The sequence below is a fragment of the Actinomadura livida genome, from assembly GCF_014648675.1.
GTDB classification, from domain to species: domain Bacteria; phylum Actinomycetota; class Actinomycetes; order Streptosporangiales; family Streptosporangiaceae; genus Spirillospora; species Spirillospora livida.
The window spans coordinates 65,968-123,286 of the sequence record NZ_BMRO01000007.1 but is presented as its reverse complement, the minus strand read 5'-3'; the positions used below and the strand labels follow the sequence as shown (position 1 = coordinate 123,286).

Genomic DNA, 57,319 nt, shown 5'->3' with positions numbered 1-57,319 from the left:
GCCGATGGTGCGGGACGTGTTGACCACCCCCGCCACCGCGCCCGCCTCGGCGTCCGGCGCGCCCCGCGTGGACGCCTCCACCAGCGGCGTCATCAGCAGTCCGAACCCGAGGGCCATGGTCGCGCCCGGCCCGAGCACGGACCCGAGGAAGGTGCCCCCGGCGTCCAGCACGACGCTCTGCCACGCGAACCCGGCCGCCGCCATCAGGCCGCCGGCGCCCGCGAGGAGGCGCGCGTCCATGCGCTCCATGAGCATCGGGGCGAGCCGCGACCCGAGGATGATGCCCAGCGTGTGCGGCAGGAACGACAGCCCCGCGCGGACGGCGCTGTAACCCAGGACGTTCTGCATGTACAGCGACAGGAAGTACCAGAGCGCGAAGCCGCCCATCATGATGACCAGGGTGGCGAGGTTGCCGACCGCGACGCTGCGCAGCCGGAACAGCCCGAGCCGCACGAGCGGCTGAGCGGTCCGCGCCTCCACGGCGACGAACGCGGCCAGCAGCACGAGCCCGGCCGTGAGCGGGACGAGCGCCGTCCAGCCGTGGCTCTCGATCCGCCCGATGCCGAACGCCAGCAGCGCCACCCCGGCGGTGACGAGCACGGCTCCCGGCACGTCGAGCCGGACGCGTCCCGCGGTGTTCCGCTCCTCCCGCAGCCACCGGACCGCCACCAGTGCGACGAGCGCCCCGACCGGCACGTTGATCAGGAACACCCAGCGCCAGCTCAGGTAGTCGGTCAGCAGCCCGCCGACGAGCCCGCCCGTGGCGCCCCCGGCGGTGCCGACGGCCGTCCACAGCGCGATCGCCTTCGTCCGCGCGGGCCCCTCGGGGAAGTTGGCGGTCACCAGCGACAACGTGACGGGCGCGAGGACGGCGGCACCGACCCCCTGCACGGCCCGCGCGGCGATCAGCACGCCCCCGCTCTGCGCGAACCCAGCGGCGAGGCTGGCCAGGGTGAACAACCCGACGCCCCAGAGAAAGACCCGCTTGCGCCCGAAAAGGTCGGCGGCCCGCCCGCCCAGCAGCAGAAACCCCGCGAACGTCACCACATAGGCGTTGACGACCCACTGCAACCCGGTCACACCGAGCCCCAGCCCGGCACTCACCTCAGGCAAAGCGACATTGACGACGGAGACGTCCAGAACGACAAGGAACTGCCCGATGGACGCCGCGAGCAACGCCGCCCACCCGGGCGTCCCCACCCGCCCCGACGCCTTACCCGTAGCTTCAAAGGTCGTGGTCATGCCCTAATCGTCCTGAACCCCACGCCCCAGCACATCGGCCACGAGCCCCAACCCCCCACGTCCCAAAGACCTAGGACCTCCGGTCAACCCCCCACCGAGACGGGCCAATACGTCGCGAACCGCCGCCAGCATCCGAGCCCGTGTGAGAGTGAAAGGCGGCGTCCAGGCATGGAGTGGCAGGCGAGTCGGGAACCGGGTGCTACTCGAGGAGGTCTTCGGCCTTGTCGATGACGGCGGCGCGCTGGACCCAGCGTTCGAGCTGGTCGATGTCGGTGCAGTTCGTCACGCGCTCGCGGATCTCGTTGGGGACGGTGATCCCGCGGGCGCCGAGCACGAGCAGGACCGCCTTGGCCTCGCCCTCCGCACGCCCCTCCGCGCGGCCCTCGCCCCGGTGGGTCTTGGCGAACTCGGACTGCCACTCGTAGCCGACGACGTTCACGATCTCCTCCAGGAGCTTGCAGGCAGCTACGGAGAACTGCGCTTTGACGTCCTCTCCCGCCTTAAGGCGGGAGATTCCTCCCTGCTCGCCCGGTGTGGGGTGTGGCTTGAGGTGGGTTCCTGGTTCACCGGGTCCTGCCTTCCGCTAGGCGGGAGGGCTTACGGTCCCTCCGCAGGCGTTTAGCCTGTCCGCCCGTCCGGCGGCCAGGATGTTGTTGGCGGCGTTGACGTCTCGGTCATGGACCGCGCCGCACAGGCACGCCCATTCGCGGACGTCCAGCGCCATGGACTCGGCGACCGTCCCGCACGCTCCGCAGAGCTTGGAGGAGGGGAACCAGCGGTCCACCCTCGAGAAGGTCCGGTCGTACCGGGCGGCCTTGTATTCGAGCATCGATACGAACTGGGACCAGCCCGCGTCATGCACGGACTTGGCCAGCTTCGTGCGGGCGAGACCGTTCACCGCGAGGTCCTCCACGTAGACCGCTTGGTTGTCGCGGACCAGTTGTGTGGAGAGCTTGTGATGGTGGTCCCGCCGCGCATCGGCGACGCGGGCATGCATCCGTGCGACGCGGGCGACGGCTTTGTGGCGGTTCGCTGAGCCCTTCTGCTTGCGGGACAGCGCCTGCTGCGCCTTCCGCAACCTGCGTTCGGCCCGGCGCAGGAACTTCGGGCTGGTGATCTTCCGGCCGTCCGAGGTCACCGCGAAGTGCGTTAGGCCCAGGTCGATCCCGACCTCGGCCGCCGCCTCCGGCAGCGGCCCGTCGGTGGTCTCGACCACGAACGAGGCGAAGTACCGGCCCGCAGCGTCCTTGATCACCGTGACCGAGGAAGGCTCGGACGGCAGGTCCCGGGACCACCGAACCCGCACGTCCCCGACCTTGGCAAGGTTCAGTCTGCCGTTGGGTCGTAGCCGGAACCCGTTGCGGGTGAACCGGATCGCCTGCCGCCGGTCCTTGCGCGACCGGAACCGGGGCGGCGCGACCTTGCGGCCCTTCCGCTTCCCCGACACCGACGCGAAGAAGTTCCGGTACGCGGTGTGCAGGTCCGACAGAGCTTGGACCAGCACCACCGACGACACTTCCGCCAGCCATGAGCGTTCGGCTGTGCGTTTCGCGGCGGTGATCACCTGCTTCTGCAGGTCGGTGTCCTTGATGTAGGGCAGCCCGGCCCCGTGCGCTTCCTGCCGCGCGCGGAGGGCGTCGTTGAACACCGTCCGCGCGCACCCGAACGCTCTGGCGAGCGACTGCTGTTGGCCGAGGGTCGGGTAGAGCCGGAACTGGTACCTGAGCTGCACGGTACCGATAGTACCATCGGTACTTGACGTGACTGTCGGTACGCTCGGGCCCGTGAGTACCGAACGCCTCGCCACCAACGAGCTGCGCGCGCAGCTCGGCCGCCGCATCGACAACGCCCACTTCAAGGGCGAACACGTGATCGTGGACAAGAACGGCGAACCCCGCGCCGTCCTCGTCCCCTACGACTGGTGGCAAGACAAGCAAGACCAGGCCAGCGCCGGGCTTACCCCGCCCTGAAGGACGGGGCCTGCGCCCTTCCATCGTGGTCACCTGTCCGTCCTGCGGGACGCCCAGGCCGAAGACGGTCCGCAGGATCGTGGGGGCGAGCTGCGGCCGGTTGCGGACCATCTCCAGCGGCAGCTCGTGATTACTCGAAGGCATAGCGCAGACACTAAGCGCGACCACTGACACGCCGGCTGTATTCATCGGCCTTGTCAACAGCGGCAGTGCCGCTCCCTTCGGTGACCTGCACGTTCATCGGCCGTGGGAACGGTGTTTCGTCTGGCCGGTGCGATCGGGGCTCGGGGGGAGGCGGCGGCCGGGGGTGATGGTCTACCGTAATCGCCTGGCTTCGGGGAGTTCCGGCCTCGGCAGAGCACGGACCGCAGGAGGAAAGGTTGTGAAACCCATCCTGCTGTGGGCCGTGCCTCTCGGGATTCTGCTGCTAGCGCTCGCGGAGTGGGTTCTGCTGGTGAACCCTGGGGGGCGGCTCGCCGGGTTGGTCCTGCTTTCCATCCTTCTGGGGTTCGCCGGGGTGTTCGTGCTGGCGCCGGTCACCGTCGCGGCCGGCGCCGTGGCCGACCGGTGGGGCCTCGCGGCGGCGACGGTCCTCGTCGGGGCGTGCCTGTCGGTAGGGGTCCTGGCGATCATCGGCTCGATCGAGCGCGGCAAGCCCGGATACGTATGGAAGTACGGCGAACCGGCCCGCGTCGCCATCCCGGACGAGACAACCTGCACGTTGTCCGCCTACACGTGCGGCGGGCAATGGACGCTGGACGGTAAGACGGTGCACGGCGGGGTCACTATGTCCCGGGCCGAGTACCACTCCCTCCGCCAGTCGCCGGGGACGCCCCCGGACAACGCGCACCACTTCAACGCGCGTGTCCTGGGGAACCGCGCCAGCACCGCCGGGCTGCGTGTGCGGCCCGCGAGTTCCGTGGCCCTGGGCAGGGTCCCCGAATGGACGGGCTGGACGGCGTGCACGGTCGGGCTCGGCGCCGTCCTGATCGCGATCGTCTTGCCCCGACGCACGTCCCGAACACCTTCCGAAGCGCAGTAGGCGACCGGTCGCGGCCCCTGCAGAATGGTCGGCATGCGCAGGTCGGATCGATGGGCGTTCGCCGTCCTGCGAGTCGGCGTCGCGGCGACGTTGGGCGGCGTTCAGCTGGCGGCCATGCTGGACGCCCCGCCCACGCCCCTGGCGGCCGAGTCCGAGTTCTGCCCCGAGCGTCCCGGCGGCGCAGCGCGGCCCGACACCGGTTACGCGGAGAGCGGCGAGCCTTATCGGGGCGGCCGCCCCCACCCGGTGGCGTTTAACCTGCGGTACGCCGAGGTGGGGAACGTGGACGTCCCTGACCGATGGAAACCGGGCCAGGACGGTTCGCCCCCCGGCCCCCAACTGGTCGCCTGCGTCTACCAGGACACCGCCGATTCACGGCGGTCCACGAGGCGGACGACTCCAGCGGCGTCACTTTCCAAGAACCCGACACCAAGAAGCTTCGGGCGGCCCTGCGCCCGCACATCGAGCGCTCCGTCGCGGCATGACACCCCGGTCGATGGTCAGGCCGGACGGGACGATCAGCGGGCCGGGTGCCGCTTGACCTGCTCGATCATGCTCCCGAACTGAGCAACGGTCAGGGTGAGGTGTCCCCCGTCCGGGTCCTTGCTGTCCCGCACCCCGACCCCGGCCCCCGGCGCAAGTCGTCCCAGCTCAACGCACACGTCATCGTTCGCGGAGCCACTGTACGAACTCTTCCGCCACTGGACGCTCATGAGTAGCTCTCCAAGTACTGCTCGATCAGTTTGCGCGAGGCGCCCTGAGAGTCTGCCTTTGCGCCGATACGTTCGAAACTATCAACAACGTCCTTGATCTCGTTCGGCATTTCGATCAAGCGTCCACCGCCGCAAGCCCCCGCATAGGCGATGCTGCGGTCATGCAGGCCGATGAGCTGGAAGAACCCGTCCGACCCTTCATGCTCCCCGGCCGAGAAGGGAACGATCCGGAGGATGACGTTCCAGCGTTCGCCCATGTCGAGGAGGTGTTCGAGCTGCGGCTTCATGACCTCGGCTCCGCCGACGCGACGCGCCAGAACAGCCTCGTCTAGGAGTGCCCAGATGTAGGGCGGGTCCTCTCGCTCCAGGATGGCCCGCTTTCGCGCAATTCTTCCAGCGAGGACCGCTTCGCGGTCTTTCGCTGTACTCAGCCGACCGTACCGCCGCGTGTATTCATCGGTCTGGAGGAGCAAAGGGATCAGCTGCCCGTGGAAGACCTTGATCTCGGCCGCCTGACGCTCGTGCTGGCTGTACTGCTTGAACCAGTTCGGGTCGTGCGCCATACGGGCATACCACAGGAGCAATTCGAAGAGTCCACCGGTCTCGAATCTCACGTCGAGACGACGCGCATAGTCGACCTGCAGCTTCGCACGCCCGGCTTCGATGTTCGAAACACTCGATCGAGCCATCCCGATGATCTTTCCCCACTGGGCGAGTGACAGCCCCTCCTTCTCCCGCATGAACCGCAGGTAGTAGGCCAGGAAGTGCCACATCGAGATCTTGGGGTCGAGGGGTTCACGGACGATCTTCATCGGTCCTCCGTGTTTTAAATTTCAGTTGATACAGGCAAACCATAGGTCGCCGCGTGATGCTTGTCACAGGAAATCGGAATCTCGGGCAAGGACAGGACGATGGCGATGACGGCGGCCGTAGAGCCAACAATGTCCCTTATGGGCACACCCGCCGCAGTGGGGCTGGCGCGCACTTTCGTGGACACACGAATCCGCAAATGGGACTACTCTCACATTCTCGACAGCGCGCTTCTCGTCGTCTCGGAGCTCGTGACCAATGCGGCCCGGCAGACGCCGGACGAGGAGATCCGACTCCAGCTCAGCCGGGACGCCTATGGCGTCATCATCGCCGTCTGGGACGCGGACCACGAGCTGCCCAAAGCCAGGCCGATGACCGAACTCACCTTGGACGACCTCGACCTATCCGAGGAGGCGTTCGACGACAACGGTGGCTGGGGCCTGCACATCGTCCAGGCCATGTCCGCCAAGTGCGGCGTCACCGCCGACCCGGCCGGCGGCAAGTGGGTCTGGTCGCGAATGCACCCGTAGCGGATCTCAGCACACCCCCTGGAGCCTCCACAGGCACGTCCGCATCCGCAGCCCAGGCATGACCTCGACGGGAGGTAGCACGAAGATGGCCACTGATCATCTGACGGCCATGAGCGGACGGCGTCCGTTCCTGTCCGCCCTCGATGAGGCCGTGCGCGAGCGCGGTGGGATGTCGTGCGGCATCGTTTTGCGCGGCGGCACGCCCGCCCTCTACGTGATCAACACCGATTCGCCCAGCAGGTTCACCGAGATCGGCACCGACTTCATCGGCGGGACCTGGATGTTCACCTGGGCTCCAACCGGCGACACGATCGGCGCGGCCAACTCCCCGGCCGAGACCGCCGAGGCAATCGCGCGTGCGCTCGGTGTGGGCCTTGGGGCCCGGCCGTGATTGGCGACGAGTTCCCGGAGATGGTGCGACTGCCCCCGATCTTCGGGGCGGACCGGCTGCCGGGAGGGGTCAGCGCATTTGTTCGTAGGCTGCGTAGGCGGCGGCGCCGTAGATCATGTGGGGGACGATGTCGGACACCCAGCCGGCGACGGACCACTCTCGCGGGTCGGTGATGCCCAGTGCGGTCATCGGGACGTTCGAGCCGAGGAGGGCGAGCGTTCCGAGGGTGAGGATGCCGACCGGCCATGAGGCGCCGCGGCGGCGGGTGATCGCCCCGTACGCCAGGGCCGCGCCGATGCCCGTGCCGTAGCCCATCAGGGCACCGATGCCTTGCTTGCGGTTCTCCGCCTTCTCTTCTTCCTCGCCGAGGTTGAGGTGTGCTCCGTCCGCCAGCTTCTGGACGGTGTCCTCCGGCGTGCTGCTGCCTCCGCGCGCGCGGATGGCCATGTCGAGATAGGTGGTCGCGTTGAGCGCGGTGGTGCCCGCGGCTCCGGCGATCAATCCGTTGATGAGAGTACGCATATCGGCTCCGCTACCCCGATTCGCGAACATCACCCGGTTCGAGCTTCGCGGCGATCGCGTAGTCGATGCGGACGTCGCGGTAGGTGACGTTCTCCCGGACCTCGGCCGGGAGGTTGGTCCGGTCGCTGCCGGACGCGGACGCTTCGTCGGCGTCGCCGGTGAACACTACGGAGGTTTCCGGGACGACCTCGAAGCGCAGTTCGTCGGCCTTGACGTGGGCTGTGAAGAGGATGTCCGCCGATCGCAGGACGTCCTCGTTCGGGCGTTGCTCGTGGGGGCTCATGATCCCTCGTTTCCGCCGCCGCTCGGCGGGCGGGGCTGCGGGGCGACCATCCGGACCAGCGCCCGGCCCAGCTCGCGCACGGACTGCTCCGTCTCCTGCAGCGCGGCCTGCAGCGCGGTGATCTCCTGCTCGCCGTCGGGATCCCCGCCGCCGTTGCCTTCGCCCGCCTCGGATTGGCGTGCTTGGTCGTCGGATTGGCCGCCCCGGTCCGATTCCGAGCCGGTCCGGTCTTCGCCGGAGTCGCCCTGGTCTTCGTCAGAGTCACCAGGGTTCCGGTCTTCAGGGCCGCCGGTGACGCCTTCCACCGTGTCGGCCGCGCCCTTGCCGACGTGACGGGCGCCCTCGCCAACGTCCTTGGCCGCGTCCCCGGCGCCCTCGCCAACGTCCTTGGCCGCGTCGCCAGCGCCCTCGCCAACGTCCCTGACGGCGCCACCGGCGCCTTCGCCCACGTTTTCGGCGGCGCTGCCCGTGCCCTCGCCTACGTCCTTGACCGCGCCTCCGGCACCCTCGCCTACGTCCTTCACCGCGCCACCGGCACCCTCGCCTACGTCCTTCACCGCGCCACCGGCGCCTTCGCCCACGTTCTCCACTGCGCCGCCGGCGCCCTTGCCGACGTCCTTCACCGCGCCACCGGCGCCTGCGCCGACCTCCTTGACCGCGCCGCCCGCGCCTTCGCCCACGTCCTTCACGGCTCCGCCGGCGCCTTCGCCGACGTCCTTCACGGCGCTGCCCGCGCCCTCGCCGACATCGCCCACGGCCTTGCCCGCACCGGATCCGACCTCGCTCACGGCCGTCTCCAGCCCCCGGCCGAGGTGCCGGAGGATCTCCGGGTTGCGGTCGAGGGTGGTCAGGACGCGGTCGACGATGATGGCGACGTTGTCGAGCCGGACGTCGAGCAGCGCCTGCGCCTCGACCCCCCTGATCTCCAGCTTCACCCGGCCGAGGGTGACGTCGGCGCCGACGTTCAGGCGGAGCATGTCGAGGACCTGGGCGACGAGCGAGACGTGCGCCTCCAGGTTCTCGACCTCCAGGGAAATCTCGTCCACCTTGAGGAGCGGGACGTCGAGATGGACGTCCGGTCCCTCGCTCGGCTGCGGCCGCGTGTCCGGTGAGACGATCCTGCCCTCGGCGCCTTCCGACTCACCGGCTTCCCCGTTAGTGCCCATGGTCCCCCCTCACAGGCCGCCGCTACCCGGGGGCGGCCTGGAGAAACTTCGGAGCGTGATCAGGCGGTGCTCTCCGCCTTCTCCTTCGCAGGCTCCTCGGACTCCTGCTCGGCGCCCTCGGACTCGGCCTGGTCCTCCTCGGTCTCGGCGCGTTCCTCCCCGGCCTCCGGCTGCTCCTCCCGGTCGGGCTTCTCCTGGTCCTCGTCCGGCTTCGCCTGGTCTTCCTCGGAACCGGCGCCCTCGGACTCGGCCTGGTCCTCCTCGGAACCGGCGGCCTCCTGCTCCTCCTTGAGGGCGTCCTCGTGGGTCTTGACCACCTCGCCGTCGCGGATCTCGCCGCGCCAGCCCTGGACCTCCTCCTGCTCCAGGATCGTGCGCGTCATCATGTGGCGCTTGATGTGCTTGAAGTCCAGGCGTAGGCGGCGGCCCTGCGCCCGCCAGAGGTTCGCGGTCTTCTCGAAGAAGCCGTCCGGGTGGTACTCGGCGACGAGAATGATCCGGGTCATCGTCGGTCCCAGCTCGTGGAACGTCACGGCGCCGTCCACGTACCCCTTGGGGCCCTTGGACTTCCAGACGATCCGCTCGTCCGGCACCTGCTCGATGATCGTGGAGTCCCAGCTCCTGTGGGACAGGAAGACCTGGGCTCGCCAGTGGAGCTTCTCGTCCGACTCCTGCTCGACGCTCTCGACCTTCTTGGTGAAGCTCGGGTAGTCGGCGAACTGCGTCCACTGGTCATAGGCGACGCGGCGGGGCAGGCCCACGTCGAACTGCTCGATGATGTTGGTGACCTTCTTCTTGTCACCCTTGTCGCCGCCACCGCCGCCGTCCTTGCCGCCGCCCCCGATGGAGCTCACGGCCTCCTTGACCTTCTCCTTCGCACCGGTCGCGCCCGCGCTGAGGCCCGCCTTGAGCGGGGACTCGCCCTCGGCGAGCTTCTTCACCCCGGTCGCGGCCATCTTCGTTTTCGCGCCGCCGTCCGCGGCGTCGGTCAGCCGCTGGGTCATGTCCTGGAGCTTTCCGCTGGCCCCGGTGAGCGTCCGCGCCATGAGCGCCTGGACGAGCTCCCGCCCCGCGTCCTTGAGCTGGTCGACGGGCAGATCGTCGGTGAGGGCCCGGCCGTTGCCTTCCGTGCCTTTTTCCGCCATGGTCACCACTTCACTTCTAGACGATGTCGAGACGGGCCATAGCCCCACGAATCGACTCAAAACCCCTCAGAATGCCGCTGACCAGCGATAACGAAAGATCTACCGGCCGCCGACCCGCCGCGGGCGCGCACTTTGCCGCAGACGCAGAAATTACACGTAGATAACAATTCGGACGGGTGAGGCAGATCGCCCGAGTGTCTCATGAGCATGTAGTAGCGTCCTGGGCTACCCGAGTGACCTGGATCACAGCAGCACGGAGGTCCTCATGAGCGTTGGCCATCGCCGGGGACCCGGGGCATGAGGCGCCGTCCCGGGAGAAGGCGGCACGGGGTGCTCCGGGGCAGAGCCAGGTCCGTCAGATCGCGGATCGTGCTGCTGCTGGTCCCGCCCGTCACGGCACTGGTCGTCCTGTGGGGCGTGGCCGCGACCACCTCGCTGCAGGACAGCCTGCGGCAGGCCAGGGCGCAGACGTTCACCACGAAGGTCCTCGAACCCACCGACCAGGTCATCGCCGCGCTGCAGGACGAGCGGCGCATGTCGCTGTCGGCCCTGGGCGACGACGCGACCATCGGCCGCGCCGGGTTCGAGGCGCAGCGGGAGGCGACCGACCGGGCCGACGCGGCGTTCCGCGCCTCCGCGGAGGACGAGGAGATCAGGGGCGCGACCCGGCCGGTCACGCGGCAGCGGATGACCCGGTTCGCGGACGCGCTCGGCGGGCTGGAGCCGCTGCGCGCCGAGATCGACGACCGCAGCCTCGGGCGGGCCGAGGCGATGGCGCGCTACACCGAGTACATCGAGATGGCCACCGAGATCTACGACGAGGTCCACTCACTGGACCCGGACCTCGTGCGGCAGAACCGGGTCCTCCGCACGCTCGAGAACGCCCGGGAGAACCTCTCCCGCGAGGACGCGCTCGTCACCGGCGCGCTGGCGGCCGGGCGGCTGAGCGAGGAAGAGCGCCTGCAGCTGGTGGAGTTCGCCGGGGCGCACCGGTTCCTCTACGGGGACGCGGCACGCGAGCTCCAGGGCTCCTACCGGGTGCGGTACGAGCAGATCGTGTCCGGGCCGGAGTTCCGCCGGTTCGACGAGTTGCAGAACCGGCTCATGCAGCGCGACTCCGCCGGCGGGCGACCCGGCGTGGACATCGGCGCCTGGCACACCGCGACCGAGGCGGTGGACGCCCAGCTGGCGGCGCTGTCGTCCGAGATCCGCAAGGAGAACACCCGGCGGGCCGGCAACGAGGCGAACGCGGTCCTGCTGCGGCTGGCGCTGACCGGCGGGCTGGGGCTGCTGGCGGTGATCGCCGCGATCCTGTTCGCGGTCCGGGCCGGCCGCCGGCTGATCGTGGAGAGCCGCGCCATGGCCGCGGCCGTCGACGAGTTCGCGCAGCAGCGGCTGCCGCTGATCAACGAGCGGGCGCGGCGGGGCGAGGAGCCGCTGGAGGAGCTCGCCGCGGGCGACGCCCCGGACGGCGGGCGCGCCGGCGGGCGCGCCGGCGAGCGCGGCGGCGGACGCGACAGCGGGCGGTTCCGGGTCACCGAGGTCGACCAGATCGACCGGGCTTTCGCGCAGACCAAGCGGGCGGTCGTGCGCGCCGCCGAGAACGAGGCCCGCGCGAACCGGCGGCTGAACGAGATCTTCGTGACGCTGGCCCGCCGCAACCAGTCCCTCCTCCAGCGGCTGCTGCGGATGCTGGAGACCATGCAGCGCGACACCGAGGACCCCGACGAGCTGGAGCGGCTCTTCGAGCTGGACGCGCTCGCCACCCGGATGCGGCGGCACGCCGAGGGCCTGGTGATCCTGTCGGGCCGCCCGTCCGGGCGGACCTGGGCCGACCCTGTCCGGATGGTGGACGTGGCGCGCGCCGCGGCCTCCGAGGTCGAGGACTACACCCGCGTCGAGGTCGTGCCGATGGGCCGCGCGGCGCTGCTCGGGCCCGCGGTCGCCGACACCATCCACCTCATCGCCGAGCTGATCGAGAACGCGGCGGTGTTCTCGCCGCCCAACACCACGATCCGGGTGACCGGGCAGGAGGTCGCGCACGGGTTCGTGATGGAGGTGGAGGACCGCGGGCTCGGCATCGCGCCCGACATGCTGGCGGAGCTCAACCGGCTGCTGGCCACCGCCCCCGAGCTCGACCTGGACGACAGCGCCCGGCTCGGCCTGTTCGTCGTGGCGAGGCTGTCGGCCCGGCACGGCATCAAGGTGACGCTGCGCGCCTCCCCGTACGGGGGGATCACCGCCATCGCGCTGATCCCGCGGGAGCTGGTGGCGCGGCCGCCCGAGCGCCCCGGCGGCCACGAGGTCACCGACACCGGCGAGTGGGCCGTGGCCGGTGCCGCCCCGCCCGCGCCGCCCGTCCCGTCCGCACCGCAGCCGCCGTCGGGCGACCACCTCGCGCTGGTCACTCCCCCGCCCGCCGACCTGCCCGTGCGGCGGCGCCAGACCCACATGGCGCCGCAGCTGCGGCGCACCGCCGAGACCCGGGAGGAGCCGTCCGGGACGGGCGGGGAGGAGCGGTCGCCGGAGGCCGCCCGCGACTTCATGTCCACGGTGCAGCGCGGCTGGCGGCGGGGCCGCGCCGCCGATGCGGGCGACGGCGGCCCGTGATGTCCGGCGAGCTGCCGGGCGGATCCGCGGATCCGGGCCGGGACCGCAGGGCGCGGCCGGACGACCTCTGGGCGGACGAGGAGGCCGGGCCCGTCGTCCGTCCCTTCGCGGTGACCCGGGGCCGCACCAGGTCCCGCCGCCGCGGCCGCCAGCTCGACCTGATCGCGGTCGTCGTGACCGCCGAGGTGCCGATGCCCGATCCGCTCACGCTCGGCCCCGAGGACGAGCGGATCCTGGAGTTCTCCATCAACCCGGTGTCTGTGGCCGAGCTGTCGGCCGCCCTGCGGCTGCCGGTGGGCGTGGTCCGCGTGCTGGTGAGCGACCTGCTCGACCGCGGGCTCATGCACGTGCAGAGCGCCGCCGCGCCGCCCGGACGCCCGGACGCCCGCATTCTCAAGGAAGTGATCGATGGTCTCCGCGCGCTCTGACAGGCCAAGGATCAGGTCCCTGCTCGCCGCGGCGGCGCTGCTGGCGGGGCTGGCGGGCTGCGCCTCCGGAACCGACGAGGGCGGCCCCGCGGCGGACGTCCCGGGGATCACCGCGGAGCCCTGCCCGAAGGCCGTGAACCGCGACCACGGCTGCATCTACCTGGGCATCATCTCCGACCTGACCACGGGGCCGTTCACGGGTCTCGGCGTGCCGATGGTGACGGCGCAGAAGGCGTTCTGGGACCGCGTGAACCGGCAGGGCGGCATCGGCGGCTACGACGTCGACGTGCACACCTACATCCGGGACAACAAGTACGACCCCGCCACGCACCGCAGCGCGTACATCGAGATCAAGGACAAGGTGCTGGCGCTGGCGCAGAGCCTGGGCTCGCCGACCACCGAGGCGATCCTGAGCGACCTGCGCGCCGCCCGGATGATCGCGGTGCCCGGGTCGTACCCGTCCCGGTGGGAGTTCGAGGACGTGATCCTGGAGTCGGGCGCCTCGTACTGCTTCGAGTCCATGAACGCGATCGACTACGCCGTCGACACCTTCGGGGCCGAGAGCGTGCTGGCCGTCTACTACTCCGGCGACTACGGCGGCGAGGGCGCGGCGGGCGCGAGGCTCGCCGCGACAGCGCGCGGCCTGCGCTACTCGGAGGTGGAGACGCAGCAGGGCGCGGCGAAGCAGGCCGAGGCCGTCCGCGCGATCCTCGAGCGGCGGCCGGACGTCGTGATGCTCACGGTGGGTCCCGCCGAGACCGCCGCGATCGCCGGCAAGGCCGTGGAGGCGGGCTTCCAGGGCCGGTTCATGGGCAACAACCCGACCTGGGTCGGGTCGCTGCTGAAGACCCCGGCGGCCGAGGTGCTCAAGGCCCGCTACCTGGTGGTGGCGCCGTGGAAGACGTTCCCCGCCGACTCCCCCGGGCACACCGCGATGCGGCTGGCGCTGGGCCAGGTGGAGCCGGACAACGCGCTCACCTCGGGCTGGATCTTCCAGTACCCGCTGAAGACGGTGCTGGAGAAGGCCGCGGCGAACGGCGACCTGACCCGCGAGGGCGTGTACGACGCGCTCCGGCAGGTCACGACCGTGGACTACGAGGGGATGCTGCCCAGGAAGGCGGGCAACTTCTCCGGCAGCCCGAACGCGGCGGCCTTCCGCGAGTCGGTGGTCGGGCGTCCCGACGAGCGGGAGTTCACCGGGGTGAAGGTGATCACGGACTTCGTCTCCGGCCCGACCGCCACCGGCCACAACCTCGCCTCCCCCTGCTACGCCGCCGGCTGAGGACGGCGCTTTCCCACGTCAACAATTTCCGTGCGGATAATGACCCCAGAAGTCTTGAACATGGTTTGACTTTCCGCCGCTTGTAGATTGATCCTGGATTCGGTCCACTTAGGGCAATGCTCGGCAGTCCCATTAGCGCGGCACACTCCGGTATCGACCTTGAGCGAGGCGACCATGGAGTTCACCACCTCGGGCGGCGCGACCGTCCGCCGCACGGACCAGGACGCGACTCTGCTGTTCCCGGTGGAGGCGGATGTCCGAAACTGTGCCGACCTGCACGCATTGTCGCGGCAACTCCTCGACGAGGGCATCAGTTCATTGGTCCTCGATCTCACCGACTGTCAATTCTGTGATTCCAGTGGGCTGAACGTCATTCTCCGCACCTATGTCCTGGCCAAGACGGCGGGGATCCGGCTGTCGATCCGGCTGCCGGAGCACGGCATGGTGCGGCGCACGTGCTCGATCGCCGGGGTGACGCGGATGATCCCGGTGGAACTCGCGGGCACCCCGCCGGAGGGGGACCCGGCCGTCCGCCGGCTCAGCCGGTGACCTTCAGGATCCCGTGGGCTCCGGCTTCGCCGTGCCGCATGTCGTGGTCGACGAACGGGTAGTGGCCGGCCTCCGGGACCACCGCCTCCACGAAGCCGCCCTGGCCCGGCGCGAGGTCGAGGATCTGCGCGCCGCCGTCGTCGCCCTCGCGGAGGAGGTAGGCCCCCTCCTTGTAGACGGTGTCGAACTGGGCGCCGACGATGTGGAACGCGGTACCGGACGCCGGGCCCGCGCCGACCACCCAGACCCGGACGCGGTCGCCCGCGCGGGCGGTCAGCGGAGCGTGGTCGTAGCCGGCGGCCGTGCCGTTGAACGCCCACGCGTCGGGGCGGCCGTCGCGCATCTTCGCCACCTGCTCCGCGGAGCCCGGCCGTCCCAGGTACAGCTCGCCGTGGACGAGGACGTACTCGCGGTCGACCCGGGGCAGGTCCGGCGGGTCGATGATGACGGCGCCGTACATGCCGTTGCCCATGTGCTGGAGCATCGGCATCGTCGAGCAGTGGTACAGCCACGCCCCGGCGTGCTCGGCCTTGAAGCGGTAGGTGAGGCGCTCGCCGGGCTGGATGGTGCGCATGGGGCCGTCCGGCGCGAGGGACCCGGCGTGGAAGTCGATGCCGTGCCCCATGGCCGCGTCGTTGACGAAGGTGACGGTGAAGACGTCGCCGACCTTGCCGCGCAGGACCGGGCCGGGAACGGTGCCGTTGAACGTCCACATCTGCTGGCGGACGCCCGGGGCGACCTCCAGCTCCCGGTCGGTCGCGCGGATCTCGACGCGGTGGTCCTTGCCGCCTGGGGCGGGTTCGAGCGCGGCGTCGTAGGGACGCCACTCCGGCGACATCGGGGCCGCCAAGTCGAGCGGGCCGGTGCCCTGGTGGGTTCCGTGCTGGGCGTGCTCCGGCGCCGGTCCCTCCGTCATGTCGATCCGCATGGTCATGCCCGCGGCGCGGTGGCCGGGCACGGTGCACCAGCCGTCGATCGACTCCTCCAGCGGCGGGACGGTCAGCGTGGCGGTCTCGCCCTGGTCGAGCATCGGGGTGGCCTGGCCGGTGGCGAGGCGCAGGTCGTGCGGCATGGCGTCCTCGTTGGTGACGCGCAGGACGAGCCGCGTCCCGGGGGCGGCCTCGATCGTCCCGGGGCGGATGCGCATGTCGACGAGGGCGACGTCCACGGTGCGGGTGCCGGAGGCCGCGACAGCCGAGCCGGACCGGTCCGCGCTCCCGGCCGCGACGCCGGCGGCGAGCGCGGTGAGCAGGACACCGGCGGTGATGCCCGCGACGACCGGCGACGGGCGGCGGGTGCGGACGACGGTCGCCGCGGCGAGCACGACGAACGAGCCCAGCGCGGCGATGGCGGCGATCCAGGCGGCGCGGGTCAGCCACCCGGGGACGGGCAGGACGAGCAGCGGCACCGCGGCGTTGACGGCGGCCACGCGCGGCAGCCACAGGCGTTCGAGCACGGCCGCGTTGGCCTTGAGCGCCGCGGGCCCGCCGCCGAGGACGACGGGCAGCAGGAACGTCAGCGCGCCCAGGAGCGTCTGCCCGACGAAGCCCACGAGCACGAGCGGGAGCAGCCCGTCGAGGCTCTGCCGGACGGCGTCGGCGGCAAGGGTCATCGCGAACCAGGCGGTCCCGGCGGCGAGCATCCACGACGCCGGGGTGTGCGGGCGGCGCCGGAGGAGCGTCCGCACGAACGGGACGAGGGCGAGCGCGGCGGCCGCGGCGTAGAGGAGCAGGCCGGCGGCGGCGAGCCAGCGGACGTCGGCGAGGAGGCCGCCGACCGCGACGGCCAGGCCGGGCACGGCGGCGCGCAGCGACCAGCGGGCGATCCGCCCGGTGCCGTCGACCATCCGGGTGCGCAGGACCGTCGGCCACAGCGTGAACAGGGTGCCGAGCACGGCCAGCCCGACCCAGCCGAGGATGTTGACGTGCTCGTGCGCGGCCCGCACCGGCGCGTGCCAGCCGGACGGCACGCGGCCGGACGCCAGCAGGCCGCCGAGCGTCCCGCCCGCGACGAGCGCGACGCCGGACCACACGTACCAGCCGACGACGTGCGCGAACCGTCCGCCCAGGGCGCCCCGCCCGCGCACGGCGAGGACGGTGACGTGCGCGGCGACGACCGCGACGACCGTCGCGGCGCCGCCGGAGGCGAGCAGGGCGTACCCTCCGGCGACACCGCCCAGCACGGCGGCGATCCCGGCGTTCAGGACCGCCAGCCGCGCCAGCGGCCACCGGCGCGGCGGCGACGGGATCCGCAGCAGCGCGGTGGCGAAGTGCTCGGTCCAGGTGACGATCGCGTTGGTCACGGCGCCGAGCAGGAACAGGTGGATCAGCAGCCAGCGCGGCGCGGGCAGGCCGTGCTGGACGAGCGCGGCCGCGGCGGTCAGCGCCAGCCACGCGAGCACGACCCCGTTGGCGACCGCGTGCCAGGTGGAGCGGGCCGGGCGGCGCGCGGGCGGTTCGGTGGCCGCGGGCCTGGGCCGGATGCCGATGGACGTCATGACGGTTCCCTTCGCAGGAGGCGCGACGCGGCCACGGCGCATCCGCCGAAGAGCAGGAGCGACACCTCGCCGAGGACGCCGCCGGTCGTCCGCAGGGCGCCGGACCCGCCGAGGTCCCCGGCGACGCGGACGACGAGGGAGGCGTGCAGCAGGACGAGCGGCGCGTACAGGACGGGGTGGTACGGCAGCCGGACGCGCAGGACCGCGGGCAGGATCACCGGCGCGTGCCCGAAGACCATCGACATGACGAAGCCGAGGAACACCGCGTGCAGGGCGGCGTCGTTGAGGCCGCCGGAGGCGGGGCGCCCGGCGGCGAGCCAGATCGTCCCGGCGACGGCCAGCCAGGCGTAGCCGGCGAGGAGGCAGGCGGCGGCGTAGCGGGGCAGGCCCGTCCCGCGGACGGTGCGGCGGGCGACGTCGTGGACGGCGAGCCACCCGGCGAGGGCGGCCATCCCGAGCCCGGTGAGCCGCCATCCGGCGTCCGGCCAACCGGTGGAGGCGGCGGCGCCCGCGCCGACCAGGGCCGCCGCGACCAGGAGGCCGTCGGACGCGCGGCGGCCGAGGAACGCGACGCGGGCGAGTTCGAGGCGCTCCCCGGCGATCGTGAGGACCAGGAACGCGGCGAGCCACGGGACGATCTCGCCGACCGGCCGCCCGGACAGCCACAGCAGCGCGCCGGCGTACCAGGCGACCGCACCGGACAACTGGATCGCGAGGTCGCGTCCGGTGCGGCGGCCGAGGACGGCGATGTAGATCGCGATGAGCCAGCCGCCGGCGGCGGTGAGCAGGAGCTTCCCGGGGAGCGTCAGGCCGAGGGCGGTGGTGACGGCGCCGAGGCCGGCGAGGGCGGGGGCGGCGTAGCCCCAGGGGCGGCCGAGGGCGACGGCGCGTTCGAGGGAGATCAGCGTGCCGAGGAAGCCCAGCGCCATCAGCGCGCCGTGCTCCCGCGCGAACGAGGTGCGCGGCATCGGGACGTCGAGGCCGAGAAGCCCGAGGGCGCCCCAGAGGCCCGCGACGAGCCCGAGCAGCGCGCCGGCGAGCAACGGGAACCGGCGCGCCGCCACCCGGGGCCGGGGGCCGCCCCTCGTCTCCAGTTTCTCCATACCGCTACTATAAATACAAGTACGGTTGTAAAAAACAGCTCGGCACGAGGAGTGCTCATGACCACATCGACCGCGAGCCCGCAGCAGGAGACCGTGCGGGCGATCCTCGACCACCACGAGCGGCTCGGCCGCACCATGGCGGACCACGTCCTCACGATCGCGCGGGCCGCCGACCAGCTCGCCGCACCGCACGAGCGGCGCGACCGGCTCGTCGCGTTCTGCGCCGACGAGGTCGTCCCGCACGCCGAGGCCGAGGAGAAGACCCTCTACCGGGCGGCCGAGGACCTGCCCGAGGCCCGCCTGCTGCTGCGCGCCATGCTGCGTGAGCACACCGTGCTGAAGGAGCGGCTCGCCGAGCTGGAGGCGGCGCGCACGCCCGGGGAGACGATCGCCGCGGCGTCGGCCCTCAGCGCGCTGTTCGCGTCCCACCTGCACAAGGAGAACGATCTGCTGCTGCCGGCGCTCGTCGACGCGGGCGTCGACCTCGGCGCGCTGCTCGCGGGGATGCACGAGATCCTCGGCGCGGAGGCCGAGAGCCCGCGGGACGGGGCGGACGGGCACCACTGCACGTGCGGCGGCCACGACGACCCCGGCACGCCCGGTGCGAAGGCCGAGCTCGACGGCGGGGAACTGGACGTGCGCGTCCTCGTCCCCGCGCAGCGGCACGAGCAGATCTTCGCGGCGTACCGCGCGCTGGACAACGGCGGGGCGTTCATCCTGGTCAACGACCACGACCCGAAGCCGCTGTACTACCAGTTCGCCGCCGAGCACCCCGGCGACTTCACCTGGGACTACCTGGAGACCGGCCCGGAGGTCTGGCGCGTCCGCATCGGACGTCCCTGGGCCTGACGGCCATGCGAGCACGCCCGGCGGCCGCGGCGCGGCGGCCGCCGGGCGTTCCGGCCGTTACGACGGATCGTACGCCAGGTTCGGGGCCAGCCAGCGCTCGACCTCCGCGACCGGGAGGTCGCTGCGGCGGGCGTAGTCCTCGATCTGGTCCTTGCCGACGCGCCCGACCGTGAAGTAGCGCGACTCCGGGTGCGCGAAGATCAGGCCGCTGACACTGGCGGCCGGGGTCATCGCGAACGACTCGGTCAGCTTCATGCCGAGGCGGCCCGCGTCCAGCAGGTCGAACAGCCGCTGCTTCAGGCTGTGGTCGGGGCTCGCCGGGTAGCCGAGCGCGGGCCGGATGCCGCGGAAGCGCTCGGCGTGCAGGTCCTCCAGGAGGGGGTCGGCGTCCGGCTCGAACCAGGCGCGGCGGGCCTCCAGGTGGACGTACTCGGCGAACGCCTCGGCCAGCCGGTCCGCGAGCGCCTTCACCATGATCGACTTGTAGTCGTCCTGCTGCTCCTCGTACTTGGCGGCGAGGTCCTCGGCGCCGAGGATCGTCACCGCGAAGCCGCCCAGGTGGTCGCCGGACGGGGCGACGTAGTCGGCGAGGCACCGGTTCGGGCGGCCCTCCGGCTTGGACGTCTGCTGCCGCAGCATCGGGAACCGCGTGTCGGGCAGGACGATGTCGTCGCCGTCGGAGTGCGCGGGCCAGAACCCGTAGGCGCCCTGGGCCTCGAACGAGCCGTCCGCGATGATCTGGTCGAGCAGCTCGTTGCCCTCGTCGAACAGCTCCCGCGCGACGGGCTGGTCGAGGATCGCCGGGTACTTGCCCTTCAGCTCCCACGCCAGGAAGAAGAACTGCCAGTCGATCATCTCGCGGATCGCGGTGATCTCGGGCTGGACCACCCGCACCCCGGTGAAGGCCGGGGTCGGCAGGTCGCCGAAGTCGACCACCTCGCGGTTCTCCCGCGCCCGCTCGTAGGCGAGCATGGGGCGGCGCTGCTTCTTCTCGTGCTGCTCGCGCAGCCTGGCCTGCTCCTCGCGGTTGGCGGCGGCGAGGGTCTCGGCGCGGCCCTCGTCCAGCAGGTCCGACACGACGCCGACGACGCGGGACGCGTCCAGCACGTGCACGGTCGTCGCCTCGTACGCGGGGGCGATCTTCACGGCGGTGTGCTGCCGGGACGTGGTGGCACCGCCGATCAGCAGCGGCAGCCGCATGCCGCGCCGCTCCATTTCCGCGGCGACGGAGACCATCTCGTCCAGCGACGGGGTGATCAGCCCGGACAGCCCGACGGCGTCGGCGCCCTCCGCGATCGCGGTGTCCAGGATCTTGGCGGCCGGGACCATCACGCCGAGGTCGATGACGTCGTAGTTGTTGCAGCCGAGCACGACGCCGACGATGTTCTTGCCGATGTCGTGCACGTCGCCCTTCACGGTCGCAAGGACGATCTTGCCCTGGCCGCGCTCGGTGTGGACGCGCCCGGCGCGCAGCGCCTCCTCCTTCTCCCGCTCCATGAACGGTTCGAGGTAGGCGACCGACCGCTTCATCGCGCGGGCGCTCTTGACGACCTGCGGCAGGAACATCTTCCCGGACCCGAACAGGTCGCCGACGACCTTCATGCCGTCCATCAGCGGGCCCTCGATGACGTCGAGGGGGCGGGCGGCCTTCTGGCGGGCCTCCTCGGTGTCCTCCTCGATGAAGTCGACGATGCCGTGCACGAGGGCGTGCGCCAGGCGCTTCTCGACGGGCGCCTCCCGCCACGAGAGGTCGACCTCGCGCTTGGTCGCCTCGCCCTTGACGTTCTCGGCGAACGACACGAGCCGGTCGGTGGCGTCCGGGCGGCGGTCGAACAGCACGTCCTCGACGAGTTCCAGCAGATCTGCCGGGATGTTCTCGTAGACGGCGAGCTGCCCCGCGTTGACGATGCCCATGTCGAGGCCGGCGCGGACCGCGTGGTACAGGAACGCCGAGTGCATCGCCTCGCGGACGACCTCGTTGCCCCGGAACGAGAACGACAGGTTCGAGATGCCGCCGCTGGTGCGCGCGCCCGGGCAGCGCTCCTTGATGAGCGGCAGGGCGTCGATGAACGCCTTGGCGTACCCGTTGTGCTCGCTGATGCCTGTCGCGACGGCGAGGACGTTCGGGTCGAACACGATGTCCTCGGCGGGGAACCCGGCCTTCTGCGTGAGCAGGTCGTAGGCGCGCCCGCAGATCTCCACCTTGCGCTCGGTGGTGTCGGCCTGGCCGGTCTCGTCGAACGCCATGACGACGACGCCGGCGCCGAAGTCGCGGATGCGGCGGGCCTGCTCCAGGAACTGCTCCTCGCCCTCCTTGAGGCTGATCGAGTTGACGACGCCCTTGCCCTGGACGGTCTTCAGCCCCGCCTCCAGCACGCTCCACCGCGAGCTGTCCACCATGATCGGGATGCGGGCCACCTCGGGCTCGGTCGCGATCAGGTTCAGGAACGTCGTCATCTCCCGCTCGCTTTCGAGCAGGTCGGCGTCCATGTTGACGTCGAGGAGGTTCGCGCCGCCGCGCACCTGGTCCAGCGCGACGTCCACTGCCCCCTGGTGGTCGCCCGCCTCGATGAGCCTGCGGAACCGCTTGGAGCCGGTGACGTTCGTCCGCTCGCCGATCATGATGAAGCCGGTGTCCCGGCCGATCTCGAACGGCTCCAGCCCGCTGAACCGCGACGCCTTCGGCGTGCGTGCGATCTGGCGGGGCGCGGCGTCCCGGACGGCCTCGACGATGCGGGCGATGTGGCCGGGGCCCGTCCCGCAGCAGCCGCCGACCGCGTTGACCATGCCGGACGCGGCGAACTCGGCGAGCTTGGCCGCCGTCTCCTCCGGCGTCTCGTCGTAGCCGCCGAACGCGTTCGGCAGCCCGGCGTTCGGATAGCTGGCGGTGTAGGTGCCGGCGATGCGCGCCAGCTCCGCCACGTGCGGGCGCATCTCGTCGGCGCCCAGCGAGCAGTTCACGCCGACGACGAGGGGCTCGGCGTGCTCGACCGAGCGCCAGAACGCCTCGACGGTCTGCCCGGAGAGCGTCCGGCCGGACAGGTCCACGATCGTCACCGAGATCCACAGCGGCAGTTCGGGGGCCGCCTCGCGGGCGGCGGCGATCGCGGCCTTGGCGTTCAGCGTGTCGAAGATCGTCTCGATGAGGAGCAGGTCGACGCCGCCCTCGGCGAGGCCGCGGATCTGCTCTGCGTAGGAGTCCTTGACCTTGTCGAACGTGACGGCGCGGTACGCGGGGTCCTCGACGCGCGGCGACAGCGACAGCGTGACGTTCAGCGGGCCGACGGACCCGGCGACGAACCGCCCGCCGAACTCGTCGGCGGCCTGGCGGGCGAGGCGGGCGCCCGCGACGTTCATCTCGTGGACGAGGCCCTCGAGCCCGTAGTCGGCCTGGCCGATGGAGGTCGCGGTGAACGTGTTGGTCGTCGTGATGTCGGCACCGGCGCGCAGGTACTGCCGGTGGACGTCGAGGATCACGTCCGGGCGGGTCAGGTTGAGCAGGTCGGGGTCGCCGGTGACGTCCTTCGGATGGTCATCGGCCACGCGGTCGCCGCGGTAGTCCTCGGGGGCCAGGCCGGCGCCCTGGAGCATCGTGCCCCAGGCCCCGTCCAGGACCGCGATCCGCCGTTCCAGTAGCTCGCGAAGTTTGTTGCCGTTGATTTCGAGCACCTCCCGTCTTGAGTGGGAGGCGCCCTTGTTCCACCGACTTCCGAGGCCGAGCGTGGCGGGCTCTCGCCCGTTGCAGCGCCTCTCGGCCTCACATCGAGGTTACATAACGGGCCCCGCCCCTGTCTGTCAGGGGCGCCAATCATCTCGGTATGCGGGATGCGACGCGTACGGCAGCGCGAGGCGGCGCAGCACGTTCTCGCGGACGACCTGGGCCGCTTCGGTTTCCGGCGTCCGGTGGCCCTGTTCGAGGATCCACGCCTGTTTCTCGTAGTCGTCGAGGATCTGGCGGACGGCGGCCACCTGGGCGAGGGTCCGGGACGGGTCGTGCCGGGCGATGTGCTCGGCGTACGCGCCGTTCTCCGCCTTCGCCACATAGGCGGCGTCACCGGGGTCGCCGGGAGGCTGCGGGTCGGTGTGGATCGTGCCGGAGGGCCCGGTCTTCCAGGCGAGGCCGGAGCAGTCGCGGGCGATCTGCTCGTCCCTCGCCAGCCGTGCTCGGAGGAACTCCACCAAATCCATGAGGCCATCCTGCCCCGCGGAGGGGACGGGATGGCCTCGGCCCGCGGTACCGATCAGATCAGCGGGGGCAGTTGCCCTGGACGGGCTTGTCCGCGAAGCGGTCGGTGATGAACTTCATGGCGTCGGGGTGGCTCCAGAGCATGCCGGTGGCGTGCTCGGCGAGCGTGTAGGTCTTCCAGGTCACGTTGGCGCCCTTGGCGCACCACGCCCGGTGCAGGGTGTCGGCCTGCTGGAACGGGATGATCTGGTCGTAGACGGCCTGGGTCTGCAGGACCGGGACGCCCGGGGCCGTCCCGCCGAGCTTGTTGGCGTCGAGCGCCGCGCGCCACGCGGGGTCGTCCAGCGGGTTGGCCGTCGAGTAGTCGCTGATGCGCTTGAAGGCCGTCGTGAGGAGCGTCGAGGCGCCGTCCACGCTGGTCAGGCACATCTCGCGGGCGTTCTCCAGGAGTTCGCGGCCCGCGTCGTTGAGGTACCCGTCCAGGTCCAGCCCGGGGTAGGCGGAGTCGTAGCCGACCGCGGCCATGAACATCAGCGCGATGAAGAGCGACCCGTCGAGCCCCTCGGCGACGGCGTGCAGGTCGGCGGGCACTCCCCCGGCGAAGACGCCCTTGATCGGCAGGTCCGGCGCGTAGGAGCCGGCGAGCTCCGCCGCCCAGCCCGCCGACGTCCCGCCCTGGGAGTAGCCCCAGACCGCGACGGGCGAGCCGCCGAGCCCGGCTTCCGGAAGGCGCCGCGCGGCCCGCGCCATGTTCAGCACGGCCTTGCCCTGGGAGCGGCCGACCTCGTAGGTGTGCCCGCCCGGCGTGCCGAGGCCCTCCATGTCGGTGACGGCGACGGCCCAGCCCTTGTTGAGCGCGTCGATGATCATCAGTGCCTCGTAGTCCAGACCCGTGGTGAGGGTGTGGGACGGGGCGCACGAGTCGCCGAGGCCGCGCGTCCCCACCGCGTAGGAGACGAGGGGCCGCCGGCCCTCGCCGGTCCACGGCTTGGTGGGCACGAGGACGATCCCCGACACCGCGATCGGCGTGCCGTGCACGTTCTCCGACCGGTACAGGACCTGCCACGACGTGACGTCCTGGACGGGCGACCCGCCGAACGGGTCGACGGTGAACACGGCCGGGCGCGACCTGATGATGTCGCCGGACGCCCCTTCCGGCAGGGGCTCGGGCGGGCGGTAGAACGGATCTTCGGCGGGAGGCTTGGCGTCCTGGGGAGCCGCGGCGGCCGGCCCCTGCAGCGCGGTCACCACGAGGGCGACCCCGAGCCAGGACGCCAGGACGGCGCGCAGGACATGGCGGACTGTGATGGACATCGGCCCGTAACCCTTCGTCATCCCCCATACCGTCCGGGCGACGGCCACCCGACCGTAACGTCACTGGACACTTACTCCAATAGCGCCGAACGATGGATGCGGATGTCGGATTTGTTCGATCCTGCTAAGCACGCCCGTTCGTATCGCTCAGCCCGCCGTAGGCCGAGCACACCTGCGCGATGCTGAGGCGGCTCTGAAGGCCGGCGACCACGACCTCGGCCTCTGAGGGGCGCATGACCCCGCCAAAAGGGTTCAGCTGCCCGTCGTCCGGCTCTCCTGGGGAGCGGCCGTGCGGCCCTTCCAGGCACCGCCACGCCCGGCGCGGTGCCGGCGGGCCGAATCGGCGGTCATGGCCGCGTACATCAGGGCGACGAGCGGGAGGGCCGGGGCGCGCAGCGCGGACAGGCGGTAGAAGCGGAGCACGGGCGCGTAGGTGGCGGCCATGATCGTCCACGCGAGGAGGCCCACCGCGGCGGGGACGGCGGCGTGCCGGGCGCCCAGGGCGAGGCCGGCCCATCCGGTGACGGCCGCGACGGGCGGCACCGCGTAGATCAGGAGCAGCGCGGCGATCGTGCCGGCGAGGAGGGCCGGCGAGTAGCGGAGCTGGTGGTAGGCGCTGCGGGCGACCATCGTCCACAGGTCGGCGAGGCGCGGGTAGGGGCGGCGGCTGACCACGTCGCGGCTCAGGTCCAGGCGGCAGCGGCCGCCGGCGCGCTTGAGCAGGCGCCCGAGCGCGACATCGTCGATCAGCGCGCCGCGGATCGCGGCGAGGCCGCCGGCGCGGGCCAGGGTCTCGCGGCGGACGAGCATGCAGCCGCCGGCCGCGGCGGCCGTGCGGGCGCCGTCGCGGGTGACGCGGCGGAACGGGTAGAGCTGGGCGAAGAAGTACACGAAGGCGGGCACGATCAGGCGCTCCCACCGGGTGTGCGTGCTGAGCGTCGCCATCTGGGACACGAGGTCGCGCCGCTCGGCCGTCGCGACGCGCACGAGCCGCGTCACCGTGCCGGGGGCGTAGGCGATGTCCGCGTCGGTGAAGAGGAGGTACTCCGGCTCGCCCGCCGCCTGGACGCCCCGCGACATCGCCCAGACCTTGCCCGCCCAGCCCGGCGGCCGCTCCCCCGCCTCGACCACGCGAAGCCCGCCGAGCCCGTCGGAGAGGCCGCCGCCGAGGCGGGCCGCGACGTCCGCGGTGCCGTCGGTGCTTCCGTCGTCCACGACGATCACGCCGAAGTGGCCCGGATACTCCTGGGCCAGCAGGGTCGGCAGGGTCTCCGGGAGCACGGCGGCCTCGTCGCGGGCGGGGACCACCGCCACCACCCGCGGCCAGCCGGGCGGGTCGGCGCCCTCCGGCAGTCCCGGGCCCGTCCGCCAGAAGGCGCCGTGGCCCAGCGCGAGGTAGAGCCACCCCGCCAGGGCGGCCAGCGCCAGAACGCCCAACACCGACACGTCGGCAGCCTCGCAGTGCCCGTGGGCGCGCGTCCAACTCATCCCCTGACCGGCACCCCGCGGGCGGCGCTCAGGCGACGCGGGCCTTCGCGGCCATGCAGATGCGGGCCAGGTCGTTGAGGGCGTCGGCGCGGCGCTCGTCCAGGGACCGGTCGTCGCCCGGTCCGGCCTCGGCGAGGGTGTCGATGACCAGGGAGAACACCGGCCATTCGGCGGGGCCGATGGCGCCCTGGAAGTCGACGCCGTCCGCCAGGTCGTCCAGGTCGAGGTTGCGGGCGAAGGTGGCGAGGGCCGCCTCGGCCGCGACGACGCCGATGCGCATCGCCAGCGCGGCCGGCTCGCGATCGAGGGACCGCCCGGCGACAGAACCCACGGTGCTAGAACCCATGTTCGACAACATAGAACACATGAGCGACCCGCGTCGAACACTTGGTCGAAAACGTTACCCGACGATCGCCTGCTGGAAGAGGTAGGTGTGCGTGAAGTGCAGGACGCCGTCGACCTCGCTCGGGCGCATGCCGGTGGGCGGGCCGCCCGCCAGCTCGTCCGCGAGCTCCCGGCGGATCTGCGCCGCGGCGTCGTCGGGGGTCTCGGAGAACTCCAGCCACGGGTCGAGGGGACGGACCCAGTCGAACCGGTCGGACCGCTTCACGTCCGCGCCGCAGGCGGTGACGATCTCGGCGATGCGCGATTCGGTGAGGGCGGTGCCGTGCGAGGGGTCGCGGAGGCGCTCGATGCGGTCCGGGTCGCCCGGCACGCCGTCGGGGCGGACCAGGTCGGCGATGATCAGCGCGGCGCCGGGGCGGCCGACCCGGCACATCTCCCGGACGACGGCCTCCGGATCGGCGACCTGGTGGAGCGAGAAGCGCGTGACGACCAGCGTGAACGACCGTTCCAGGAACGGCAGGGCCGTCGCGTCGCCGTGCGCGAAGGTGATGTTCATGAGGGCGGCGTGGTCGGCGTCGCGCTTGCCCTCGGCGAGCATCGCCGGGGTGAGGTCGAGGGCCGTCACGTGCCGGACGCGCCGGGCGATCGCGCGGGACACGAGCGCGGTGCCGGCAGCGACCTCCAGCACGATGTCCTCGAGGTCGAGCTCCGGTTCCATGAAATGGACGAGCCGGTCCAGATGACGGGTGAAGGCGGAGTTGCGCGCCGGGTCGGCGAAGCCCGCCGCCTGCTTGGAGAACTCGCGTACGACCTTCTCGTCATGGGTCACCGTCACGTCCCGCCTCCTCGGATTGTTGCCCGGATCATCCCTGAAACGACGTTCGGTGAACAGGGGTGCGTGCGGCACATCACCCGACATTCCGGGAAAATCAGGCAGCGGGGACGCCGTCCAGCAGCGCGGCGAGGCCGGCGGCGTCGAGCAGGTCCGCGGGACGGACGGTGACGTTCGCGCCGACGTAGTGGAACGCCGCGCTGACCCGCCCGACGTCCACCCCGGCCAGTTCCGCCCACGCCAGCCGGTACGCGGCGAGCTGCACCGACGCGAACCGCGCCTCGTCCCCGGACGGCGGCGAGCCGGTCTTCCAGTCGACGACCTCGTAGCCGCCGTCCCGGGAGCGGAACACGGCGTCCATCCGGCCGCGGACCAGCCGGTCGCCGATGACGGTCTCGAACGGGACCTCGATGTCGAGCGGCTCCCGCGCCGCCCACTCCGACTCCTCGAACCGGGACCGCAGCCGCTCCAGGTGCGCGTCGTCGGCGGCGCCCTCGTCGGCGGCGCCGGGCAGCTCGTCGGGGTCGAGGAGGCGCTGCTGCCCCCAGCGGCTCTCCAGCCAGGCGTGGAACGCGGTGCCGCGCCGCGCGTAGGGGGCGGGCGGGCGCGGCATCGGGCGGCGGATCTGCCGGGCCAGCGCCGCCGGGTCGCGGGCCAGCGACACCAGCGACGACACCGACAGGTGCGCGGGCAGCTCGACCAGCAGCCCGTCGCCGCCGCGGCCGCGGTCGCGTTCGGCGAGGAGCAGCTCGACGTCGCGCGCCCACGCGGTCATGCGGGCGCGGTCGGCGTCGGACAGGCCGGCGTCCCCGGACCAGTGCCGCGTCCGCCCGGCCATCTCGTCCCCGACCATGCGGGCCGCCTCGACGACGGCCTCGTAGCGCCCGCGCGCCGAGACGTCGGACCGGCCGCGGTCGCCGGGCGCCACCGGCCACTGCTCCTCGTCGGGGTCGGCGAGCAGCGGGTTCGCGGCGCCCTCCTCGGGCGGGTCGGCCCACACGGCGACGGACCCGCCGCCGGCGAGGCAGGCGGCACGTGCCTCTTCCAGGAAGGGCGACGGGCCGAGCGGGCGGCCCGACGACCCCCACCAGTAGCCGGTGGCGATGAGCAGGCTGGACGCGCGGGTGACCGCGACGTAGGCGAGCCGCCGCTCCTCCCGCAGGTCGCGGTCGGAGCACGCCTGGTCGAAGGCGGCGAGGTCGTCCTTGTCGAGCCCGCTCAGCGGCGGCAGGTCGGCGCGGTCGCCGCGCAGCATGAACGGCAGGACGCGGGGGTTCGCGGTCCAGCGGGTGGCGTTCTGCGGCGGCGACGGGAAGATCGAGCCCTTGGCGGGCGCGCCGTTCTTCTGCGGGACGTACGACAGGCCGGGGACGACGACCACCGGCCATTCGAGGCCCTTGGACGCGTGGACGGTGAGCAGCTTGACGCTGTCGGTCTCCCCGACCCGCCCGGCCTCCAGCCCGAACTCCTCGGTCTCGGCGGCCTTGAGGTAGGCGAGGAACGCGCCGAGCGTCGGGTCCTCGGCGTCGCCGGCGAACGTGGCGGCGGCGTCGATGAAGGCGTCGAGGTCGGCGCGGGCGGTGACGGGGTCGAGCCCGGAGCGCGCCGCGACCTCGATGTCCAGCCCGAGCGCGCGCTCCACCTCGTTGACGAGGTCGGGCAGCGGCAGCCCGACCTGGCCGCGCAGCGTGCGCAGCTCGTCGCGGAGCCGCCGCAGCCGCCCGTAGCCCTCCGGCGAGTACGCGTCCGGGGGGCCGAGGTCGTCGAGCGCGTCGACCAGGCTGCCGGTCTCCTGGTTCAGCTCGCTGACGAGCTGCCGGAGCGGGTCCGCGCCGTCCTCCGGGGGCTGCTCGCCCGCCTCCTCCGACGGTTCGGCCTCCTGGGGCTCGGCCGTCTCCGGCGGGGTGACGTCGCGGGCCGCCTCCTGCGCGAGGGTGCGGGCGCGGCGGCCGAGGGCGACGAGGTCGCGCGGGCCGAGCCGCCAGCGCGGGCCGGTGAGCAGCCGGGCCAGGGACGCGCCGGCCGTCGGGTCGTGCATGACCCGCAGCGTGGCGACGACGTCCTGCACCTCGGGGACGGTGAGCAGCCCGCCGAGGCCGACGACCTCCACCGGGATGCCGCGGGCCTCCAGCGCGCGCCTCAGAAGCGGGAACTGCGATCGCTTCCGGGCCAGGACGGCGACGTCGGCGTACCGGAGCGGCTCCGGCTGCGGGCCGCCGTCGGGGGCGGTGCCCGGATCGGCGGCGATGAGCTGGGCGATGCGCGCGGCGATGCGGTCGGCCTCGTCCTCGACGGTGGGGAACAGCGAGCACTCGACGCGCCCCCGGCCCTCCCGCCCCGCGCCGGGGATCAGCCGCGGCACGGCCTTCGTCTCCGCGCGGAGCTCCTCCTGGACCGTGGCGGCGGCCTCCAGGATCCGCTCGCCGTTGCGGAACGAGCGGCTCAGCTGCACGACGGGCGCCGGCACCGGGCGCCCCCCGGCGGCCCCCGGCCGCAGCGGGAAGTCGTGGGCGAACCGCAGCAGGTTGCCCGCGCTGGCGCCCCGCCACCCGTAGATGGACTGGCAGGGGTCGCCCACGGCCGTCACCGGGTGCCCGCCCGCGAACAGCGACTTCAGCAGGACGAGCTGCGCCTGGCTGGTGTCCTGGTACTCGTCCAGCAGCACGACGGAGAACCGCGACCGCTCGATCATCCCGACCTCGGGATGCTTGTAGGCGATCCGCGCCGCCAGGGCCATCTGGTCGCCGTGGTCGACGACCTCCCGGCCGGCCTTGGCCCGCCCGTACGCCTCGACGAGGGGCATCAGCTGCTCGCGGACGGCGTGCTTGGCGAGGATGTCGCGCTGGGCCTTCAGCGGCTTCTTCACCTCGGCGAACCGCTCGTCCAGCCACGCGCCGACCTTGCGGACGTCCTCGGGCGTCCGCAGGTGCTCCGCCAGGTCTCCGGCGAGGTCCATGACGGCCTTGGTGACGGTGTCGGGCTGCCAGTCGACGCGGTCCATCGGGCCGTCGTAGGCGTCCACGACGCGCGAGCAGATCTGCCAGGCCACGGCCGGCGAGATGAGCCGCATCGTCGGTTCGAGGCCCTCGCGCAGCGCGTGGTCGCCGAACAGCCGCGCGGCGTACGAGTGGTACGTCGACACCATCGGCTCGCCGTCGAACAGGGCGTCGCCGCCGAGCCGCTCCAGCTCGTCGCCTGGCAGGACCTCGCGCAGCGTGTCGAGCCGCTTGCGGACGCGGGCGCCCAGCTCGGCGGCGGCCTTGCGGGTGAAGGTGAGGCCGAGGACGCGTTCGGGCCGGACGAAGCCGTTCGCGACCAGCCACACGACCCGTGCGGCCATCGTCTCGCTCTTGCCGGACCCGGCGCCCGCGATCACCGCCATCGGCGCCAGCGGAGCCTCGATCACCCGGGCCTGCTCGTCGGTCGGCTCCGGGATCTCCAGCAGCCGGGCCAGCTCTCCCGGCGTGATCACCCCACTCCCCCCGAGCCCGGTGCCTGACGGCTACTCGCCTGCCTGGCTACTCACCTACCTGGCCGCCCTCGTCATGGACGGGGCAGCACGAGCGTACGGGACAGGTGCGACACTTGTCGTTCGCCCTCGCCTGGAACACGTCGCCGGCCATGCCGGTCGCGACGAGCTCGATCAGCTTCTTGGGCCACTCGGGGTCCGCGTCGTCGGCGGGCGGCGGCTGCGCCTGCTCGCGCGCCTTCGCGGCGAACGCGGCCTTGCCGACCTGGACGAGCTTGGCACCGCCGGGTTCGATCAGGCCGTGCCGCTCGAACGCGCCGAGCATCACCGCGTACTGGTAGACGCCGAGCTGCGGGTGGCGCGCCAGGTCGTCCTTGGGGACGGCGGTGGACGAGGTCTTGACGTCGATGATGACGGCGCGGCCCTGCTCGTCGCGCTCGGCGCGGTCGATGCGGCCCTTGATGACCACGCGGCCGAGGTCGACCTTGAACGACTCCTCCAGCGCGACGACCTCGTTGGGGTTGTCGCGGTGCCAGGAGAGGAACTTGTCCACCATCCGGGCGGCCTGCTCGCGCTGCTTCTCGGAGTACCAGGAGCTGCGGAACTCCAGGTCGTTCCAGATCTCGTCGAGCCGCTGCGCGACGTGGACCTCGTCGACGCCGTCGTCGGTGCCGGCCATCTCGGCGACGGCGTGGACGACCTTGCCCATCGTGCTGTACTCGTTGGGGCCGCCCTCCTGCGCGCCGACCGCCGAGGCCAGCAGCCAGCGCAGCCCGCAGGTGGTGAACGTCTCGACCTGCGACGGGGAGATCGTGATGGGCTCGTCGCCGGCGAACGCGGGCCCGTCGTCGGACAGGGCGGTGATGGCGTACCAGTTCTCCGGCCGCGCGCCCCGCACGCCCGCGCGGGCCAGCCGCGCCAGGTGCGCGGCCGCGGCGCGCCGCAGCGGCTCCGGGCGGGACGGGTCGGCGACGGCGGAGCGCAGGTCGGCGACCAGCGCGGACAGCGAGAGCCACCGCGTCCGCTCGTCCAGCTGCGACCGCTCGATCGCGCCGGGGAGGAGCTCGTTCAGGAACCGGGACGGGCGCTCCTCGGTGTCGTCGCCCCCGACGGCCGTGACGACGAGCCGCCGCCGGGCGCGCGTGACGGCCACGTAGAACAGGCGGCGCTCCTCGTCCAGCATCTTCGCCGCCATGGAGGCGCCGGCCACGACCTCGCCGTCCGCCTCGGAACCCGCGGCGTGCTCCACCATCTCCTCGACGCCCAGCAGCGACCCGCGCAGCCGGAGGTCGGGCCACACGCCCTCCTGGACGCCGGCGACCACGACGACGTCCCATTCGAGGCCCTTGGAGCGGTGCGCGGTGAGGATGCGGACGGCCTCCCCCTGGGGCGCCTGCTCGGCGAGCGTGTCACCGGCGATCTCCTGGGACGCGATGTTGTCGACGAACAGCTCCGGCCCGGCCTGGGGCAGCCGGTCCACGAACCGGGCGGCATGGTCGAACAGCGCCACGACGGCGTCGAGGTCGCGGTCGGCCGCCGCGCCGCGCGTCCCGCCCTTGGCGCTCTGCTCCAGCAGCACGTCGGCCTGGCCGCTCTCCTTCCACACGGCCCACAGCACGTCCTCGGCGGTGCCGCCGTCGTGGGCGCTGCGCCGCGCCACCTCGATGAGGTGCGCGACCCGTTCGGCCGGCGCGCGGACCCTCTCGTGGACGAGCACGAGCTCACGCGGGTCGTTCACCGCCGCGATCAGCAGTTCCCCGAGGGGACGCTGCCCGCCCGACAGCTCCTCCAGGTCGCGCAGGGCCCGCTTCAGTCTCCGCATGGCGAGTGCGTCCGCCCTGCCCAGCGGCCCGGTCAGCAGGTCCTCTGCGACGACCTCGTCCAGGTAGTCCTTCTTCAAGGCCGCGCGCAGCAGGATCAGGAACGGGCGGACGGCGGGCTCACCGATCAGGGGGACCTCGTCGCCCGCGACGACCACCGGCACACCGGCCTGGGCGAGTGCGCGCCGCAGCACCGGGACCTGCCGCACGGCGCTCCGCACGAGCACCGCCATCCGCGACCACGGGACGCCGTCGAGCAGGTGCGCGCGGCGCAGTTCGTCGGCCACCAGGGCGGATTCCTGGCTTTCGGAGTCGGCGATCACCGCGCGCACTTCATCGGGGGGTCCAGGGGGGTCGCCCCCCCTGACAGAAGCAGCGCGCACTTCATCGGGGGGTCCAGGGGGGTCGCCCCCCCTGACAGAAGCAGCGCGGACTTCGCCGTCCTCCAGTTCCTCCACCGGGTGGAGCGCGCGGTGCTCGGCCGCGCCCGCCGTGCCCGCGGGCAGGCGGCGCGCGATGCGGCGGGACGCGGCGAGGATCTCCGGGCCCATCCGGCGGCACGTCCGCAGCGCGACGACCGGCGCGGGGTCGCCGTCCAGCGTGAGGAAGCGGTTGGGGAACTCCTGGATGCCGCGCACGTCGGCGCCGCGGAACCCGTAGATCGACTGGTCGGGGTCGCCGACGACGACGAGGTCGCGGCCCTCCCCCGCGAGGTGGTGCAGCAGGGCCTCCTGCGCGGGGTCGGTGTCCTGGTACTCGTCCACGAACACGACGTCGTAGGCGTTGCGCTCGCGGATGCGCACCTCCTCGTCCGCCAGCATCGCGGCGGCCATGTGGATCAGCTCGCCGTAGTCGTAGGTGGGGACGGGGTCCAGCGCGAACCGGTCGGCGTACCGCTCAATGAACCCGCCGATGGCGGGCCAGTCGTCGCGCCCGCGCATGCGGCCGAGCGCGACGAGGTCTTCGGCGTAGTACTGCCGTTCCGCCGCGCGCAGGCTGAAGTCGCGCAGTTCCTCGGCGAACCCTCGGGTGGCCAGGGCGGCTCTCAGCCGCTCCGGCCAGTCGCGCGCCCCGTCCGCCAACTCGCCCTCCAGCAGGCGCCGCACCTCAAGAAGCTGCTCCGGCCCGGACAGCAGCCGCGGCGCGGGCTCTTCGTTCAGGACGGCGTCCCGCCTGAGCAGCGCGTAGGCGTAGCTGTGGAAGGTGAGCGCGAGAGGTGTCCGCGTGGTGCGGTGCAGCCGCCCTGTGATGCGCTCCCGCAGCTCCCCGGCCGCCTTGCGGCTGAACGTCAGGACGAGGACGCGCTCCGGGTCGGCGCCCCGGTTCTCGATGCGGTCGACGACGGCCTCGACGATCGTCGTCGTCTTCCCGGTGCCCGGCCCCGCGAGCACCAGCATCGGCCCGCCGGCATGCTCCACCACCCGCCGCTGCTGCGCGTCGAGCACGGGCGGGACGGCCCGCGCGGGGCCCGCGCGGCGCACGAGACGGTAGGAAGCAGACGGCACAACAGTTCATTGGAACAGATCACCGTGACTGTTCTGACCACAACGCACGCATGTCGCGAAGGTGGTCTCGCGGCGGCGGAGGGACCGTGTGGGTCAGGAGGGGCCGGACCAGCGGGCCCGGGCCATGTCGACGCGGCGGCCGCCGGGGCGCAGCGGGGTCCCCTCGGCGCGGTAGTGCTCGTGGGCGCGTCCCTCGTGGCACGCGGGCGGGCTCCCGTCCGCCCGGATGACCCGCCACCACGGGACGCCGCCCCCGTACAGGGACATGACGCGCCCGACCTGGCGGGGCCCGCCGCGCCCGACCAGTTCGGCGACGTCGCCGTAGGAGAGGACGCGGCCCGGCGGGATCAGCTCGACCGCGTCCAGGACGGCCTCGGCGAACTCGTCAGGTTCTGCGCGCACCCGCCGATTCTGGCCGCTCAACGCCTCCCGCCGCCACCGTAGGGCGGACCGTACGGCGTGAACGGCCGCCCGCTCATCGGCGGGCCGCCCGTCCCCGGCCCCCTCCTCGGCGGCTCGGCGGCCGGCGGCCGGGGCGGCGGCTTCGGGTGGCGGCGCCGGAACGCCAGCGAGATCGCGCCCGCGGCGGCCGTCCCGCCGATCCCGGCCAGCACGATCACGATGATCAGCGGGCGGACCCAGGCGGGCCGCTCGATGACCTCCACCGGGCCGGGGTCCGCCCCGAACCGCTGCCCGGCCGGCTTGTCCTCGTCCGCCCGGGCATCGGCGGAGGACAGGGCTCCGGCCGCCGCGAGGGCGCGGGACGCGTGCACCGTGCCGAACCCGAGCCCCGCGTCGTAATCGCGGGAGCGGCCGTTCCCGGTGCTCTCGATCAGTGCCTGGGAGACCAGCGCGGGCGGGAGGTCGGGGTACCTGGCGCGGATCAGCGCGGCGATCCCGGAGACGAGCGCGGTGGAGTCGCTGGTCCCGCTGCTGACGTGGTACCCGTCGCCGGGTCGGGCGGCGACCAGGCCCTGGCCCGGCGCGGACAGCAGGACGGAGTAGTTGCGGTTCGAGAACTCCGCGCGGGTCCCGTCCAGTCTGGTCGCGGCGACCGCGATGACGCCCGGATAGGACGCCGGGTAGGAGTACCGGGTGAATCCGTCCTCGTCGCGGAAGCGCTCCTTGTCCCCGTCGTTGCCGACCGCGGCGACGACCACCACGCCCTTGCCGATGGCGTAGCCGATGGCGGCGCGGTCCCCGTCGCCCGCGCCGGGCCCGCCGAGCGAGAGGTTGATCACGTCGGCGCCGTGGTCGACGGCGTAGCGGATGCCGCGCGCCAGCGCGTCCTCGGCCTCGTCGGTGGTCCGGAAGCGCCGGTAGTTCTCGTCCCCCTCCTCGGCGATCACCCGGATGGACAGGACGCTGGCCTCCGGCGCCATCCCGATGACGCCGTCGCGGCCGCCGGGGCCGTGGCCGTGCCCGGCGATCAGCGACGCCATCGCGGTGCCGTGCACCCGCAGGGGGGCGGCTCCGTCGTCGATCTCCTTGATCATGTTGGGGCCGGTGGTGACCGACCCCTTCAGATCCGGGTGGTTCGCGTCGACACCGCTGTCGAGGACGGCGACGGTCACGCCGTCGCCCTTGGTGACCTTCCAGGCGGTCTCCATGCCGAGCGTGACGAGGACGGGTCCCTGCGAGTCGCGGATCACGTCGGCGTGGGCAGGGACGGGCGCGAGCCACACCCCGGCCAGTGCCACCGCGGCCACGGCGCCCGCGGCCCTCCGCAATCCCCTCATCGCCCTTCCCGTCCCGTCTCCCGTCAGCACTGCCACTCGGGCCTGGAGCAGTCGGGCAGCGACTTGGCGGCCAGCGCCCGCGCGATCGCGTGCCCGAGCTGCGGCGCCACCGCGAACGGCGCGCCCGGCCGCTTCTTCTTGACCGCCGACGCCGGGCGGCCGTCGGTCTGCCCGGACGTCGTCAGCACCACGTACGGGCCGGCGCGGTCGACGGTTCGGTCCTGCCGGGCGTCGTCGATGAACCGGGCCGACGCGGTCCCAGGGAACGGCGCCGCGTGCAGTGCGGGACTGACCGAGCCGCTCCCCTGCGAGTTCTTCGACCGGGGCAGTTCCTTGTACGCCCTGTCGGCCTTGAACGGGTCGGCGAAGACCACGACGCCGACCGTGACGGCGACGCCTTCGAGCTCGTCGACGTAGGTGGCGCGCAGGACGGCCTTGCAGCCGTGCCTGCCGACGATCTCGGCGATCTCGGGCTCGGCGGCCTGGCCGCAGCCGGTGTCCGGGACGATGCCCGTCCGGGACGCGTACTCGGTGTGCCCCCTCCCCGGCACGTAGGGGATCCGCCCGGGGAAGACGCGCTGCGCGGGCCACGCCCGCCACCGCTGCGCGACCTCCTTGTTCGCGGCCCGCTGCAGCTCGGCGGTGGTGGGCTCGCGGTTGAGGGTCGTCCAGGCGCCGGTGAAGGAGATGCCGGTGGTGACCAGGTAGCAGCATCCGACGACGAGCGCGACGACCATCCACTGCCGTCCGCGCAGGCCGAGCACGGTCACCCGCGGGGCGGGCGGCGGACCCGGCGGACCCTGGTACGGACCGGCCGGCGGCCCCCCGGGCATGCCCGGAGGCCGCGGAGGGGGCGGCTGCTGGGAGGGAGGCAGGAATGCCACAACAGTCAAGATTAACTGTGCTTCGCGACATTACGCCCTGACATCGGGGGGCGGACGGCGTCGCGGCCGCGCCGCCGCCCGGGAATGCGGCGGCACATGGCAAGGTTGTGCGGGATGAGGACGAAGACGTCCCCGCCCTACCTCAGCCGTACGTCAGCACAGGAGCACCCACCGTGTCGTTGCCACCTCTGGTCGAGCCCGCAGCGGAGCTCACCCGCGACGAGGTCAACCGCTACTCGCGACACCTGATCATCCCCGACGTGGGCATGTCCGGGCAGAAGCGACTGAAGAACTCCAAGGTCCTGGTCGTGGGTGCCGGCGGGCTCGGCTCCCCCGCCCTGCTCTACCTCGCCGCCGCGGGCATCGGCACCCTCGGCGTCATCGACTTCGACGTCGTCGACGAGTCGAACCTGCAGCGGCAGATCATCCACCGGCAGTCGTCCCTCGGCAAGCCGAAGGTCGAGTCCGCCGCCGAGACCGTCCGTGAGATCAACCCGCTGATCGACGTGGTCGTGCACGACACCGCGCTCGACAACGACAACGTCATGGACATCTTCTCCGGCTACGACCTGATCCTCGACGGCACCGACAACTTCGCGACCCGCTACATGGTGAACGACGCGGCCGTCCTGCTGGGCAAGCCGTACGTGTGGGGGTCCATCTACCGCTTCGACGGCCAGGCGTCCGTCTTCTGGGCCGAGCACGGCCCGTGCTACCGCTGCCTGTACCCCGAGCCCCCGCCGCCCGGAATGGTCCCGTCGTGCGCTGAGGGCGGCGTCCTGGGCGTGCTGTGCTCCTCGATCGGCTCCATCCAGGTGAACGAGGCCATCAAGCTGCTCACCGGCATCGGCGAGCCCCTCGTCGGCCGCCTGATGATCTACGACGCGCTGGAGATGACGTACCGGTCGGTCAAGGTCCGCAAGGACCCCGAGTGCCCGCTGTGCGGCAAGAACCCGACGCAGACCGCGCTCCTGGACGACTACGAGGCCTTCTGCGGCGCGGTCTCCGACGAGGCCGCCGAGGCCGCCCAGGACTCCACCATCACCGTCACCGACCTGAAGGCCATGCAGGACAACGGCGACGACATCTTCCTGGTGGACGTCCGCGAGCCCAACGAGTACGAGATCGTCTCGATCCCGGGCGCGACGCTGATCCCGAAGGGCGACTTCCTCAACGGCTCCGCCCTGGAGCGGCTGCCGCAGGACAAGAAGATCGTCCTGCACTGCAAGTCCGGCGTCCGCTCCGCCGAGGCCCTGGCCGTCGTGAAGAACGCCGGCTTCGCCGACGCGGTCCACGTGGGCGGCGGCGTCCTGGCCTGGGTCAAGCAGATCGACCCCAGCCAGCCCTCCTACTGAGGACATCCGAAGGCCCCCGGACTCACCGAGAGCTCCGGGGGCCTTCGCACGCGCGGGGGTGACCGCACTAGGCCAGTATTCAGTGGCACGATTCGTGGGATGGTGGGAGCGCGGGAACCCCCCACGAAGGCGGTCACCAGTGACATCGCGTATCCGCAGGTCAGTGGCTATCGGAACGAGTGCGGCGGTGCTCGCCGCCGGAGGGCTGGTGAACGCGCCGCCCGCCGTCGCGGAGACCGGCACCCAGACATGCGAGGGGCCGGGCGTCTCCTGGCGGGTCGACTATGAAATCACCAGTTCGGGTTATGGGCCGGTCGCCCACGCCACGGGGCTGCAGCGCCGGACCCTCCCGGGCGGGTCATGGACCGACGCCTCGACGCAAACGTGGCAACTGCGCTGGGACCACCCGCCGAACGCGTGGGACAACCCCTTCGCAGGCCCCTTCCAGCAGCAGCAGGGAGACCTCGCGGCGATCGGCGGGACCCCGGTCGTCACCTATCTGTCGCCTCGGTTCGTCGCCCCCGACGGGGCGTGCACCGTGTATCTCGCCCCGTTCGCCAACGGGAGCGCCGGTGATCCGAAGATCGCCGTCCTGGGGAACAGCCTCACGCAGAGCCTCAACGACTCCAGCTACAACCAGCAGCACCTTCAGGGGTACGTGCAGGGCAACCTCACCGCCGCCGGCATGCGGGCCGAGGTCGAGGGGCACGGAGGACGCCGCTGGGTCGCCGATCCCGGTGCGACCGGGCTGGCCAAGGCCGACAACTACCTGCTGGACGAGTACCGCGGCCTGCTCCGGCACGACCCGCAGGGGTACGTGATCGAGCTCGGCCCGAACGACGCGGGGTGGATCGCGCTCGCGGGCACGCAGGCCGACCGGCAGGCCCGGCTCGACGCCACGATCACCGGGCTGCGCACGATCCTGGACGAGCTGCGCTCGTCGGGGAAGTGCGTGGTCTTCGTGACCGGCCCCGACAACCTCGCGACCTACTGGACCGCCGACCCCTGGCACTACGCGTGGGCGGCACAATCCATCAATCAGGAGCTGCGCGCCCAGGCCAGCGCGTCGGCCACGGACGACTTCAAGCTCCGCGACTTCGCCCAGCTCTCGGCGAACCACCACACCTACAGCCAGGGCCAGGACGTCTGGTTCACCAGCGACGACCTTCACCTGAACGGCCTCGGCAAGCTCCATCTCACCAGCGAGATCACCCAAGCCGCCGCGCAGTGCCCGTAGCCCACGCTCCCAGGGGATGACCGCCCATGACCTCACGCGTCCGCAGACCCGCGATCACCGCCGCCGTCGGCGCGGCCCTCCTCGGCGTGATGGTGGCGGCTCCGCCGGCCGCCTCCGCCGCGACCGGCACCGCGGCCTGCCAGGCACCCGGTGTCGCCTGGCGGGTCGAGTACCAGACCCAGGACTCGGTCTACGGCCCGGTGCTGACGGCCACCGCGCTGCAGCGCCGTACGCTCCCCGGCGGCGCGTGGACCGACGCGTCCACCGAGACCTGGGAGTTGCGCCGGGACAACCTGCCGAGCGAAACCCCCGGCGGCTTCACCCAGGAGCCCGGCGACCTTTCGACGCTCCAGGGCATCCCCGTGGTGACATATCTGTCGCCCCGCTTCGTCGCTCCAGACGGGGCGTGCACCGTGTACACCTATCCGTTCTCCAACGGCTCGGCGAACCAGCCCAAGGTCGTCGCCGTGGGCGACAGCCTGACCGCCTCGCTCAACGACGCCACCTACAACCAGACGCATATCCAGGGGTACATCGAAGGCAACTTCAACGCGGCCGGGATACGGGCCGAGGTCGAAGGTCAGAGCGGCAAGTACTGGCTTGCGCCACCGAATTCCAATGGGCAGCCGCGTACTGGGATCGACAAGGCGGCATACGAGCTCCTCGACGAGGTCCGCGGCCTTCTCGCGCACGATCCCGACGGATTCGTGCTCGCGCTCGGCGCCAACGACGCCGGCCAGACCGCCTGGATCTCCGACGCGGCCGAACGCCAGACCCGCCTCGACGCCGCCAAGGCCGCGATCGGGCAGTACGTGGCGGAGCTGACCGCCGCGGGCAAGTGCGTCGTGCTCATCACCCCGCCCGACAACCTGGCCCGCTACTGGGGTTCCGACCCTTGGCTCTATGCGTCGGCCGCCCAGCAGCTCACACACGAGATGCGCAGCCTGGCCAACGCCTCGGCGACGGATCTCGTCAAGCTCCAGGACTTCGCCGAGCACTCCTGGGACCACCACAGCTACATGCCGAACAATCCGCAGGTCTGGTTCGGGAGCGACGACATCCATCTCAACGCGGTGGGCAGACTCGCCTACACCAGCGAGTTCGCCCAAGCCGCAGAGCAGTGCGTCTGAACGAAATGTGTCTGACCGAAGGTGCCGCCGCGCGTCCGGTGGTCTAGGTGGACTGGGCGTCGGGGGGTGCGGTCCCCGGTGAAGGCCGGTGGGCGTCCCTGTCGATGCGGTAGACGACGTGGGCTCGGTCGTCTACCGGGTTGTCCGGTTCCAGGTCGCCCTCGGCCACGCGCTTCAGGCCCGCCTTTTCGAGGGCTCGCCAGGACGCGTCATTGGCCGCCACCACCGGGACGATGACGCAGGACGCCTCCGGGTAGTCGTCCCATGTCCGCTCGATCATCGCCCGGATCATCCGCGGCCCGAGACCCCGTCCGGTCAGCTCCGGGTCGCCGATCAGGTAGTCGATGGTCGCCGCGCCGGGCGGGACGGGGAGCACGGCGGACAGCTCGTCGCGGTACGCGGGGTAGTCCGCCAGCCGGCAGCGCTGGACGAGGCCGAACGGCCGCCCGTCCAGGAGGGCCAGCCAGTCCTCGGAGGGTTCCTCGCGGCGGGCGGCGGGACCGAAGTCGCGCGCGACGGCCTCGGGCGCGGTCTCGTGGTTCCACCAGCGCGCCACGTGCGGTTGCCGCAGCCAGTGGCCGAGCAGCGGAAAGTCGTCCTCGGTGACCCGGCGCCAGGTGATCACGAAGTACTCCCGGTCGGTCAAGCGTCCCGGGGCGGCGGAGTGTAGGTCAGCCCTACCTCGGGGGCTATTTCGGACAGCATCAGTTCGAACATGGGCTCGGCGTCGTCCAGGGCGAACTCCAGATGGCCGAAGACGTCCAGGCTGACACCGCCCTGGAGCCTGACCCAGCACTTGAGGAACTGCCGGATCACGCCCAGCGGGAGGTCCACGCCGACCTCCTCACGGTAGCGGGCCAACTGGGAGCGCAGGGCGGGGTCGATCTCCTCGTCCGATACGACGGGAAACGGCTGCTTGTTCCAAAGCTCCAGGAACAGGGCCATGAACGTCCAGCCGAACCTGCGGGCGGACTCCTCGGCGAAGTCGACCTCTTCGTGCTCGTGGCGGCCGCGCACGGGCGAGCCGAACAGCAGTCCGTACTCGCGGGGGTTCGCGAGTGCCCAGCGGCGGAACCGGCGGGCCACCGCCAGGAACTTGCCGCCGAGATCGCCCGGCTCCGCCTCCTTCGCCGCGGCGTGCAGATCGTCGGTCAGCTCTGTGAAGAGGTCGCCGACCAGGTGGCGCAGCAGCTCGCCGTGGCTGCCGAAGTAGCGGTAGAGGGCCGGCGCGGTCATGCCCATCTCCCGGGCGATGGCCCGGAGCGTCACCGCCTCCGGGCCCTCCGCGACGAGGATCCGGCGGGCGGTCTCGGAGATCTCCCGGACCGTTGCCGCGCGCAGCCGATCGCGCCGTGTCTGCACTTCGCCGCCCTCTCTCGCCGTCCGAGGCCCTGTTCGTTCCAGCCGTCCCCGCATGATTCCCGAGAAACCCCCTTGACGGAAGCTAACACCGTATGCATAGTTAACGGTGTTCGCAGTATACAGCGTTCACCAGAGTTAGTGGACGTCACCGAGCAGGGGAGACGACGATGTTGGATCGATGGGGCCGGTGGGTGCACCGGCGGCGCCGGTGGGTGCTGGCGGTCGCCGGAGCCGCGCTCGTCTTCGCCGGCGTGTGGGGCACGGGCGTCTTCGGGGCGCTGTCCTCGTCCGGCGGCTTCGACACGCCGGGAAGCGAGAGCGCGAAGGCCGCGGCGATCGCCGAACGCGACCTCGGCCGCGACGCGGCGGACGTCGTGATCCTCTACGAGGGCGGCACGACCGTCGACGACCCCGCTTACCGCGCCTCGGTCGAGCAGGCGCTGAACGCCCTTCCGCAGGACAAGATCGCGGCGACCAGCACCTACTGGTCCACCAAGGCGCCCCAGTTCGTCAGCGACGACCGCACGGCCACCTATGCCGTCCTCGAACTCGCGGGCTCCGACGAGGCCGCCCGCCAGGCCGCCTACGAGGCCGTCGAGGACGAGCTGACCCGGGTCGGCGGCGGCCTCACCGCCAAGGTCGGCGGGGCGGTCGGCACGGAGACCGCGGTCAACGAGCGGGTCTCCGCCGACATCGGCCGGGCCGAGGCCATGGCGATCCCCGTGCTGCTCGTCCTGCTCGTGCTGATCTTCGGCGGCCTGGTGTCGGCGAGCATGCCGCTGCTGGTCGGCGGCCTGGCGATCCTCGGCTCGTTCACCGCGCTGCACGCGCTGACGTACGTGACGGACGTGTCGATCTTCGCGGTGAACATCACGACGTTCCTCGGCCTCGGGCTGGCGATCGACTACGGGCTGTTCATGGTCAGCCGGTTCCGCGAGGAGCTGGCGCGGGACGGCCGGTCGATCGAGGACGCCATGGGAGCGACGATGGCCACCGCCGGGCGGACCGTCGCCGTCTCCGGCGTCACCGTCGCGGTCTCACTGTCCGGCCTCCTCCTGTTCGACCAGCAGTTCCTCGTCTCCATGGGCTACGGCGGCATCGCCACCGTGCTCGTCTGCATGGCCGGCGCGCTGACCGTGCTGCCCGCGATGCTGGGCGCCCTCGGCCCGAAGGTGAACGCCCTGTCGATCCGGCGGCGCCGGCCGGCCGGGGGCCGCGCCGACGGCTGGTGGGGACGCGTCGCCCGCAGCGTCATGCGCCGCCCGGTCGTCTACGCGACGGCGACGGTCGCGCTGCTCCTCGCGCTCGGCGCCCCGTTCCTGGGCATCAACTGGGGCGGCATGGACGCCAAGGTCATGCCGGAGGGCGCGGACGCCAGGGTCGTGGCCGAGGCACTGGAGACCCGCTTCCCGGGCAACGTGACGAGCCCGATCGAGGCGGTCGTGACCGGCACGTCCGACCAGGGCGCGATCCAGGCGTACGGGGCCCGCCTGGCCTCGCTGCCCGGCGCGGCGGACGCGACCGTGACCGGCGCCGAGGGCACCACGACCCGGATCGCGCTGACCTACGACGCCGACCCCAACTCCGGGGCCGTCCGCGACCTCGTCCGGGAGGTCCGGGACGTCCCGCCGCCCGCGGGCGCGCAGGTCCACGTCGGCGGCCCCGCCGCCGAGGTCGCCGACTCGCTGGGCAGCATCGGCTCGACGATGCCGTGGCTGGCGGTCCTCGTCGGGGGCGCGACGTTCGCGCTGCTGTTCCTCGCGTTCGGGTCGGTCCTGCTGCCGCTGAAGGCGATCGTGATGAACACGCTGTCGCTGGCGGCCACGTTCGGCGCGGTCGTGCTGATCTTCCAGGACGGGTACCTGTCGGGCCTGCTCGGCTTCACCGCCACCGGCTCGATCGCCCCCGCCATGCCGATCCTCATGCTGGCGATGCTGTTCGGGATCTCGATGGACTACGAGGTGTTCCTGCTCTCGCGCGTCCGCGAGCAGTACGACCTGACGGGCGACAACACCGCCGCGGTCGCCGCGGGCGTCCAGCGCACCGGCGCGATCATCACCAGCGCCGCGCTGCTGTTCATCGTCGTCATCGGCGCCTTCGCGACCTCGGGCATCACGTTCATCAAGATGGTCGGCGTGGGGATGGTCATCGCGATCGCGCTGGACGCGACGGTCGTCCGGGGGCTGCTGGTCCCCGCGACCATGCGGCTGCTCGGCCGGGCGAACTGGTGGGCGCCCGGACCGCTCGCCGGGCTCTACCGCCGGTACGGCATCCGCGAGGGCGACTCCCCGGCGCCCCCGGCCTCCCCGGCGTCGCCGGACCTGGAGCCCGTGGGCTGAGCCCGGGTACCGCGGCGGTACGAACGGCCGGTGGCCGGCGGCACACGCCGTCGGCCACCGTTTCATACCCAAACCAGCACTATGCGTAGTTTACCCTGCTTGATGGCTATTGAGAGAGTCATGGCGGGCGGGGGACGGCGATGCTCGATCGGTGGGGCCGGTGGGTGCACCGGCGGCGGCGCTGGGTCCTCGCGATCGCCGGGGCCGCGCTCGTCTTCGCCGGCGTGTGGGGCACGGGCGTCTTCGGGGCGCTGTCCTCGTCCGGCGGCTTCGACACGCCCGGCAGTGAGAGCGCCCGGGCCGCCCAGATCGCCGAACGCGACCTCGGACGGGACGCGGCGGACGTCGTGGTCCTCTACCAGGGCAGCACGACGGTCGACGATCCCGCCTATCGCGCCTCGGTCGAGCAGGCGTTGAGCGCCCTCCCCCCGGACAAGGTCACCGCGACGAGCACGTACTGGTCCACCCGGGCGCCGCAGTTCGTCAGCGACGACCGCAGGGCCACCTATGCCGTCCTCGAACTCGCCGGGTCCGGGGAGGCCGCCAAGGAGGAGTCCTACCGGGCGATCGACGGCGCCCTGACCGGTGTGGGCGGCGGGCTCACCGCCGAGGTCGGCGGGACGGTCGGCACCGCCGCGGCCATCGACGACCGCGTCGCCTCGGACATCGTGCGCGCCGAGGCCATCGCGATCCCCGTGCTGCTCGTCCTGCTCGTACTGATCTTCGGGGGCCTGGTCGCGGCGACGCTGCCGCTCCTCGTCGGCGGGCTGGCGATCCTCGGCTCGTTCACCGCCCTGCACGCGCTGACGTACGCGACCGACGTGTCGAGCTTCGCGGTGAACATCTCCACCTTCCTCGGCCTCGGGCTCGCGATCGACTACGGGCTGTTCGTGGTCAGCCGGTTCCGGGAGGAACTCAGCAGGGACGGCACCTCGATCGAGGACGCCGTGGCCACGACGATGGCCACCGCAGGGCGCACCGTCGCCGTCTCCGGCGTCACCGTCGCGGTCTCGCTCTCCGGCCTCCTCCTCTTCGACCAGCAGTTCCTCGTCTCCATGGGCTACGGCGGCATCGCCACCGTCTTCGTCTGCATGCTCGGCGCGCTGACCGTCCTGCCCGCGCTGCTCGCCGTCCTCGGCCCGAAGGTGAACGCGCTGTCCGTCCGGCGGCGCGGACGCGGGCCGTCCGGCCGCTGGTGGGGACGCGTCGCCCGCAGCGTCATGCGCCGCCCGGTCGTCTACGCGACGGCGACCGTGGCGCTGCTCCTCGCGCTCGGCGCCCCGTTCCTGCGCATCGAGTGGGGCGCGATCGACGCCACGGCGCTGCCGGAGGGCGCCGAGGCCAGGAGCGTCGCCGAGGCGCTCGACACCCGCTTCGCGCGCAACGCCACGGGCCCGATCGAGGCGGTCGTGACCGGCACGTCCGACCGGGCCGCCATCGACGCGTACGGGGACCGCCTCGCCGCGCTCCCCGGCGCCGCGGACACGGAGGTGACCGGCGCCGAGGGCACCACGACCCGCATCGCGCTCCGCTTCGACGCCGACCCCTACTCCGGCACGGCGCGCGACCTGGTGGCGGAGGTCCGCGACGTCCCGCCGCCCGCGGACGCGCAGGTGCAGGTCGGCGGCCCCACCGCCCGGATCGTCGACGAGGTGGCCGGCCTCGGCGGCACGCTGCCCTGGCTGGCGCTGCTCGTGGGGGGCGCGACGTTCGTACTGCTGTTCCTGGCGTTCGGGTCGGTGGTCCTGCCGCTGAAGGCGATCGTGATGAACACGCTGTCGCTGGCGGCCACGTTCGGCGCGGTCGTGCTGATCTTCCAGGACGGGTACCTGTCGGGCCTGCTCGGCTTCACCGCCACCGGCTCGATCGCCCCCGCCATGCCGATCCTGATGCTCGTCATCCTGTTCGGCATCTCGATGGACTACGAGGTGTTCCTGCTGTCGCGGGTCCGGGAGGAGTACGACCTGACCGGCTCCAACACCGCGGCCGTAGCCGCGGGCGTCGAGCGCACCGGCGCCGTCATCACCAGCGCCGCGCTGCTGTTCATCGTCGTCATCGGCGCGTTCGCGACGTCCGGCATCACGTCGATCAAGATGGTCGGGGTCGGCATGGCCATCGCGATCCTGCTGGACGCGACGGTCGTCCGGGGGCTGCTCGTCCCGGCCGTGATGCGCCTGATGGGGCGGGCGAACTGGTGGGCGCCGGGGCCGCTCGCCAAGGTCTACCGCCGGTACGGCGTCCGCGAGGGCGCCCCCTCCCCCGTGCCGGAGCCGGAACCCGCGCGGTGATCCGCCAATGCGCGCAAACCGCTTGTGATCTCACTCACCCGGCGGAAGACTGAACGTCATTCGACCGGGGGCACAGCGTCGTTCCACCGGTGGCGCACCTGCCGGTGACCTGCCCCGCGACGGCACTCCCCGGGATCTCCCACGCAACGCACGGGTCATTCCTTTGGAGGCACCATGTCCACGCAGGTGATCAGCGACGCCGGCACGGCGCTCGGGCACCTGGAGCGGCTGACCGACGAGCTGCGCTCCCGCGGCTGGAGCGTCGAGGTCGCCGCCCCGGCCGACCGCTGGCCGTGCGCCCTCGTGGCCGACCCGCGGACCCCGGCGGCGGAGGAGAACGTCATCGCCGCCCGCGAGCGGTCGGGCGACACCTGGTCGTACTTCTACGGCTGGGGCGAGCGGATCGCGCCGTGCGCCGACCCCGCCGCGGCCGCCGACGCCCTCGGCCGCGTCCTCGCCGCCCGCGGCGGCAACTAGCAGCGGCGGCCAGGGGCGGCGGGCACCGGGCCGGCGGGGCTCAGGCGGACTTGCGGGTGCGGCTCTTCGCCGGCTCCTTCTTCTGCCCCGACTTCGCGGACGACTTGCGCGCGGCGGGCTTCTTCTCCGCCGTCCCCTTGCCGGACGCGGCCTTGCCGTTCTTCTCGCCCCGGCTCTTCTTCGCCGCCTCGACGCTCGCGCGCAGCGCGCTGAGCAGGTCGGCCGCGGGCTCCTCCTCGGCCTCCTCGGCGGGCCGCGCGACCTCGCGGCCCTCGACCTTCGCGTCGATGACCGCCTGGAGGGCCTCCCGGTAGGCGTCCTTGTGCTCCGCCGGATCGAACTCCGCCTCCATCGACTCGATCAGCGACGTCGCCATCGACAGCTCCTGCTTGCGGACCTCGATGTCCTCGTCGAGGAACGGGAAGTCGGGGGTGCGGACCTCGTCCGGCCACAGCATCGTCTCCAGGACGAACACGCCCTCCCGGACCCGCAGCGTCGCCAGCGACTCCCGCTGCCGGATCGCGATCTTGACGATGGCGACCTGGCCGGAGCTCTCCAGCGCGTCCCGCAGCAGCACGTACGGCTTGGCGCCCTGCGCGTCGGGCTCCAGGTAGTACGACTTGGCGAAGTAGATCGGGTCGACCTCCGCCGCCTCCACGAACTGCAGGACGTCGATCCGGCGGCTGGTCGACAGCGGCAGGTCGGCGAAGTCCTCGTCGGTCAGGACGACGATCTCGCCGCTCGGCAGCTCGTACCCCTTGGCGATGTCGGAGTACGGGACCTCCTCGCCGTCGACCGTGCACACCCGCTTGTACTTGATGCGCCCGCCGTCCTGCCGGTGCACCTGGTGGAAGCGGACATCCCGCTGCTCGGTCGCCGAGTACAGCTTCACGGGGATCGTCACCAGCCCGAACGAGATGGCGCCCTTCCAGATACTGCGCATGACCAGTCCCTACCCACCAAGTCGCGCCCCAGCACGTTTCCCGCTCTTAGCGTCGCAACCCCGTTCGATTTGCGCCAGAACGGACTCTTGATCCTTTTCTGCGGTGCGGGCACCGGGTAAGACGGCGGTATGACCATGCCGTGGCCCGTTGAGCCGATGATGGCCGCCACCGGGGAACTCCCCTCCGACGGCGAGCAGTGGGCGCTGGAGCTGAAGTGGGACGGCGTCCGCGTCCTGGCGCACGTCTCCGCCGACGGCGTCCGTGCCACCGGGCGGCGCGGCGGCGAGGTGACGAGCCGCTACCCCGAACTGTCCGCACTCGCCGACCTCCTCCCCAGCCACGACGTCGTCCTGGACGGGGAGGTCGTCGCCTTCGAGGAGGGGCGCCCCAGCTTCGAACGACTCCAGCGCCGCATGCACGTCGCGCACCCCGACCCCAGACTGATCCGTGAGGTACCCGTCCGGTACGTGGTCTTCGACGTCCTGTTCCTCAACGGGCACGTTCTGTACGACATGCCGTACGTAGAGCGCCGCACACTCCTCGACGACCTCGACCTGGCCGGAACCGGACCCGTGGAGGTCCCCCCGTACCTGCACGGCGGCGACACCGCTCAGGTGGACGAGCTGCTCGCCTTCACCCGTGAACAACACCTTGAGGGGCTGCTGGCCAAGCGCCTCGACTCGCCCTACCGCCCGGGACGCCGCGTCGACTACTGGCTCAAGGTCAAGAACTTCATGACGCGCGAGGTCGTCATCTGCGGCTGGAAGCCCGGCAAGGGACGGCGGGAAGGCGGCGTGGGGTCGCTGCTGCTCGGCGAGTACGACGTCAAGGGGCTCCTCGGTTTCGTCGGCCACGTCGGCACCGGCTTCAGCGACCGCGCCCTCGACGAGCTGTACGACATCCTCTGGCCGCTGCGCCGCCCCACCAGCCCCTACGACGACCCCGTCCCGCGTGAGTTCGCCCGTGACGCCCAATGGGTTGAGCCACGGCTCGTCGGGGAGGTCGCCTACAGCGCCCGCACCCGGGACGGCCGCCTCCGCTTCCCGTCCTGGCGCGGCCTCCGCGACGACAAGGACCCCCTGGAGGTCACCAGTGAGCAGTGAGCCCTGGAGCACCTGTGGCGAGTAAGCGCACGACCGTCGACGTCGACGGGCAGCAGGTGTCCCTCTCCAACCTCGGCAAGAACCTCTACCCCGAGTTCACCAAGGGCGAGGTCATCGACTACTACGCACGCATAGCCCCGGTGATGCTGCCGCACCTGAAGGACCGCGCCGCGACCCGGATCCGGTGGCCGGACGGCGTGGACGGCGGCAAGTTCTTCGAGAAGAACGCGCCGTCCCACACGCCGGCGTGGGTGCGGACCGCCACGATCCCCACCCCCGGCAGCTCCACGGGGCGCGACACCCTCGACTTCGTCGTCGTGGACGACCTGCCCACGCTCGTGTGGTGCGCCAACCTCGCCGCTCTCGAACTGCACATCCCGCAGTGGAAGGTCGGGCCGCGCGGCAAGGTGCACACCCCCGACCTCGTCGTCTTCGACCTGGACCCGGGCCCTCCGGCCACGATCGTGGAGGCGTGCGAGGTGGCGGCGCTGCTGCGCGACGTGCTCGCCGAGGACGGCCTGGAGTCATACCCCAAGACGAGCGGCAAGAAGGGGCTGCACCTGTACGTCCCGATCAAGGAGCCGGCGAAGGCGGAGCGGACGTCCGAGTACGCCAAGGCGGCCGCGCAGCGCCTCGCCGAGGAGCATCCCGAGCTGATCGTCGCGAAGATGGAGAAGCGGCTGCGCAAGGGCAAGATCTTCGTGGACTGGAGCCAGAACAACCCGGCGAAGACGACCGTCGCGCCCTACTCGCTGCGCGCCGCGAACCGCCCGTCCGCGTCCACCCCCATCACCTGGGACGAGCTGGAGTCCTGCGAGGACAGCGCCGACCTGGTGTTCGGCCCGGACGACGTCCTCGCCCGCGTCGAAGAGCACGGCGACCTCCTGGAACCGCTGCTCGCCGAGGACCGGCCGCCCCTCCCCTGACGCCCCTCCCCTGGCTGCCCCTCCGGACCGCCGCAACCCCGCCCGGCCCGTGACACTTCGCATGCCCTATGTGTTCGAACCGGCACTCTCCGGCGCCGGATTCCGTCACCATGGTCCGGGGGACGACGCACGGGGCGGGAGGCCGGACAGTTGACGCAGAACCACCACTACGACGCCGTGGTGCTGGGCGGGGGGACGGCGGGCGAGCTGGTGGCGTCCGGGCTCGCCCGCGCGGGCCGCGACGTCGCACTCGTCGAGAAGCACCTGGTCGGCGGGGTGTCGCCGTACTTCGCGTGCGTGCCGTCGAAGTCGCTGCTGCTGTCGGCGCGGCGCGGCGAGACGTGGGAGGCGGCGCTCGCCCGGCGCGACGCGCTGGCCCGGTACCGCCGCGACGACCCCGCCGTCGCGCGGATGGCGGAGGCGGGCGTCACCGTCCTGCGCGGCCGCGGCCATGTCACCGGGCCGGGGCGGATCGAGGTCGACGGCACCGTGCACGGCTTCGGCGACCTCGTCGTGTGCACCGGCGGCGAACCGGTGATCCCGGCCGTCGACGGCCTCGCCGACGTCCCGCTGTGGACCGGCGACGAGGCGCTGTCGGTGCCCGACCTGCCCCGCCGGCTCGCGATCCTCGGCGGCGGCCCGGTCGGCTGCGAGCTGGCGCAGGTGTACGCGTCGTTCGGCTCGCAGGTGTCGCTCGTCGAGGCGTCCGGGCGGCTGCTGACCGCCGAGGCGCCGTTCGCCGGGGAGGTGCTCGCCGACGCGCTCCGCCGGACGGGCGTCGACCTGCGGCTCGGCGCCGCCGCCGGGCACGCCGGGCGCAAGGACACCGGCCTGCGGCTGTGGCTGTCGGACGGCGGGACGATCGACGCCGACCGCGTCCTCGTCGCCGCGGGGCGCCGCCCACGGGTCGAGGGCCTCGGCCTGGAGAACCTCGGCGTCGCCGTCACGCCGGGGCAGGGCCTCCCGGTGGACGAGACCTGCCGCGTGCCGTGCGAGGCGGACGGCGCGGACGATGCTCAGGCGGGCGGCGTCTGGGCGGCCGGGGACGTCACGGGGATCGCCGGCACGACCCACGCCGCGCGCTACCAGGCGCAGGTGGTGCTGTCCAACCTCCTCGGGCGGCGCCGCGAGACCGACTACCGCGCGATCCCCCGCGTCGTCTACACGACGCCCACCGTCTACTCGGTGGGGGTCTCGCCCAGGGAGGCCGGGGAACTCGGCATAGACCTGCTCACGGCCGGGTACGACCTCGCCGCGACGGTCCGGGCGGCGGTCGAGGCCGACGAGCGCGGCCGGGTCGAACTGTACGCCGACCGGTCGCGGGGCCTGCTGGTCGGCGCCGCCGCGGCCGGACGCAACGCCGAGGAGTGGATGAGCGAGATCACGCTGGCCATCCGCGCGGAGACGCCGCTGAGCCTGCTCGCCGACGTCGTCCACGCGTTCCCGACCTACGGCGAGTCCGTGGAGGCTCCGCTGCGGGAGCTGGCGGCGAACCTGTGAGGCGGCACCGCGAGGCGGGCCCTGTGAGGAGGACGTGTGATGAGCGAGACCGACGACCTCGACCCGGCGGTCGCCGGCCCCGGCGGGGACGGTGAGGCCGACGAGGCCGACGAGGCCGACGCGGCCGAGCAGCGCGCCGCGATCGGCGACGAGGAGGGGCCCCTGGAGTGGTCCGCGCAGGTGCCGGACGACGTCAACGAGGCGGACGCCGTCGAGCAGCGGTACGAGGTGCCGCTCGACGAGGACGACTACCGGTGACTCCGGCGGGGGAAGGCCGGATGAGGGTGCCCGGGCTCCCCGCCGTAAATACACTGACCTGCGTGAAGGAACGTCCGCGCGCTTTGGCCGTGACCGGCGGAGTTACCCACGCGTAGGATGATGAGATTGTTCCCGCGCGGCGGAGGGGGCCCCCGTCCGCCGCATTGATCGTTGATCGGAGAGTGTGGTGACCGCGACCCCGGACGCACGCCCCCGCGGCACGAGGCTGCCGCGACTGGCGCGCCGCAGGCAACTGCTCGGCGCGGCCCAGGAGGTGTTCGTCGCGCAGGGGTACCACGCAGCGGCGATGGACGAGATCGCCGAGCGCGCAGGCGTCAGCAAACCCGTGCTCTACCAGCACTTCCCGGGCAAGCTGGAGCTGTACCTGGCCCTGCTGGACGAGCACGCCGAGGCCCTGGTGAAGATCGTCCGCGACGCGCTTGAGTCCACCACGGACAACAAGATGCGCGTCCAGGCGAGCATGCAGGCCTTCTACGACTTCGTGGCCGGCGACGGCGAGGCGTACCGCCTGGTCTTCGAGTCCGACCTCCGCAACGTCGCGCCCGTGCGGGCGCGCGTCGACCGCGCCAACCAGCAGTGCGCCGAGATGATCGCCCAGGTCATCGCCGAGGACACCAGCGCCCCCACCGACGAGGCGTACCTGCTCGGCATGGGGCTCGTCGGCATGGCGGAGGTCAGCGCCCGCTACTGGCTCTCGCAGCAGCGGGCGATCCCCAAGGACACCGCCGAGAAGATCATCGCCCGGCTGGCCTGGCGCGGGATCTCCGGCTTCCCCATGAGCACCGAGCCGAGCTGACGCCTCCGCCCGCACCGGTGCCGCCGCGCGGCCGTTTCACGCTCGGTGAAACGGGAGTGCGGGCGGTACCGGTGATCTCCGTGCGACCATCGTGGGAGGGCCCGCCGGCGGGCGGCGGGACGTGACGGACGACGGGAGCATCGCGTGCAGGTGCGCATCGGTGTGCAGAACGTTCCGAAGGAACTCGTGGTCGACACCGCGCAGTCGGCCGACGAGGTCCAGGACGCGCTGGCGGACGCGCTGTCCCGGCCGGGCGGCATCCTCGCCCTCCAGGACCGGCGCGCCGGGCGGATCGTCGTCCCGGCCGAACGCGTCGGCTACCTGGAGATCTCCGAGGACGAGCAGCGCAACGTCGGATTCGGCTCCCAGTACGCCTGATCGCGTTCCGGCACGGCACACCGCGTCTTGACCTCCGCTTTGTTTGAATCCGGCAGGAAGGGCATATCGATTCCCGACCACGGGCCACCGGCCCACGAAAGGAATGGATGATCGATATGCTCACGACGATTCTCTGGTTCATCGTCGTCGGTGCCGTCGTCGGAGCCCTGGCGCGGCTGCTCGTCCCCGGCCGCAATCCGATCGGCATCCTGCTCACGATCCTCGTCGGGATCGCGGGCGCCGTCCTCGGCGGGGTCATCGCGGACGCGCTGGGCGCGGGCACCCTCGTCGCCATCGTTTTCGCGCTGGTGATCGCGGCCATCGGGGTGGTGGCGCTCACCACGCTCAACACGCGCGGCAGCGGGCGCCGAGGCTGGCGCACCGGTCGCCGCTCCTACTGACCCCACGACGAGCACGGCGACATGAACGGCCGGAAGCCCCCGCCCGAACGGGCGGGGGCTTCCCCCGTCCCCGGGCGCGGCTGTCCGGATGTGGCCGTTCTGACAGCCCTCTCAACAGGACCGCCCGCCGCCTCCGCCCCGGCGCGGCGGACCTTCGGCGCCCCCTGGCGGGGCGGCGATGGAATAGCCGAAACCGCGGCAGCGTTGGATCCGGTGATCGGCTATTGGTGTATGCAACAGACGGTCGGTACACTGCGTCGCGGAGTGTGACCGCACGCAGCCACAGCGAGTGACTGCTTTCAACCCCTGACTGCGGTCGCCGACGGATTTTGAGCAACGGCTGGTCCCTCCCGCGCGAGCGCGCGGCCATGGCGAACGCTAGGCGGGTGTGCCCACGCGGTGGCGCCCGCCGGGCGCCGCGCCGCACCCGGGAGCGGAGACCCCGCATATTGGAGGCTGAAAGCCCTGACTACCTTTCGTGAACTCGGGGTCGTCCCCGAGATAGCAGACGCCCTTGAAGCAGAGGGCATCGTAGAAGCGTTCCCCATCCAGGAGCTCGCCCTGCCGATCGCGCTGGGCGGCCACGACATCATCGGCCAGGCCCGCACGGGCACCGGCAAGACCCTCGCGTTCGGTGCCGCGCTGCTGCAGCGCATCGAGCACGGCGGCCGCGCACCGCGCGCGCTCGTCGTGGCGCCGACCCGCGAGCTGGCCCTCCAGGTCACCGACGACCTCCTGGTCGCCGGCGGCAAGCTCGGCTCCCGCGTCCTGTCCGTCTACGGCGGCCGCGCGTACGAGCCGCAGATCGACGCGCTCCGGGAGGGCGTCGACGTCGTCGTCGGCACCCCGGGCCGCCTCCTCGACCTCGTCAAGCAGAAGCACCTCGACCTCTCGCAGATCGAGATCCTGGTGCTGGACGAGGCCGACCGGATGCTCGACCTCGGCTTCCTGCCGGACATCGAGCGGATCATCGAGCGGATCCCGGCGAAGCGGCAGACGATGATGTTCTCGGCGACCATGCCGGGCGAGATCGTCGCGCTGTCGCGCGCCTACCTGACCCGCCCGACCAACGTCCGGGCCGAGTCGCACACCGAGTCGGACGCGACGCCGCAGGTCGTCCAGCACGTGTTCCAGGCCCACCAGATGGACAAGCCGGAGATGGTGGCCCGTCTCCTGCAGGCCGACGGCCGCGGGCTGACGATGATCTTCTGCCAGACCAAGCGGGCCTGCGACAGGGTCGCCGCCGACCTGGTGCAGCGGGGCTTCGACGCCGCCGCCGTCCACGGCGACCTCGGGCAGAGCCAGCGCGAGCGGGCGCTGCGCGCGTTCCGCAGCGGCAAGATCGGCGTGCTCGTCGCCACCGACGTCGCCGCCCGCGGGCTCGACGTCGACGACGTCACGCACGTCGTCAACTACGAGTGCCCCGACAGCGCCGACACCTACGTGCACCGCATCGGCCGGACCGGCCGCGCGGGCAAGGAGGGCGTGGCCGTCACGTTCATCGACTGGTCCGACCTCACCCGGTGGAAGCTGATCAACAGCACGCTCGACCTGCCGTTCGCCGCTCCCGAGGAGACCTACTCCACGTCCCCGCACTTCTTCTCCGTCCTCGGCATCCCCGAGGGCACGAAGGGCCGGCTGCCCAAGGACAAGCGGCACGACCGCGCCGGGCTGGACGCCGAGGAGCTGGAGGACATCGGCGAGACCGGCCGGACCCGCAGCACCGAACGCGGCCAGGACCGGGAGCGTGAGCGTCCCCGGCCGCGGCGCCGCAAGCGCGACCGGGCCCGCACCCGCGGCGGCCAGCCCGTCGAGGCCGCGGCGAAGAACACCGCGGCGGAGGCCGGCGGCACGGCCGCCGGGGGGCGCGGGGGTTCGTCCGCCCGCTCGGAGGGCACCGCCGACGACAACGTCGTCGACGCCGTGGCGACCGAGCGCAAGCGCAGCCGGAACCGCCGCCGCACCCGCGCCGGCAAGCCGGCCGCGGACACGACCGAGGCGCCGCAGAGCGCCTAGTACCGGCATCAACCGCGGGGCCTCCGGCCGGTCTCGCGGTTGAGTCGCGGTCTCGTCAGGGCCGCCCGTCACGCAGCTTCAGCGCGACTTCGGGGTGGTCGGTGACGAGGACGGCGACGCGCGGGTCGCCGAGGAACCGCCGCATCACCGGTTCGGCGTTGACCGTCCACACCATGGCGGGGATCCCCGCGCGGCCGCACTGGCGCAGCACGCCGACGCGGGCCAGCCGGTGGTTGACGGCGACCATGTCGGCGCCGGCCTTGCGGATCAGGCGCAGCGGCGCGAAGTCGTGCGCGATGCCGCGCTCCCACAGGTTGCGTCCGACCGACAGCGCCGTCCGCACCTCGGGGAAGGCCCGCTTGATCTGCACGAGCGACAGCACCTCGCGGGTGGTGACGACGAAGCGGTCCGGCCCGAACGCCTCGATGGCCAGCTCCACCGTCTCGTGCTCGGTGCCGCGCTCCTTGAGGTCCAGATGGCCCTGCGCCCGGCCTCCGATGATCTTCATGGCCTCGCTGACGAGCGGGACGGGCCGCGGCGCCAGCTCCTGAACCCGGTCGTAGGTGAGCCGGTTCAGCGGCAGCCCGGCGAGCTCGGCGTCGTGGTGGACGACGAGGCGCCCGTCCCCCGTCCGCCGGATGTCGATCTCCACGTACTCCGCCCCGGAGTCGACGGCCATGGACAGGCCGGTCAGCCCGGCTTCGTCACGGCGGTGCGCGGAGATGGCAGGCTTCGGACGCACTCTGCCGACGCTACCACCGAAGGTTTTTCACGGGTGTCCGTTGCCGCCGATTGAGTATGGTGGTCCCCCGTGAGCACGCCCCGGTTCCTGACCTTGCCCCCCGGCGTCAGCCGGACGAACATCGAGACGCCCCGAGGCTCGTTCGCCGCCCTGGAGGCCCTCCCGGGATCCGGTGTGCCCGAGCGCCCTCCCGCCCTCCTCGTGCCCGGCCTCACCGGCAGCAAGGAGGACTTCCTCGCCGTCCTGCAGACGCTCGCCGCGTCCGGCCGCCGGGTCGTGTCGATCGACATGCGCGGCCAGTACGAGTCGATCGGCCCGGACGACCCGGCCGCCTACACCCGGGCCGCGCTCGGCGAGGACATCACGTCCCTGCTGGAGGCCCTCGGCCCCGACCCGGCGCACCTCGTCGCCCACTCCTTCGGCGGGCTGGTCTGCCGCGAGGCCGTGCTCGCCGGCGCCGTCCGCCCCGCCTCGTTCACCCTGATGAGCTCGGGCCCCGCCGCCGTCACCGGCCCGACCGCCGACCGGGCCAAGGCCCTCCGCGACGCCATCCCGGAACTCGGCATGGAGACCATCTGGCAGGTCGCGCTCGAACCCGACTACACGGGCCAGGGTCTCGAAGCGGAGATCATCGCCTTCATCAAGGCCCGCACCCTCGGCAACTCCGAGACCGGCCTGATCTGCATGGCGAACGAGATCCTCACCGCCCCGGACCGCGTCGACGAGCTCGCCAAGCACTGCGCCGGCACGAACCTGCGCGTCCTGGTCCTCTACGGGGAGGACGACGACGCCTGGCTGCCCGCCGCCCAGGCCGCGATGGCCGAGCGCCTCAACGCGTCCAAGGTCGTGATCCCCGGCGCCGCCCACTCCCCCGCCTGGGAGGCCCCGGAGACCACCGCCGCCGCCCTCCGCACCTTCTGGCACGAGGCAGAGCAGAACTCCCGCTGAAAGCGTCTGGCGCTCTCCAGAATGGGCCGGGCACACTCTCAGGGTGAAAGAGCGAAAGACGCTGCGGAACCATCGCTCGATGCCCCTCATGGCGTTCGCGGCCGTCCTCTGCGCCTACGTGTTCGTCTGGTGCCTCAAGCTGACGATGTCGGGGGGCCTTCCGGACTACTCCACCGGCCGCCTGTTCGGGATGGGCCTGGTCATGACCGCGGCCCTCTTCCTGGGCTTCACCTGCATGCTCTCCCTGCGCAGCCGGGTGATCGTCAGCGGGGATGGGCTCGATATCGTCCACACCTACAGGCGGGAACACCTGCCCTGGGATGAGATCACCGGCATCACGCTGCGCTACAACAAGCACGTGTGGGACGTGGAGGTGCGGACGTC

At 72.2% G+C, this 57,319-nt stretch carries 51 protein-coding genes and 1 riboswitch (2 of these 52 running past the window's edge); of the genes, 25 read left to right on the top strand and 26 right to left on the bottom strand.

The window, feature by feature from the left end; all coding sequences use genetic code 11:
• From IEZ03_RS18055 to IEZ03_RS18045, 3 genes are all read right to left on the bottom strand, one after another.
• Nucleotides 1-1,242, bottom strand: partial view of a DHA2 family efflux MFS transporter permease subunit gene (locus tag IEZ03_RS18055; RefSeq protein WP_184881656.1) — the 5' portion only. It extends 147 nt beyond the left edge of the window; only the first 1,242 of its 1,389 coding nucleotides appear in the window; the start codon lies at nucleotides 1,240-1,242; its stop codon lies beyond the left edge, outside the window.
• Nucleotides 1,243-1,441: 199 nt separating this feature from the next.
• A complete protein-coding gene (locus IEZ03_RS18050) occupies nucleotides 1,442-1,681 on the bottom strand; it encodes a hypothetical protein (protein ID WP_229808372.1) in 240 nt (79 codons plus the stop codon).
• Between the two features lie 144 nt (nucleotides 1,682-1,825).
• Nucleotides 1,826-2,974 (bottom strand): RNA-guided endonuclease InsQ/TnpB family protein, encoded by a 1,149-nt coding sequence (locus tag IEZ03_RS18045; RefSeq protein WP_184881654.1) that lies wholly within the window; start codon nucleotides 2,972-2,974, stop codon nucleotides 1,826-1,828.
• 52 nt (nucleotides 2,975-3,026) lie between these two features.
• Here IEZ03_RS18045 and IEZ03_RS18040 point away from each other — a divergent pair, with 52 nt between their 5' ends.
• Nucleotides 3,027-3,212, top strand: a complete 186-nt coding sequence (locus IEZ03_RS18040) for a type II toxin-antitoxin system prevent-host-death family antitoxin (RefSeq protein WP_184881652.1) — start codon at nucleotides 3,027-3,029, stop codon at nucleotides 3,210-3,212.
• Between the two features lie 382 nt (nucleotides 3,213-3,594).
• Nucleotides 3,595-4,254, top strand: a complete 660-nt coding sequence (locus tag IEZ03_RS18035; RefSeq protein WP_184881650.1) for a hypothetical protein — start codon at nucleotides 3,595-3,597, stop codon at nucleotides 4,252-4,254.
• 518 nt (nucleotides 4,255-4,772) lie between these two features.
• On the opposite strand, the gene IEZ03_RS18030 is transcribed toward IEZ03_RS18035, so the two are convergent.
• Nucleotides 4,773-4,967 carry a DUF397 domain-containing protein gene (locus IEZ03_RS18030; protein WP_184881648.1) on the bottom strand — a complete coding sequence of 65 codons (195 nt, stop codon included), beginning with the start codon at nucleotides 4,965-4,967 and terminating at the stop codon, nucleotides 4,773-4,775.
• A complete protein-coding gene (locus IEZ03_RS18025) occupies nucleotides 4,964-5,779 on the bottom strand; it encodes a helix-turn-helix domain-containing protein (protein ID WP_131976132.1) in 816 nt (271 codons plus the stop codon). Before IEZ03_RS18025 ends, IEZ03_RS18030 begins: the two co-directional genes overlap by 4 nt.
• 99 nt (nucleotides 5,780-5,878) lie before the next feature.
• Here IEZ03_RS18025 and IEZ03_RS18020 point away from each other — a divergent pair, with 99 nt between their 5' ends.
• Together IEZ03_RS18020 and IEZ03_RS18015 are read left to right on the top strand one after the other, a co-directional pair.
• Nucleotides 5,879-6,307, top strand: coding sequence for an ATP-binding protein (locus tag IEZ03_RS18020; protein WP_184881646.1), 429 nt, complete (start codon nucleotides 5,879-5,881; stop codon nucleotides 6,305-6,307).
• A gap of 109 nt (nucleotides 6,308-6,416) precedes the next feature.
• Nucleotides 6,417-6,698 (top strand): hypothetical protein, encoded by a 282-nt coding sequence (locus tag IEZ03_RS18015; protein ID WP_189241215.1) that lies wholly within the window; start codon nucleotides 6,417-6,419, stop codon nucleotides 6,696-6,698.
• Between the two features lie 69 nt (nucleotides 6,699-6,767).
• Here the strand turns inward: IEZ03_RS18015 and IEZ03_RS18010 are convergent, their stop codons facing one another.
• The 4 genes from IEZ03_RS18010 to IEZ03_RS17995 are packed head-to-tail and all read right to left on the bottom strand — an operon-like array spanning nucleotide 6,768 to nucleotide 9,814.
• The gene (locus IEZ03_RS18010) at nucleotides 6,768-7,220 is read right to left on the bottom strand and encodes a hypothetical protein (RefSeq protein ID WP_184881642.1); all 453 of its coding nucleotides are present in this window, start codon (nucleotides 7,218-7,220) and stop codon (nucleotides 6,768-6,770) included.
• A 10-nt stretch (nucleotides 7,221-7,230) separates the two neighbouring features.
• Nucleotides 7,231-7,503, bottom strand: a complete 273-nt coding sequence (locus IEZ03_RS18005; protein ID WP_221480595.1) for a hypothetical protein — start codon at nucleotides 7,501-7,503, stop codon at nucleotides 7,231-7,233.
• Nucleotides 7,500-8,669: a hypothetical protein gene (locus IEZ03_RS18000; protein WP_184881640.1), complete on the bottom strand. Its 1,170-nt coding sequence runs from the start codon at nucleotides 8,667-8,669 to the stop codon at nucleotides 7,500-7,502. The genes IEZ03_RS18005 and IEZ03_RS18000 overlap by 4 nt, the downstream gene beginning before the upstream one ends.
• A gap of 59 nt (nucleotides 8,670-8,728) precedes the next feature.
• Nucleotides 8,729-9,814: an SRPBCC family protein gene (locus IEZ03_RS17995; RefSeq protein ID WP_184881638.1), complete on the bottom strand. Its 1,086-nt coding sequence runs from the start codon at nucleotides 9,812-9,814 to the stop codon at nucleotides 8,729-8,731.
• A gap of 369 nt (nucleotides 9,815-10,183) precedes the next feature.
• Between IEZ03_RS17995 and IEZ03_RS17990 the strand changes: the two genes are divergently transcribed.
• From IEZ03_RS17990 to IEZ03_RS17975, 4 genes are all read left to right on the top strand, one after another.
• Entirely contained in the window at nucleotides 10,184-12,424 is a 2,241-nt protein-coding gene (locus IEZ03_RS17990) for a sensor histidine kinase (RefSeq protein WP_184881636.1), read from the top strand.
• Nucleotides 12,424-12,852 (top strand): DUF742 domain-containing protein, encoded by a 429-nt coding sequence (locus IEZ03_RS17985; RefSeq protein ID WP_132044660.1) that lies wholly within the window; start codon nucleotides 12,424-12,426, stop codon nucleotides 12,850-12,852. Before IEZ03_RS17990 ends, IEZ03_RS17985 begins: the two co-directional genes overlap by 1 nt.
• The gene (locus tag IEZ03_RS17980) at nucleotides 12,833-14,134 is read left to right on the top strand and encodes an ABC transporter substrate-binding protein (protein ID WP_184881634.1); all 1,302 of its coding nucleotides are present in this window, start codon (nucleotides 12,833-12,835) and stop codon (nucleotides 14,132-14,134) included. The genes IEZ03_RS17985 and IEZ03_RS17980 overlap by 20 nt, the downstream gene beginning before the upstream one ends.
• A gap of 159 nt (nucleotides 14,135-14,293) precedes the next feature.
• The gene (locus IEZ03_RS17975; protein WP_184881632.1) at nucleotides 14,294-14,683 is read left to right on the top strand and encodes an STAS domain-containing protein; all 390 of its coding nucleotides are present in this window, start codon (nucleotides 14,294-14,296) and stop codon (nucleotides 14,681-14,683) included.
• Here the strand turns inward: IEZ03_RS17975 and IEZ03_RS17970 are convergent.
• Both IEZ03_RS17970 and IEZ03_RS17965 read right to left on the bottom strand, forming a co-directional pair.
• Nucleotides 14,673-17,180 carry a multicopper oxidase domain-containing protein gene (locus tag IEZ03_RS17970; protein ID WP_184881630.1) on the bottom strand — a complete coding sequence of 836 codons (2,508 nt, stop codon included), beginning with the start codon at nucleotides 17,178-17,180 and terminating at the stop codon, nucleotides 14,673-14,675. The two genes, IEZ03_RS17975 and IEZ03_RS17970, sit on opposite strands and share 11 nt — an antisense overlap.
• Nucleotides 17,177-18,283: a DUF8744 domain-containing protein gene (locus tag IEZ03_RS17965; protein ID WP_184881628.1), complete on the bottom strand. Its 1,107-nt coding sequence runs from the start codon at nucleotides 18,281-18,283 to the stop codon at nucleotides 17,177-17,179. The genes IEZ03_RS17970 and IEZ03_RS17965 overlap by 4 nt, the downstream gene beginning before the upstream one ends.
• 57 nt (nucleotides 18,284-18,340) lie before the next feature.
• Between IEZ03_RS17965 and IEZ03_RS17960 the strand changes: the two genes are divergently transcribed.
• Entirely contained in the window at nucleotides 18,341-19,132 is a 792-nt protein-coding gene (locus IEZ03_RS17960; RefSeq protein ID WP_184881626.1) for a DUF2249 domain-containing protein, read from the top strand.
• A 57-nt stretch (nucleotides 19,133-19,189) separates the two neighbouring features.
• On the opposite strand, the gene metH is transcribed toward IEZ03_RS17960, so the two are convergent.
• From metH to IEZ03_RS17905, 11 genes are all read right to left on the bottom strand, one after another.
• Nucleotides 19,190-22,801: a methionine synthase gene (metH, locus tag IEZ03_RS17955; protein ID WP_229808371.1), complete on the bottom strand. Its 3,612-nt coding sequence runs from the start codon at nucleotides 22,799-22,801 to the stop codon at nucleotides 19,190-19,192.
• 11 nt (nucleotides 22,802-22,812) lie between these two features.
• Nucleotides 22,813-22,891, bottom strand: a riboswitch (S-adenosyl-L-homocysteine riboswitch).
• A gap of 36 nt (nucleotides 22,892-22,927) precedes the next feature.
• Nucleotides 22,928-23,320, bottom strand: coding sequence for a DUF6221 family protein (locus IEZ03_RS17950; protein ID WP_184881624.1), 393 nt, complete (start codon nucleotides 23,318-23,320; stop codon nucleotides 22,928-22,930).
• A gap of 58 nt (nucleotides 23,321-23,378) precedes the next feature.
• Complete coding sequence (locus IEZ03_RS17945) at nucleotides 23,379-24,632, bottom strand: lipase family protein (RefSeq protein ID WP_184881622.1); 1,254 nt, start codon at nucleotides 24,630-24,632, stop codon at nucleotides 23,379-23,381.
• A gap of 252 nt (nucleotides 24,633-24,884) precedes the next feature.
• Nucleotides 24,885-26,120: a glycosyltransferase gene (locus IEZ03_RS17940; protein ID WP_184881620.1), complete on the bottom strand. Its 1,236-nt coding sequence runs from the start codon at nucleotides 26,118-26,120 to the stop codon at nucleotides 24,885-24,887.
• Nucleotides 26,121-26,148: 28 nt separating this feature from the next.
• Nucleotides 26,149-26,466, bottom strand: coding sequence for a hypothetical protein (locus tag IEZ03_RS17935; protein WP_132044684.1), 318 nt, complete (start codon nucleotides 26,464-26,466; stop codon nucleotides 26,149-26,151).
• A gap of 54 nt (nucleotides 26,467-26,520) precedes the next feature.
• Entirely contained in the window at nucleotides 26,521-27,300 is a 780-nt protein-coding gene (locus IEZ03_RS17930) for a class I SAM-dependent methyltransferase (protein WP_184881618.1), read from the bottom strand.
• A 94-nt stretch (nucleotides 27,301-27,394) separates the two neighbouring features.
• Nucleotides 27,395-30,769, bottom strand: coding sequence for an ATP-dependent helicase (locus IEZ03_RS17925; RefSeq protein WP_184881616.1), 3,375 nt, complete (start codon nucleotides 30,767-30,769; stop codon nucleotides 27,395-27,397).
• 46 nt (nucleotides 30,770-30,815) lie between these two features.
• Nucleotides 30,816-34,067, bottom strand: a complete 3,252-nt coding sequence (locus IEZ03_RS17920) for an ATP-dependent helicase (RefSeq protein WP_229808370.1) — start codon at nucleotides 34,065-34,067, stop codon at nucleotides 30,816-30,818.
• 117 nt (nucleotides 34,068-34,184) lie between these two features.
• Nucleotides 34,185-34,493 (bottom strand): MGMT family protein, encoded by a 309-nt coding sequence (locus IEZ03_RS17915; RefSeq protein WP_184881612.1) that lies wholly within the window; start codon nucleotides 34,491-34,493, stop codon nucleotides 34,185-34,187.
• Between the two features lie 17 nt (nucleotides 34,494-34,510).
• A complete protein-coding gene (locus IEZ03_RS17910) occupies nucleotides 34,511-35,830 on the bottom strand; it encodes a S8 family peptidase (RefSeq protein WP_184881611.1) in 1,320 nt (439 codons plus the stop codon).
• 23 nt (nucleotides 35,831-35,853) lie between these two features.
• Nucleotides 35,854-36,663 (bottom strand): hypothetical protein, encoded by an 810-nt coding sequence (locus IEZ03_RS17905; RefSeq protein ID WP_184881609.1) that lies wholly within the window; start codon nucleotides 36,661-36,663, stop codon nucleotides 35,854-35,856.
• Nucleotides 36,664-36,887: 224 nt separating this feature from the next.
• Between IEZ03_RS17905 and moeZ the strand changes: the two genes are divergently transcribed.
• The 3 genes from moeZ to IEZ03_RS17890 all read left to right on the top strand — a co-directional run bounded on the left by moeZ (nucleotide 36,888) and on the right by IEZ03_RS17890 (nucleotide 40,436).
• Nucleotides 36,888-38,069 (top strand): adenylyltransferase/sulfurtransferase MoeZ, encoded by a 1,182-nt coding sequence (gene moeZ, locus IEZ03_RS17900; protein WP_132044698.1) that lies wholly within the window; start codon nucleotides 36,888-36,890, stop codon nucleotides 38,067-38,069.
• Nucleotides 38,070-38,232: 163 nt separating this feature from the next.
• A complete protein-coding gene (locus tag IEZ03_RS17895; protein WP_184881607.1) occupies nucleotides 38,233-39,306 on the top strand; it encodes an SGNH/GDSL hydrolase family protein in 1,074 nt (357 codons plus the stop codon).
• Nucleotides 39,307-39,332: 26 nt separating this feature from the next.
• A complete protein-coding gene (locus IEZ03_RS17890; RefSeq protein ID WP_184881605.1) occupies nucleotides 39,333-40,436 on the top strand; it encodes an SGNH/GDSL hydrolase family protein in 1,104 nt (367 codons plus the stop codon).
• A gap of 43 nt (nucleotides 40,437-40,479) precedes the next feature.
• Here IEZ03_RS17890 and IEZ03_RS17885 read toward each other — a convergent pair whose 3' ends face one another.
• Together IEZ03_RS17885 and IEZ03_RS17880 are read right to left on the bottom strand one after the other, a co-directional pair.
• Entirely contained in the window at nucleotides 40,480-41,082 is a 603-nt protein-coding gene (locus IEZ03_RS17885; protein WP_221480592.1) for a GNAT family N-acetyltransferase, read from the bottom strand.
• Entirely contained in the window at nucleotides 41,079-41,798 is a 720-nt protein-coding gene (locus IEZ03_RS17880) for a TetR/AcrR family transcriptional regulator (RefSeq protein WP_184881603.1), read from the bottom strand. Before IEZ03_RS17880 ends, IEZ03_RS17885 begins: the two co-directional genes overlap by 4 nt.
• Nucleotides 41,799-41,965: 167 nt before the next feature.
• Here IEZ03_RS17880 and IEZ03_RS17875 point away from each other — a divergent pair, with 167 nt between their 5' ends.
• The 3 genes from IEZ03_RS17875 to IEZ03_RS17865 all read left to right on the top strand — a co-directional run bounded on the left by IEZ03_RS17875 (nucleotide 41,966) and on the right by IEZ03_RS17865 (nucleotide 46,902).
• Nucleotides 41,966-44,137 (top strand): MMPL family transporter, encoded by a 2,172-nt coding sequence (locus IEZ03_RS17875; protein WP_184881601.1) that lies wholly within the window; start codon nucleotides 41,966-41,968, stop codon nucleotides 44,135-44,137.
• 140 nt (nucleotides 44,138-44,277) lie between these two features.
• Nucleotides 44,278-46,425, top strand: coding sequence for an MMPL family transporter (locus IEZ03_RS17870; RefSeq protein WP_184881599.1), 2,148 nt, complete (start codon nucleotides 44,278-44,280; stop codon nucleotides 46,423-46,425).
• A gap of 174 nt (nucleotides 46,426-46,599) precedes the next feature.
• Entirely contained in the window at nucleotides 46,600-46,902 is a 303-nt protein-coding gene (locus IEZ03_RS17865; RefSeq protein ID WP_184881597.1) for a hypothetical protein, read from the top strand.
• Nucleotides 46,903-46,942: 40 nt separating this feature from the next.
• Here the strand turns inward: IEZ03_RS17865 and ku are convergent, their stop codons facing one another.
• Entirely contained in the window at nucleotides 46,943-47,845 is a 903-nt protein-coding gene (gene ku, locus IEZ03_RS17860) for a non-homologous end joining protein Ku (RefSeq protein ID WP_184881595.1), read from the bottom strand.
• A 129-nt stretch (nucleotides 47,846-47,974) separates the two neighbouring features.
• Here ku and ligD (IEZ03_RS17855) point away from each other — a divergent pair, with 129 nt between their 5' ends.
• From ligD (IEZ03_RS17855) to IEZ03_RS17820, 8 genes are all read left to right on the top strand, one after another.
• Nucleotides 47,975-48,949 carry a non-homologous end-joining DNA ligase gene (gene ligD, locus IEZ03_RS17855; RefSeq protein WP_184881593.1) on the top strand — a complete coding sequence of 325 codons (975 nt, stop codon included), beginning with the start codon at nucleotides 47,975-47,977 and terminating at the stop codon, nucleotides 48,947-48,949.
• A gap of 14 nt (nucleotides 48,950-48,963) precedes the next feature.
• Nucleotides 48,964-49,875, top strand: coding sequence for a non-homologous end-joining DNA ligase (ligD, locus tag IEZ03_RS17850; RefSeq protein WP_184881591.1), 912 nt, complete (start codon nucleotides 48,964-48,966; stop codon nucleotides 49,873-49,875).
• Between the two features lie 150 nt (nucleotides 49,876-50,025).
• On the top strand, nucleotides 50,026-51,375 hold the full coding sequence (locus tag IEZ03_RS17845) for a dihydrolipoyl dehydrogenase family protein (protein WP_221480590.1): 1,350 nt from the start codon (nucleotides 50,026-50,028) through the stop codon (nucleotides 51,373-51,375).
• Nucleotides 51,376-51,414: 39 nt separating this feature from the next.
• A complete protein-coding gene (locus tag IEZ03_RS17840) occupies nucleotides 51,415-51,633 on the top strand; it encodes an Rv3202a family protein (RefSeq protein ID WP_184881589.1) in 219 nt (72 codons plus the stop codon).
• A gap of 187 nt (nucleotides 51,634-51,820) precedes the next feature.
• A complete protein-coding gene (locus tag IEZ03_RS17835; RefSeq protein ID WP_184881587.1) occupies nucleotides 51,821-52,450 on the top strand; it encodes a TetR/AcrR family transcriptional regulator in 630 nt (209 codons plus the stop codon).
• Between the two features lie 144 nt (nucleotides 52,451-52,594).
• Nucleotides 52,595-52,828, top strand: a complete 234-nt coding sequence (locus tag IEZ03_RS17830; protein ID WP_184881585.1) for a DUF3107 domain-containing protein — start codon at nucleotides 52,595-52,597, stop codon at nucleotides 52,826-52,828.
• A 116-nt stretch (nucleotides 52,829-52,944) separates the two neighbouring features.
• Complete coding sequence (locus tag IEZ03_RS17825; protein ID WP_184890409.1) at nucleotides 52,945-53,229, top strand: GlsB/YeaQ/YmgE family stress response membrane protein; 285 nt, start codon at nucleotides 52,945-52,947, stop codon at nucleotides 53,227-53,229.
• Nucleotides 53,230-53,730: 501 nt separating this feature from the next.
• Nucleotides 53,731-55,245, top strand: coding sequence for a DEAD/DEAH box helicase (locus IEZ03_RS17820; protein WP_229808408.1), 1,515 nt, complete (start codon nucleotides 53,731-53,733; stop codon nucleotides 55,243-55,245).
• A gap of 55 nt (nucleotides 55,246-55,300) precedes the next feature.
• Here the strand turns inward: IEZ03_RS17820 and IEZ03_RS17815 are convergent, their stop codons facing one another.
• Nucleotides 55,301-55,987: a glycerophosphodiester phosphodiesterase gene (locus tag IEZ03_RS17815; protein ID WP_184881583.1), complete on the bottom strand. Its 687-nt coding sequence runs from the start codon at nucleotides 55,985-55,987 to the stop codon at nucleotides 55,301-55,303.
• A gap of 69 nt (nucleotides 55,988-56,056) precedes the next feature.
• Between IEZ03_RS17815 and IEZ03_RS17810 the strand changes: the two genes are divergently transcribed.
• Together IEZ03_RS17810 and IEZ03_RS17805 are read left to right on the top strand one after the other, a co-directional pair.
• Nucleotides 56,057-56,935: an alpha/beta fold hydrolase gene (locus tag IEZ03_RS17810; RefSeq protein WP_184881582.1), complete on the top strand. Its 879-nt coding sequence runs from the start codon at nucleotides 56,057-56,059 to the stop codon at nucleotides 56,933-56,935.
• A gap of 43 nt (nucleotides 56,936-56,978) precedes the next feature.
• On the top strand, nucleotides 56,979-57,319 hold the 5' portion of the coding sequence (locus IEZ03_RS17805) for a PH domain-containing protein (RefSeq protein WP_184881580.1). Its footprint extends 187 nt past the window's final position; only the first 341 of its 528 coding nucleotides appear in the window; it begins with the start codon at nucleotides 56,979-56,981; the stop codon falls past the right edge of the window.

Bases quoted from the DNA above. Each gene is read 5' to 3' on its own strand.
- IEZ03_RS18030 (WP_184881648.1), bottom strand. From the start codon at position 4,967: ATGAGCGTCCAGTGGCGGAAGAGTTCGTACAGTGGCTCCGCGAACGAT.
- IEZ03_RS18025 (WP_131976132.1), bottom strand. From the start codon at position 5,779: ATGAAGATCGTCCGTGAACCCCTCGACCCCAAGATCTCGATGTGGCAC.
- IEZ03_RS18020 (WP_184881646.1), top strand. From the start codon at position 5,879: ATGGCGATGACGGCGGCCGTAGAGCCAACAATGTCCCTTATGGGCACA.
- IEZ03_RS18015 (WP_189241215.1), top strand. From the start codon at position 6,417: ATGAGCGGACGGCGTCCGTTCCTGTCCGCCCTCGATGAGGCCGTGCGC.
- IEZ03_RS18010 (WP_184881642.1), bottom strand. From the start codon at position 7,220: ATGCGTACTCTCATCAACGGATTGATCGCCGGAGCCGCGGGCACCACC.
- IEZ03_RS18005 (WP_221480595.1), bottom strand. From the start codon at position 7,503: ATGAGCCCCCACGAGCAACGCCCGAACGAGGACGTCCTGCGATCGGCG.
- IEZ03_RS18000 (WP_184881640.1), bottom strand. From the start codon at position 8,669: ATGGGCACTAACGGGGAAGCCGGTGAGTCGGAAGGCGCCGAGGGCAGG.
- IEZ03_RS17995 (WP_184881638.1), bottom strand. From the start codon at position 9,814: ATGGCGGAAAAAGGCACGGAAGGCAACGGCCGGGCCCTCACCGACGAT.
- IEZ03_RS17985 (WP_132044660.1), top strand. From the start codon at position 12,424: ATGTCCGGCGAGCTGCCGGGCGGATCCGCGGATCCGGGCCGGGACCGC.
- IEZ03_RS17980 (WP_184881634.1), top strand. From the start codon at position 12,833: ATGGTCTCCGCGCGCTCTGACAGGCCAAGGATCAGGTCCCTGCTCGCC.
- IEZ03_RS17970 (WP_184881630.1), bottom strand. From the start codon at position 17,180: ATGACGTCCATCGGCATCCGGCCCAGGCCCGCGGCCACCGAACCGCCC.
- IEZ03_RS17965 (WP_184881628.1), bottom strand. From the start codon at position 18,283: ATGGAGAAACTGGAGACGAGGGGCGGCCCCCGGCCCCGGGTGGCGGCG.
- IEZ03_RS17960 (WP_184881626.1), top strand. From the start codon at position 18,341: ATGACCACATCGACCGCGAGCCCGCAGCAGGAGACCGTGCGGGCGATC.
- IEZ03_RS17950 (WP_184881624.1), bottom strand. From the start codon at position 23,320: ATGGATTTGGTGGAGTTCCTCCGAGCACGGCTGGCGAGGGACGAGCAG.
- IEZ03_RS17945 (WP_184881622.1), bottom strand. From the start codon at position 24,632: ATGTCCATCACAGTCCGCCATGTCCTGCGCGCCGTCCTGGCGTCCTGG.
- IEZ03_RS17940 (WP_184881620.1), bottom strand. From the start codon at position 26,120: ATGAGTTGGACGCGCGCCCACGGGCACTGCGAGGCTGCCGACGTGTCG.
- IEZ03_RS17935 (WP_132044684.1), bottom strand. From the start codon at position 26,466: ATGGGTTCTAGCACCGTGGGTTCTGTCGCCGGGCGGTCCCTCGATCGC.
- IEZ03_RS17910 (WP_184881611.1), bottom strand. From the start codon at position 35,830: ATGAGGGGATTGCGGAGGGCCGCGGGCGCCGTGGCCGCGGTGGCACTG.
- IEZ03_RS17905 (WP_184881609.1), bottom strand. From the start codon at position 36,663: ATGCCCGGGGGGCCGCCGGCCGGTCCGTACCAGGGTCCGCCGGGTCCG.
- IEZ03_RS17890 (WP_184881605.1), top strand. From the start codon at position 39,333: ATGACCTCACGCGTCCGCAGACCCGCGATCACCGCCGCCGTCGGCGCG.
- IEZ03_RS17875 (WP_184881601.1), top strand. From the start codon at position 41,966: ATGTTGGATCGATGGGGCCGGTGGGTGCACCGGCGGCGCCGGTGGGTG.
- IEZ03_RS17870 (WP_184881599.1), top strand. From the start codon at position 44,278: ATGCTCGATCGGTGGGGCCGGTGGGTGCACCGGCGGCGGCGCTGGGTC.
- IEZ03_RS17865 (WP_184881597.1), top strand. From the start codon at position 46,600: ATGTCCACGCAGGTGATCAGCGACGCCGGCACGGCGCTCGGGCACCTG.
- ku (WP_184881595.1), bottom strand. From the start codon at position 47,845: ATGCGCAGTATCTGGAAGGGCGCCATCTCGTTCGGGCTGGTGACGATC.
- ligD (WP_184881593.1), top strand. From the start codon at position 47,975: ATGACCATGCCGTGGCCCGTTGAGCCGATGATGGCCGCCACCGGGGAA.
- IEZ03_RS17840 (WP_184881589.1), top strand. From the start codon at position 51,415: ATGAGCGAGACCGACGACCTCGACCCGGCGGTCGCCGGCCCCGGCGGG.
- IEZ03_RS17825 (WP_184890409.1), top strand. From the start codon at position 52,945: ATGCTCACGACGATTCTCTGGTTCATCGTCGTCGGTGCCGTCGTCGGA.